Origin of the sequence: Robertmurraya sp. (assembly GCF_036676585.1) — a bacterium.
In the GTDB taxonomy this organism is placed as follows: domain Bacteria; phylum Bacillota; class Bacilli; order Bacillales; family Cytobacillaceae; genus Robertmurraya_A.
The window spans coordinates 1-51,620 of the sequence record NZ_JAKFCQ010000124.1; the positions used below are offsets into that span (position 1 = coordinate 1).

At 39.3% G+C, this 51,620-nt stretch carries 45 protein-coding genes and 1 pseudogene; 30 read left to right on the forward strand and 16 right to left on the reverse strand.

Annotated elements, in window-relative coordinates; genetic code table 11:
* The first annotated feature begins 24 nt into the window (after window positions 1-24).
* Complete coding sequence (locus ACGLXV_RS16770; protein WP_391559561.1) at window positions 25-435, forward strand: NUDIX hydrolase; 411 nt, start codon at window positions 25-27, stop codon at window positions 433-435.
* A 71-nt stretch (window positions 436-506) separates the two neighbouring features.
* Here ACGLXV_RS16770 and ACGLXV_RS16775 read toward each other — a convergent pair whose 3' ends face one another.
* From ACGLXV_RS16775 to ACGLXV_RS16785, 3 genes are all read right to left on the reverse strand, one after another.
* On the reverse strand, window positions 507-1,361 hold the full coding sequence (locus tag ACGLXV_RS16775) for an amidohydrolase family protein (RefSeq protein WP_391559528.1): 855 nt from the start codon (window positions 1,359-1,361) through the stop codon (window positions 507-509).
* An 11-nt stretch (window positions 1,362-1,372) separates the two neighbouring features.
* The gene (locus ACGLXV_RS16780; protein WP_391559529.1) at window positions 1,373-4,435 is read right to left on the reverse strand and encodes a GNAT family N-acetyltransferase; all 3,063 of its coding nucleotides are present in this window, start codon (window positions 4,433-4,435) and stop codon (window positions 1,373-1,375) included.
* A gap of 365 nt (window positions 4,436-4,800) precedes the next feature.
* A complete protein-coding gene (locus ACGLXV_RS16785; RefSeq protein ID WP_391559530.1) occupies window positions 4,801-5,517 on the reverse strand; it encodes a 3-ketoacyl-ACP reductase in 717 nt (238 codons plus the stop codon).
* 322 nt (window positions 5,518-5,839) lie between these two features.
* Here ACGLXV_RS16785 and ACGLXV_RS16790 point away from each other — a divergent pair, with 322 nt between their 5' ends.
* The 5 genes from ACGLXV_RS16790 (at window position 5,840) to ACGLXV_RS16810 (ending at window position 10,938) form a co-directional block, all read left to right on the forward strand.
* Window positions 5,840-6,829 (forward strand): SIS domain-containing protein, encoded by a 990-nt coding sequence (locus tag ACGLXV_RS16790; RefSeq protein WP_119706990.1) that lies wholly within the window; start codon window positions 5,840-5,842, stop codon window positions 6,827-6,829.
* A gap of 82 nt (window positions 6,830-6,911) precedes the next feature.
* Window positions 6,912-8,195 (forward strand): ABC transporter substrate-binding protein, encoded by a 1,284-nt coding sequence (locus tag ACGLXV_RS16795; protein WP_391559531.1) that lies wholly within the window; start codon window positions 6,912-6,914, stop codon window positions 8,193-8,195.
* A gap of 115 nt (window positions 8,196-8,310) precedes the next feature.
* A complete protein-coding gene (locus ACGLXV_RS16800) occupies window positions 8,311-9,174 on the forward strand; it encodes a carbohydrate ABC transporter permease (protein ID WP_119710491.1) in 864 nt (287 codons plus the stop codon).
* A 3-nt stretch (window positions 9,175-9,177) separates the two neighbouring features.
* Entirely contained in the window at window positions 9,178-10,065 is an 888-nt protein-coding gene (locus ACGLXV_RS16805) for a carbohydrate ABC transporter permease (RefSeq protein WP_119706992.1), read from the forward strand.
* 51 nt (window positions 10,066-10,116) lie between these two features.
* Entirely contained in the window at window positions 10,117-10,938 is an 822-nt protein-coding gene (locus tag ACGLXV_RS16810; RefSeq protein ID WP_391559532.1) for a PfkB family carbohydrate kinase, read from the forward strand.
* 32 nt (window positions 10,939-10,970) lie between these two features.
* Here ACGLXV_RS16810 and ACGLXV_RS16815 read toward each other — a convergent pair whose 3' ends face one another.
* Both ACGLXV_RS16815 and ACGLXV_RS16820 read right to left on the reverse strand, forming a co-directional pair.
* Window positions 10,971-11,699, reverse strand: a complete 729-nt coding sequence (locus tag ACGLXV_RS16815) for a UTRA domain-containing protein (RefSeq protein ID WP_391559533.1) — start codon at window positions 11,697-11,699, stop codon at window positions 10,971-10,973.
* A 174-nt stretch (window positions 11,700-11,873) separates the two neighbouring features.
* Window positions 11,874-13,079: a nitrate/nitrite transporter gene (locus tag ACGLXV_RS16820; protein ID WP_391559534.1), complete on the reverse strand. Its 1,206-nt coding sequence runs from the start codon at window positions 13,077-13,079 to the stop codon at window positions 11,874-11,876.
* A gap of 646 nt (window positions 13,080-13,725) precedes the next feature.
* Between ACGLXV_RS16820 and nirB (ACGLXV_RS16825) the strand changes: the two genes are divergently transcribed.
* The 17 genes and pseudogenes from nirB (ACGLXV_RS16825) to ACGLXV_RS16905 all read left to right on the forward strand — a co-directional run bounded on the left by nirB (ACGLXV_RS16825) (window position 13,726) and on the right by ACGLXV_RS16905 (window position 36,177).
* Window positions 13,726-16,086: a nitrite reductase large subunit NirB gene (gene nirB / locus ACGLXV_RS16825; protein ID WP_391559535.1), complete on the forward strand. Its 2,361-nt coding sequence runs from the start codon at window positions 13,726-13,728 to the stop codon at window positions 16,084-16,086.
* Between the two features lie 38 nt (window positions 16,087-16,124).
* Entirely contained in the window at window positions 16,125-18,269 is a 2,145-nt protein-coding gene (gene nasC, locus ACGLXV_RS16830; protein ID WP_391559536.1) for an assimilatory nitrate reductase catalytic subunit NasC, read from the forward strand.
* A 146-nt stretch (window positions 18,270-18,415) separates the two neighbouring features.
* Window positions 18,416-20,830, forward strand: a complete 2,415-nt coding sequence (gene nirB / locus ACGLXV_RS16835; protein WP_391559537.1) for a nitrite reductase large subunit NirB — start codon at window positions 18,416-18,418, stop codon at window positions 20,828-20,830.
* Between the two features lie 27 nt (window positions 20,831-20,857).
* On the forward strand, window positions 20,858-21,181 hold the full coding sequence (gene nirD / locus ACGLXV_RS16840) for a nitrite reductase small subunit NirD (protein WP_119706999.1): 324 nt from the start codon (window positions 20,858-20,860) through the stop codon (window positions 21,179-21,181).
* A 292-nt stretch (window positions 21,182-21,473) separates the two neighbouring features.
* Window positions 21,474-22,331: a MurR/RpiR family transcriptional regulator gene (locus tag ACGLXV_RS16845; protein WP_391559538.1), complete on the forward strand. Its 858-nt coding sequence runs from the start codon at window positions 21,474-21,476 to the stop codon at window positions 22,329-22,331.
* Between the two features lie 33 nt (window positions 22,332-22,364).
* The gene (locus ACGLXV_RS16850) at window positions 22,365-23,753 is read left to right on the forward strand and encodes a YjiH family protein (RefSeq protein WP_391559539.1); all 1,389 of its coding nucleotides are present in this window, start codon (window positions 22,365-22,367) and stop codon (window positions 23,751-23,753) included.
* A 20-nt stretch (window positions 23,754-23,773) separates the two neighbouring features.
* Window positions 23,774-24,904, forward strand: coding sequence for an amidohydrolase (locus ACGLXV_RS16855; protein ID WP_391559540.1), 1,131 nt, complete (start codon window positions 23,774-23,776; stop codon window positions 24,902-24,904).
* Window positions 24,905-24,930: 26 nt separating this feature from the next.
* Entirely contained in the window at window positions 24,931-25,716 is a 786-nt protein-coding gene (locus ACGLXV_RS16860; RefSeq protein WP_391559541.1) for a GNAT family N-acetyltransferase, read from the forward strand.
* A gap of 15 nt (window positions 25,717-25,731) precedes the next feature.
* Window positions 25,732-26,838, forward strand: a complete 1,107-nt coding sequence (gene menC / locus ACGLXV_RS16865; RefSeq protein ID WP_391559542.1) for an o-succinylbenzoate synthase — start codon at window positions 25,732-25,734, stop codon at window positions 26,836-26,838.
* A 123-nt stretch (window positions 26,839-26,961) separates the two neighbouring features.
* Entirely contained in the window at window positions 26,962-27,153 is a 192-nt protein-coding gene (locus ACGLXV_RS16870; RefSeq protein ID WP_391559562.1) for a YwbE family protein, read from the forward strand.
* A 122-nt stretch (window positions 27,154-27,275) separates the two neighbouring features.
* A pseudogene (locus ACGLXV_RS16875) lies at window positions 27,276-27,485 on the forward strand (DUF3231 family protein); the annotation flags it as partial.
* 209 nt (window positions 27,486-27,694) lie between these two features.
* The gene (locus ACGLXV_RS16880) at window positions 27,695-29,092 is read left to right on the forward strand and encodes a cytochrome ubiquinol oxidase subunit I (protein ID WP_391559543.1); all 1,398 of its coding nucleotides are present in this window, start codon (window positions 27,695-27,697) and stop codon (window positions 29,090-29,092) included.
* Window positions 29,092-30,102 (forward strand): cytochrome d ubiquinol oxidase subunit II, encoded by a 1,011-nt coding sequence (cydB, locus tag ACGLXV_RS16885; RefSeq protein WP_391559563.1) that lies wholly within the window; start codon window positions 29,092-29,094, stop codon window positions 30,100-30,102. The genes ACGLXV_RS16880 and cydB overlap by 1 nt, the downstream gene beginning before the upstream one ends.
* The gene (cydD, locus tag ACGLXV_RS16890) at window positions 30,102-31,823 is read left to right on the forward strand and encodes a thiol reductant ABC exporter subunit CydD (RefSeq protein WP_391559544.1); all 1,722 of its coding nucleotides are present in this window, start codon (window positions 30,102-30,104) and stop codon (window positions 31,821-31,823) included. Before cydB ends, cydD begins: the two co-directional genes overlap by 1 nt.
* Window positions 31,820-33,544, forward strand: coding sequence for a thiol reductant ABC exporter subunit CydC (gene cydC / locus ACGLXV_RS16895; protein WP_391559545.1), 1,725 nt, complete (start codon window positions 31,820-31,822; stop codon window positions 33,542-33,544). Before cydD ends, cydC begins: the two co-directional genes overlap by 4 nt.
* A 124-nt stretch (window positions 33,545-33,668) precedes the next feature.
* Window positions 33,669-34,304, forward strand: a complete 636-nt coding sequence (locus ACGLXV_RS16900) for a GerMN domain-containing protein (RefSeq protein ID WP_391559546.1) — start codon at window positions 33,669-33,671, stop codon at window positions 34,302-34,304.
* 139 nt (window positions 34,305-34,443) lie between these two features.
* Window positions 34,444-36,177 (forward strand): methyl-accepting chemotaxis protein, encoded by a 1,734-nt coding sequence (locus ACGLXV_RS16905; protein ID WP_391559547.1) that lies wholly within the window; start codon window positions 34,444-34,446, stop codon window positions 36,175-36,177.
* A 39-nt stretch (window positions 36,178-36,216) separates the two neighbouring features.
* Here ACGLXV_RS16905 and ACGLXV_RS16910 read toward each other — a convergent pair whose 3' ends face one another.
* From ACGLXV_RS16910 to ACGLXV_RS16920, 3 genes are all read right to left on the reverse strand, one after another.
* Window positions 36,217-37,467: an MFS transporter gene (locus ACGLXV_RS16910; protein ID WP_391559548.1), complete on the reverse strand. Its 1,251-nt coding sequence runs from the start codon at window positions 37,465-37,467 to the stop codon at window positions 36,217-36,219.
* 82 nt (window positions 37,468-37,549) lie between these two features.
* Window positions 37,550-38,836: an alkaline phosphatase family protein gene (locus tag ACGLXV_RS16915; protein ID WP_391559549.1), complete on the reverse strand. Its 1,287-nt coding sequence runs from the start codon at window positions 38,834-38,836 to the stop codon at window positions 37,550-37,552.
* A 127-nt stretch (window positions 38,837-38,963) separates the two neighbouring features.
* Complete coding sequence (locus tag ACGLXV_RS16920) at window positions 38,964-41,342, reverse strand: immune inhibitor A domain-containing protein (protein WP_391559550.1); 2,379 nt, start codon at window positions 41,340-41,342, stop codon at window positions 38,964-38,966.
* A 289-nt stretch (window positions 41,343-41,631) separates the two neighbouring features.
* Between ACGLXV_RS16920 and ACGLXV_RS16925 the strand changes: the two genes are divergently transcribed.
* Window positions 41,632-42,105, forward strand: coding sequence for a flavodoxin domain-containing protein (locus tag ACGLXV_RS16925; RefSeq protein ID WP_391559551.1), 474 nt, complete (start codon window positions 41,632-41,634; stop codon window positions 42,103-42,105).
* A gap of 59 nt (window positions 42,106-42,164) precedes the next feature.
* Here the strand turns inward: ACGLXV_RS16925 and pepT are convergent, their stop codons facing one another.
* From pepT to ACGLXV_RS16945, 4 genes are all read right to left on the reverse strand, one after another.
* The gene (pepT, locus tag ACGLXV_RS16930) at window positions 42,165-43,400 is read right to left on the reverse strand and encodes a peptidase T (protein ID WP_391559552.1); all 1,236 of its coding nucleotides are present in this window, start codon (window positions 43,398-43,400) and stop codon (window positions 42,165-42,167) included.
* A 358-nt stretch (window positions 43,401-43,758) separates the two neighbouring features.
* Entirely contained in the window at window positions 43,759-43,929 is a 171-nt protein-coding gene (locus ACGLXV_RS16935) for a YfhD family protein (protein ID WP_119707016.1), read from the reverse strand.
* A 92-nt stretch (window positions 43,930-44,021) separates the two neighbouring features.
* Entirely contained in the window at window positions 44,022-44,150 is a 129-nt protein-coding gene (locus ACGLXV_RS16940) for a YfhE family protein (protein WP_084362114.1), read from the reverse strand.
* Window positions 44,151-44,225: 75 nt separating this feature from the next.
* Window positions 44,226-45,128: a TIGR01777 family oxidoreductase gene (locus ACGLXV_RS16945; protein WP_391559553.1), complete on the reverse strand. Its 903-nt coding sequence runs from the start codon at window positions 45,126-45,128 to the stop codon at window positions 44,226-44,228.
* A gap of 100 nt (window positions 45,129-45,228) precedes the next feature.
* On the opposite strand from ACGLXV_RS16945, the gene recX reads away from it, so the two are divergent.
* Window positions 45,229-46,026, forward strand: coding sequence for a recombination regulator RecX (gene recX, locus ACGLXV_RS16950; RefSeq protein ID WP_391559554.1), 798 nt, complete (start codon window positions 45,229-45,231; stop codon window positions 46,024-46,026).
* A gap of 6 nt (window positions 46,027-46,032) precedes the next feature.
* Here the strand turns inward: recX and ACGLXV_RS16955 are convergent, their stop codons facing one another.
* Complete coding sequence (locus tag ACGLXV_RS16955; protein WP_391559555.1) at window positions 46,033-46,692, reverse strand: SDR family NAD(P)-dependent oxidoreductase; 660 nt, start codon at window positions 46,690-46,692, stop codon at window positions 46,033-46,035.
* Between the two features lie 81 nt (window positions 46,693-46,773).
* On the opposite strand from ACGLXV_RS16955, the gene ACGLXV_RS16960 reads away from it, so the two are divergent.
* Entirely contained in the window at window positions 46,774-47,118 is a 345-nt protein-coding gene (locus ACGLXV_RS16960) for a YfhH family protein (RefSeq protein WP_119707020.1), read from the forward strand.
* A 5-nt stretch (window positions 47,119-47,123) separates the two neighbouring features.
* Here ACGLXV_RS16960 and ACGLXV_RS16965 read toward each other — a convergent pair whose 3' ends face one another.
* A complete protein-coding gene (locus ACGLXV_RS16965) occupies window positions 47,124-47,276 on the reverse strand; it encodes a small, acid-soluble spore protein K (RefSeq protein WP_119707021.1) in 153 nt (50 codons plus the stop codon).
* Between the two features lie 94 nt (window positions 47,277-47,370).
* Between ACGLXV_RS16965 and ACGLXV_RS16970 the strand changes: the two genes are divergently transcribed.
* Window positions 47,371-47,640: a YfhJ family protein gene (locus ACGLXV_RS16970; protein WP_119707022.1), complete on the forward strand. Its 270-nt coding sequence runs from the start codon at window positions 47,371-47,373 to the stop codon at window positions 47,638-47,640.
* Window positions 47,641-47,672: 32 nt separating this feature from the next.
* Here ACGLXV_RS16970 and ACGLXV_RS16975 read toward each other — a convergent pair whose 3' ends face one another.
* A complete protein-coding gene (locus ACGLXV_RS16975; RefSeq protein ID WP_391559556.1) occupies window positions 47,673-48,653 on the reverse strand; it encodes a metal-dependent hydrolase in 981 nt (326 codons plus the stop codon).
* Between the two features lie 216 nt (window positions 48,654-48,869).
* Between ACGLXV_RS16975 and mutY the strand changes: the two genes are divergently transcribed.
* A complete protein-coding gene (gene mutY / locus ACGLXV_RS16980; RefSeq protein ID WP_391559557.1) occupies window positions 48,870-49,964 on the forward strand; it encodes an A/G-specific adenine glycosylase in 1,095 nt (364 codons plus the stop codon).
* A 39-nt stretch (window positions 49,965-50,003) separates the two neighbouring features.
* Here the strand turns inward: mutY and ACGLXV_RS16985 are convergent, their stop codons facing one another.
* Window positions 50,004-50,228, reverse strand: coding sequence for a hypothetical protein (locus ACGLXV_RS16985; protein WP_391559558.1), 225 nt, complete (start codon window positions 50,226-50,228; stop codon window positions 50,004-50,006).
* Between the two features lie 105 nt (window positions 50,229-50,333).
* Between ACGLXV_RS16985 and fabL the strand changes: the two genes are divergently transcribed.
* Both fabL and ACGLXV_RS16995 read left to right on the forward strand, forming a co-directional pair.
* On the forward strand, window positions 50,334-51,083 hold the full coding sequence (gene fabL / locus ACGLXV_RS16990; protein ID WP_391559559.1) for an enoyl-[acyl-carrier-protein] reductase FabL: 750 nt from the start codon (window positions 50,334-50,336) through the stop codon (window positions 51,081-51,083).
* A 74-nt stretch (window positions 51,084-51,157) separates the two neighbouring features.
* Complete coding sequence (locus ACGLXV_RS16995) at window positions 51,158-51,427, forward strand: gamma-type small acid-soluble spore protein (RefSeq protein ID WP_391559560.1); 270 nt, start codon at window positions 51,158-51,160, stop codon at window positions 51,425-51,427.
* The last annotated feature ends 193 nt before the right edge of the window (window positions 51,428-51,620 follow it).

The following is a 51,620-nucleotide window of genomic DNA, read 5'->3' on the forward strand; positions in this document are numbered from 1 at the left end:
AATACATTGGATGGAGGTGGAAAAATGGGAGTTCCGCCAAAGCATATTGTGACGGCCATCGCTTTCGTACAGAATGATGATAATGAAGTACTCTTAATAAAAAGTCCACGGAGAGGTTGGGAGTTGCCAGGAGGACAGGTTGAACAAGGGGAGTCCATTAAGGCAGCAGCGATACGTGAAACAAAAGAAGAAAGTGGGATAGATATTGAGATTGTAAAGTTTTGTGGTATTTTTCAAAATGTAAAACACTCCATTTGCAGTACTTTGTTCATCGGGAAAGTAATTGGAGGTCAATTGACTACGTCACCTGAGATTTTAGAAGTGGGTTTTTTTCCAATAGAAAAAGCACTTGAAATGGTCACGTGGAAACATTTTAAGAAGAGAATAGAGTATTGTTTAAATGATGAGGTCCAGCCTTTCTTTGTTGAGGTTTGATTAGTTTTGTCATCAATCATTTCCTATAAGTGTAAAGGAGCTGCCTTAATAAACATTAGGCAGCTCTTTCATCATTTAATAAACGGTTGAATCTTTGGAAAAACCTTTAGTGCGGTTTCATAAAACACCTGGCTATGATACTCTTCTGGAATTAAATTCTTGATGAACTCAATATACGGGGCGATCGGCACTAATGGCCAATCCGTACCGAATAGAAGTTTGTCGTATGAGTCTGCAAATACCAATGCGTGACGTAAATGATCAAGGAAACGACCTTCGCTTTTCGCTGCTAGGTCCTTCTTTGTTCCGACAATTAATCCAGATAAATCTGCAAATACATTTGGATTTTTATAAATGATCTCTGCACCTGTCAGTGTCCATGGGTCTCCGAAATGAGCCATCATAAAATTTACATCAAGGTTGTCAACGGCAACCTCATCAATGGTGAGTGGGTGGGAGTATTTTAAATATCCCCTTTCTGAATACGTATCGCCAGTGTGAAAGACGACAGGAAGATGGTACTTTGCCGCAAGTCTATAAACGGGTTTATAAACAGGATCGTAGGCATAAAACGGATAATAACCAAGATAAATTTTAATTCCAACCGTTTTCGGATGTAATAACATCTTTTCTAAACGAGTGAGTGCCTCCTCGCCTAAGTTGTACGGATTGATTCCCGCGCAGGTAAAGATAGAAGGTGGCAGCTCATCGGTTAAATCCAGCCCCATCGGAGTTTGCGTTTCGTAATCAGGAAACCCCATTTTAGCTGTTTCTGTTAACCCCATCCCTATTCCAAGTACTACTCCTGCTTCCTCGAATTCTTTGAGGATACCTGAAGGTGAATAATCGACAAATGAAATTTTTTCAGCTGTTTCATGAAATGATTTTATGTTTGATAGATGGATGTGAGCATCGATGATTTTCATAAGAACTCCTTTTAAAATTGGATGTTTCGTAGTTTTTGAACAGCCTCTGTTGGAAGAACTCGCTCATCAAACAGAAAGAATAGGGGAGCAGTCTCTTTCTTCTCCTTATTCGCAAAACCTGGCTGAGCAGCAACTAGTTGAAAGGCTTCTTTATTCATATATGCCTCGGTTTCTTCACTATTTAAACTTGGAATCACATAAAGCTTTTCTTTTTTTGTTTGTGATTCAATATAGGATTCATGATTCAGGTACATTGGTAATTCCTGTTTACCTGCACGATACTCTGTAGTGCCACCTTTGATAAAAAGATTCGGTAATGCTTCTCCACCAAGGAACAAGTCTGTCAACCATTTTTCTCCATCCAGCCATTTCCCTCCATCATGCATGACCTGTAAAAATGTTGCTAAAACAGGAATGCCCGGAAGCATTAAATAATGTTGAATGTACTCGACATTTTTCCATTGTGAATGTTCCTCGAATTTTGTGTGAATCGCAATTCCTCTCCAAGTATTTCCTTTACGATCACAGATAGTTGTCGATGAAATAGTTGTTTTTTCTTTTAAAAGAGAGAAGGTGTTAATTCCTTCCGGAGACCATTTCATTCCTCCTGCCCATGGGTTCCACCAGCTTTTGGCGGTTCTTTCAGGATACTGAGTAGCTAACCATTCAAGCCCGTTTACTTTCAAAGAATATAAACCTGGATAAAAATCAGCATTTGCTTTAATCGATAAACAACCATTCTCCACAACTAGTGACCCATCTGACTCTGTACTAGAGGAAATGTCTCCTCGTGGTGATAATAGTAGCTCCTCGAAATTTGTCCGGATTCCCTCTTGTTGAAAATGTGCCGATAGATGAGAAACAGGGGTATTTAATGAGAGCTGTTGTTCAAAAGTAAAAGAGTTTTTCTCTTCTTTTGCCTGAATACTCCAGTTACTGACAGGAGTTTGGTCACTAGCGATCTCAAGCGTTCCATTCAAATAACTGTTTCTATAAGTCTTTAACGTGAAGGCAGGCGATGAACAAGATGGCACAATCATTTTATTTGCCTCGAGCTGAAGTTCGTTGGTTATATCATACGGCTCAAGCAGATGTGTTTTCTCGGCATAAGTCTGAAATTGAGTTGCCTCCTGGAATGAGTCCAATGCTACAATGATTTTTTCTGTAGAAGCCTTTTCTCCAGCTTTCATCTCACCAATTTTTTGCTCAATGACAAACTGCCAACCTTCTGGTACTGCATGGCTATTCTTTGGCCATGTTACCCCAACCGTTTCCCCTTCAGTCTTGGAAAAATACCAATTACCCGTTATCATGGCTGGATTTAGGTCTCCGAACTCAAGTGGACGATCTTTCGAAAAGTAAACAATTTTTTGATCAAGTGGAAAATACGTGTTGCCAAGTTCTTGGTATACAGGCTGACTGATAGCGATATTTTGATAAGTAGTTGGATGCACATTTTCAATCTCAACCCACTGGTGAACGATTCCATCTCCAAAGAGCTGGAGACACTCCGTTAAGTAGATTCCTGGATATTCCCCCGATTGTAACACGAACTTAATTAAGATAGATGAGTCATCAGTATCCCAGGTTACTGATGTTGGCTTCTTTTTATTAAATTCGTTTGTATATGGTTTTCCAAGCTTAGGTGCAAGAAAGGCAAATGAGGGCTTTTTCCTTCTAGTATTCTTTTTTAACTGGACATTAAGATCAAGCTTTCGAATATTTAACTGACTATGGCCATTGTATACGTGCCAGAAAAGCGTGGATTCTCCACCAAATTTCTTTCCTTCACCTTTGAAAGCAACCGAAATTTGCTGTTTAAAAGCGAGTACATGATTGGCAGTCTTAGTTTGAACATGAATAGTTGGATCGTAAAAGCCGTGCTTTTTAACGGTAATAGGTATGGAAATCGTTTTTCTTCCTTTAGCAGGAACTGTAACTTCGTATGTTTTTTGTTCTAGACTGACTAGGTCATTCTCAGGGATGGTAAGAACAAATTCTGTGGTGTTAGATAGATTATTCTTTAGCTCAAGATGAAACTCTGATTTTGTATCTAAGAAAGCAAAATTCCCTTCATTGAATGCTTCAAGCTTAGCTGGTTGCATAGGGAAAATTCCAAGGCTCATATCGCAATGAACACCATTAACTTCTATGGTTATTTGGATGCTCGGGTGAGTTCGCCAAATACTAGGCTCTTCGCCTTTTCGTATAGTAAAAGTCTCTGAGAGTGTAATGTCCTTTTCTATGTTCAGTTTTCCGGTGTTGAGTTGATATTCGACTCGAGTATTCTTGGTACCAGTGGCTTGAAAGGAAAGAGGGATACCTGTTTTGTTCACGACTTTTAATTGATAGGTATGCTCCATTTCCTCAATCACTTCATGGTGATCCATCGTTAGCTGAACGAGGAAGTCATCGGTTTCAATGAGGGTAATGCCTCGACTCGTCCGCTCGAATTGCACTCTAGCATTAGTCTCTGGCGAACTCCAGCTATATTCGTAGAAGGTAAATCCATTTTCTTTCATTCCATCTGGCTTCACGTCAATTTGTCTGGTACTGGCTTCGTACCAGTCTATTTTTTCAAATAGTGGCTGAAGCAGTGGCGTATTTAATATCTGAGGAATGAAGTTCATCAAATGGGTAATATCGTCACGATCCTCCCAAAAGAAGCCGCATTTTTTATAAAGTGGAACAGCTTTTGTGTTGCCGGGCCAGGTGTACAAATCAAGACGGGGCCAGCCGAGTTCGATCGTTTTTTCAAGAGCTTTCATGACAAGCATTTTGCCGATTTTCTTTCCATGATAACTCGGAAGAACATTGAGTAGAGGGATGTATAAAGAGCCAGTATCCTCCTTATATTCAGATAATCCACAATAGCCAACGACTTCGTTTTCATCTAGTGCTAGATAAAGCTCAATATTTTCGGAATTGGCTTCCTTTGTTTTCACTTGTTCTTCTGTCATGACACGAGTGTCGCCGCCCCAACTGTCACGGCTTAAATTCCACATTTTTGCTACCCCTGCGGCCAACCCTTCTTGATAACTTACAATTTGAATCCCATTTTTTACAGATGGCATATAGTTTCTCCTCTCACTAAGTAGATTCTTCCTTTTTTATTTGAACTTGCTTTTCTTTTATTCTTACTTGAATCATCTCGCATCTCCTCCTTGGGTTTGTAGTAGGAATGTTTTTCCATTCCAACATTAATCGTAACCGCTTAAATTTTCAAAGTAAAGAAAATTCGGACTACAAATTATGTGTAAATACTAGAACTGAATTAAGATCCTGACAGGAAAAAAGCGAGAGTCTCAGACTCTCGCTTTTTTCATTAAGTGTCCACCCGACACGGACAAAACACACAAATCTGTCCACGAAGGGTGACAGACACCATAAAAAGACAGAAGGGGGTGATTTGTCCACGGAGGGTGTCTGACACCGCTTTTTATGGGTTGGTGGACCAGAGGCCGGCTGATTTTAGGAATACTCGTGGGTGCAGCTTTAGGCCGGATACGATTAGGTCAGCTAGGTCTTCTGGGTGCATGACATTTTCTGGATTTCCAGAGATTAAGTTTGCTTCCGCAGCGAGGTCTGTGACAACTGTGCTTGGTGTTAGACCGACCACACGGATGTTGTGCTTACGAACTTCTAAAGCTAAGGACTCTGTTAAGCCTAGTACACCAAATTTAGAGGCACTGTATGCACTTGTTACAGGAGCACCTTTCTGTCCAGCACTAGAAGATATATTGACAATATCGCCAGCTTTTCTTTCAATCATTTCTGGTAAAACCGCACGTGTAGTGTTGTACACACCCATTAGGTTCACTTTAATGATGTTTTCCCATTCTTCAGGGGAAAGGTCTAAGAAACCGCCAAATTTAGCTGTTCCTGCGTTATTAATTAGTATATCTACAGCTCCAAGTTCTCCTCTTATTTTCTCCACTGCATTAGTAATCGAGTCAAGGTCTGCCACATCAGCTGTTGCAACGGCTACTTTCACTTGAAACTGGCGCAACTCCTCAGCTACTTTTTCAAGATTAGAAAGAGTTAATCCTACTAATCCAACATTTACTCCTTCTTTTGCAAGAGCAATGGCTGTAGCACGGCCAATTCCTCTGCCTGCACCAGTTACAATCGCAGTTTTTCCACTAATAGATTGCACGTTTACCACTCCTTTTCTTATGTAATGTAATTAAATATATCAGGAACCATTCGATCTAGCCATTAAGACAACTTTTTGATTCCAAATGGTAAAGACAGACTTACTTTTTACAATTCTTGACGCCTTTAGTCGGTTCACTATGAGTAAATTGGCGAATAAAGTCGAAAGAATTATCTGAAAATTCCGTTGACGAAGTAGATAGGCTAGGATATAGTAAGACTATAATATAACAATATATAACGTCCTATAATGTTGTATATTGAATGAAGGGAGGATAGGCAGTACCCCATACTAAAAAATACTTAGGAGGCTTTATAAAAATATGAGTACTGAACTAATCGTAGATGTGAAAAATCAAATTAAACATGCGCTTGAGGAAGTAGAAAAGAAACAAATTGATAATGTCTTTTTTGTAGCTTGTGGGGGTTCATCTGCTTTAATGTACCCAAGTAAATACGTCGTTGATCGTGAAGCGAAAAAGCTAGATGCACATCTATATAGTGCAAATGAATTTATTCATCGTAATCACTCAAAGCTAGGGGATACATCTCTGGTAATCCTATGTTCTCATTCTGGTACAACTCCTGAAACAGTAGAAGCTGCTAAATTTGCCCGTACGAAAGGTGCTTTAACGATTTCTCTAACAAATGAACCAACTTCACCTTTGGCTCAAGCTTCAGAAGTTGTCCTAAAGTATGAGTGGGGCCCAACAGCTAATGCATTTGCTACAAACTACTCTGTCCTATATCAACTAGTCTTTGGAGTCCTTAAGGTTGTAGAAAACAACGAAAAATTTGCAACGATCGAGAAGAGCCTAGAAAACCTTCAAACTGTTTTTGAAAAAGCTGCTTCCAAATATCATGATGCTGCTGTAGAATTTGGAAAACAGTATAAGGATGAGAAAATCATCTACACGATGGCTAGTGGTTCAAACTACGGTGTGGCGTATTCTTTTGCCATTTGTATTTTAATGGAGATGCAGTGGGTTCATTCTCATGCCATTCATGCAGGTGAGTACTTCCACGGGCCATTCGAAATCATTGATGAAGAAACACCATTTATCATCCTTCTTGGTCTAGATGAAACTAGATACCTTGAGGAACGTGCCCTTGAATTCTCACAACGTTATGGGAAGAAGCTAATCGTTTTAGATGCAAAAGATTTTGACTTTTCTGGAATTGATGAAGAGGTACAAGGATATATTGCTCCACTAGTATTAAACTACGTCTTGAGAAGATACGCAGAAAACCTCGCAGAACAGCGCAATCATCCATTATCTACAAGAAGATATATGTGGAAAGTAGAATACTAAAATCTAACAGGAAAAGCGAGGAGACCTTCGCTTTTCCTCTCATTGCTAGATTAATAGAAAAAAATCTTGAGGGGGCAGATTCATGAAAAAGTTTAAAATCTTTAGTATCATCGCCATATTAATTCTCTCAATGCTAGCAGCATGTTCCTCATCTAGTCAAACAGCTTCAGAAGACAGTGATACTGTCGAACTTCGTTTTTTCCACAGATGGCCTACAGAACCCAAAAAGCAATACTTTGAAGAAGCAGTGAAAGAGTTTGAAGAGCTACATCCGAATATAAAAATAAAAACCGAAGCGGTTTTGAATGACTCGTACAAGGAGAAGATTCGTGTTGTTTTAGGTTCAAATAATCCTCCTGATGTGTACTTTTCTTGGAGCGGCGAGTTTGCTTATAATTTTGCAAGAGCTGGACAATCCCTAGACTTAACAAGCTATGTTGAGGAAGATAAAGACTGGTCAGGTCAAATCATTGAATCCCAATTTGGTCCATTTACGTTGGATGGAAAGGTTTATGGAATTCCTTGGTCCACAGATGGAAAAGCCTTCTTCTATAACAAAAAAGTTTTTAACGATTTAAACCTTGAAATCCCTACCACATGGGATGAGCTCCTAACTGTCTCTGGAAAAATTAAGGATGCAGGAATTACTCCAATTGCTTTCGGAAGTAAAGCACCTTGGACGATTTCTCACTATATTGGATCACTAAATGAGTATGTCGTTCCGGAAGATGTTATTGCAAAGGACTACAGCCTAAGTAATTCAGATGGAGAGTTTACTCATCCTGGTTATGTAACTGCCTTGGAAAAATTCATTGAATTAGAGCCGTATTTTAATCAAGGAGTAAACTCCGTTGACCACCAATATGCGAGAGAGCTATTTAATGGAGGAAAAGCAGCGATTGGGTATTTTCAGTTAGCTGAGATTGGTCTGATAGAGCCAAGTCTTGGTGAAGATTTAGGTGTATTCAATACTCCATTCGTTGAAGGTGGAGAAGGAAATCCAAGCTCAATTACTGCTGCCCCAGAAGGAATTATGATTTCTTCTAAAACAAAGCACCCTGAAGAAGCGATGGAGTTTATTAAATTCTTAACTTCTAAGGAAAAAGGAATTGAACAGTTAAAAGAGGTAAGTGAATACAGCGCTGTTAAAGATACAACAACTACTGAAAACGGTTCAGCTCTTCAACAAGAAGCGATCGACTTAATCGTGAATGCTGAAAAGACTTACTTATGGTTTGATACGGCAGTAGATATCAAGATTGTTGATGCGTACCTAAATGGTGTTCAACAGATGTTAGATGGAAAAAAATCAGCTGAAGACGTGATGAAAGATGTTCAAAAAGCAGCGAAAGAGCTGAAAAAATAGTTTAAAAGAAAGGTAGTGTAGGGGACCGAAACTACCTTTCTTTCATAAAGCAAAACAAGAAAAGGGTCGGAAAGGACCTAGAAAAAAAGAGGTGAATACAGTGACACTTAGGAAAATGGCTCCCTATTTATATATTGCCCCTTGTATTTTGCTAATGGGATTGTTCGTTTATTATCCCATTGTAGAGAATTTCCGATTTGCTTTTTATGAGTTTTCTGCTTTTGCCCCAGATAAGGTGTTTGTTGGATTCGAAAATTTCCTTGCTCTGTTTCAGGATGAGGTTTTTTATATAGCTTTAAAAAATAATATTTGGTACGCAGTTATCTCAATTGTATGTCAAGTATTCGGTGGTTTAATTTTAGCTGCCATATTAGAGGATCCTTTGACTAGATTGCTAAGTGGTTTTTTCCGTACCGCTTTCTTCCTTCCAGTAATCATATCCATTACGGTAATTGCTTTATTGTTCAGTTTTGTTTACAACCCAGATATTGGGATACTAAACAGTTTTCTTCGATTGCTCGGTCTTGAAGAGTGGACAAGGGCATGGCTTGGGGAATCTGAAACAGCTATTTTCGCCGTAATTGCTGTATCTCAGTGGCAAAGTATTGGATATATCATGATGCTTTTCATTGTTGCCATTCAGTCTATTCCTCAAGAGCTGTATGAGGCAGCTGATATTGATGGCGCCAATAAATTCTATAAGTTCCTTCATATTACGGTTCCCCAGGTAAAAGAAATGCTTTTTGTAGCAACATTAATTACGCTAACAGGTGCATTTACAGTATTTAATGAACCGTATATTTTGACAAGTGGTGGACCAGGAAACGCTAGTGAAGTGCTTGGAACGCTTCTCTATAAATCGGCCTTTTTTAGAGATGAGATGGGGTATGCATCTGCAATAGCAACCATCATTTTATTACTTTCATTAGCTGTAGCAATTATTCAAATGAAGCTATTTAAGACAGGGAAGGAGGATTAATAGATGGAGGCAGATAAAGTAACATCAACAGACTATTCCATTCAATCTATCAGAGTTCGTTCCTATAAAAGGAAAAAGATTGCTGGAGCAATTCCGCTTTATACTATATTAATCTTCTATTTTATGATCATTGCCTATCCTTTGTTTTGGATGGTCATTAATTCCTTTAAAACGACAGAAGAAATTTTCTCAAACAGTTGGGCATTGCCGACAACATGGCTTGTCTCAAACTATGTTCATGCGTGGAATACCGGAATATCTGAGTACTTTTTAAATAGTACCATTGTTACGTTAAGCACCTGTTTATTAACGGTTTTCCTCAGTGCTCTTGGAGCATACGGTTTAACTCGTTTTCAGTTTAAAGGTAAGAAGCTACTATTAATCTTGTGTATGGGTGGAATGATGTTATCTCCGCAGGTGAGCTTAGTCCCTTTGTATAAGCTTATCCAGGCATTGGGTATTCATGACACTTACTTAGCGCTCATTCTTCCCTATGTGGCGTACCGTATTCCGATTACTGTTCTATTAATAAGAGCTGCTTTTCTAGAGGTTCCAAAAGAGTTAGAAGAATCTGCTTTTCTCGATGGATGTTCAACATGGTCTGTGTTTACAAAAATCTTTTTGCCGCTGAACCTTCCTATTTTGTTCACGGGGATCATTATCACTGCTTACTTTACATGGAATGAATTTATGTTTGCGCTCATCTTTATTGACTCAGAAAGTTTAAAAACCATTCCAGCAGGATTAATGCAATTCCGTGATGCATTACAAACAAATTGGGGAGTTCTTTTAGCTGGATTAATGATCTCTGCCATCCCGATTATTACCCTGTTTTTATTTTTACAAAAGTATTTTGTTCGTGGTCTTGCTTCTGGAAGTTTGAAAGGATAAGAGAGAGTGTTAGTAAAAACAGAACTCCAATAGAAAGGAATGTAAAAAATAATGAAGTTACTAGCAATTGGAGATAATGTGGTGGATGTTTATATGGATCGAAACGAGATGTTTCCAGGTGGGAATGCGTTAAATGTTGCCGTATTAGCTAAGCAATATGGAGCAGAAGAAACAGGATTTATTGGAATTGTAGGAAATGATGCGGAGGGTGATCACATTATTGATTCTTTAGAAAAGAATCATGTGAATATTAGCCAAATCCGAAGGGCCTATGGGGAAAGTGGAAAAGCCTATGTGGATATTGATGCGACTGGTGACAGGATTTTCGTAAAATCAAACAAAGGTGGTATTCAATCGAAGCTACGATTGAAATTGGCTCCTACAGATTTTGATTATATCAAAGGTTTTGATGTTCTTCATACCAGCATTTATAGCAGTCTGGATGACCAACTTCCCCTGATCAAACAGCTTTTACCGATTTCCTATGATTTCTCCAATCATTTTACAGATGAGTTGCTAAAAACGGTATGTCCACATATCACTTTTGCCTTCATATCCGGTAGTGATTTTGGTGACAAGCAAATAGAGGAATTAATTAACAAAATTCATGGATATGGCACGCATTATGTGATTGTTACCCGCGGTTCAAAGGGAGTGATCATGTCCGATCGGACACAAAGTTATATACAGGGAATAGAAGAAGCAGAAGTAATTGACACGCTAGGTGCTGGTGATTCATTTATAGCTGGGTTTTTAACTAGTTATTTGAACCACCATACAATCAAGCAGTCACTACAACTAGCTGCATTACGAGCAGCACGTACTTGTGAAGTGAACGGAGCATTTGGTTATGGAAAACAATTAGTAAAATAAAGAAAAGGGACTGGCTGATAGCCAAGTCCCTTTTATGTCGTAATCGTAAAGGCGATAACTGTAGTTAAATTTTTAAATGTAGAAAGATGAATAGGTACTTTATTCTTGTCGTACACGATTTTGTCTATATTAAATAATGTTTCGCCAATTTCACAATTAAGATGCTCAGCTTCTATAGAAGAGGCGGGAATTCCAGTGATCGTTTTTTTTGTGGTAATGTCCTTCATATCCACGTGGTAAATATTACTCAGGACATCATAGGTGGATTCGTAGTCAAATATATGCTCGGGTATTTTAGGAAAGCGCTCTATCGGATAATGGGTTAAATCAAGCATAAATGGCTCTTCATCAAGATACATCAATCTTAGAAGTTTGAGCACTGGGGCACCAACCTCTATTTGAAGATCTTCAGCTATTTTCTTTGACGCCTTAATTTCCTCACAAAGAAGAACTTTCTTGGCTGTCTTTTTTCCGAGTTGTTTGCTGAAATCCGAAAAGCCCTCGATTGTTACTAACTCACGAGCAACCTTTTTCCTTGCAACAAACGTACCTTTTCCTTGTTTTCTTTCCAACAATCCTTCATCAACTAAATCTTGAATGGCTCTTCTAACTGTAATTCTACTTACACCATAAATATCACAAAGCTCCGCTTCATTGGGAATTTGCTGACCTGGTCGATAGGTGTTCTGGTCAATTGCTTCTTTTATGGTGTTAAATAATTGTTCGTATAATGGACGTGAACTAGAGCTGTTTAACTTCATAGGAGAACTCCTCTCAAAGTATAAATCATTATATAATATTATATAACATTTAACGGAAAAATGTATATGATTAGTCTGAGAATTTCGAATACTAAAGTAATAAAAGAGTAGGAAAGTGGTAACAAAAAAAAGCTCTGGCTTGCAATAGAGATGCAAGCCAGAGCTTTTTACATATTAAGCTTTTAGCGAAGTTTCTTTTGGAGCCCATGTCTTTTTCCAAGACATCTGTGCAATAATTAAAACGAGTAAAGCTAACACTCCTATTCCTGCATAAACGAGGAATCCTGTTGCATACGTGCCTGTGATTTCTCTTAACGTTCCAAGGATATTTGGAATAAAGAAACCACCTACACCACCAGCTGCTCCAACAATTCCTGTAACCATCCCGATTTCTTCTTGGAAGCGTTGTGGTACAAGTTGGAATACCGCTCCATTCCCCATTCCTAAACACATCATACCGACAAATAATAACAAGGTAACAAGAGTGATAGAAGGTAGTTGACTAACTCCTAGCATAGTTAGAGCAACACCGATAAATAAGAAGGTTAATAGACGAACTCCCCCAATCTTATCTGCGATAAATCCTCCTACTGGGCGAAAGAAGCTACCGGCTGCTACGCAAAGGGTAACAAAGTCTCCAGCCCTTACTCTTGAAAGATCGTATTGATCAACGAAAAAGATACTTAAAAAGCTAGATAGTCCAACAAATCCACCGAAGGTAACGCTGTACAATAAACAGAAGTAAAGGGCATCTTTTTGTTTAAAAACATTAAAGTATTCTTTAAGTGGTTTTGGTGCTGGCTGGGAAGGAGCATCTTTTGCGATAAGAACAAAGACGATAAACACTATAGCAAGAGGAATAAGGGCGACCCCTAGTACATTATGCCAGCCAATTTGTTCAGCAAGGCGGGGACCAAATAAGGTTGCAAATAAAGTCCCGCTATTTCCAGCTCCAGCAATCCCCATTGCTAACCCTTGTAAATGCGGTGGATACCAACGACTTGCCATTGGTAAAGCTGCTGCAAAGCTTGCCCCAGCTACTCCTAATAGTATTCCGATAAAATAAATCTCCGTTAACGTCGTTCCAAACAGCCAACCCCATAGAAGTGGAACCATTGTAACAACCATTCCAATGATCGATGTTTTCTTCGGACCAATTCGATCCGTTAAAACACCAAGAACGAGACGGAAGAAAGATCCACCGAGGATAGGTATCGCTACGATTAATCCCTTTTGAGAAGGGGAAAGTCCGAAGTCTTTGGTGATATAAACCCCAAGTGCCCCCAGTATTACCCAAATCATGAAACTGACATCAAAGTACAGAAATGAAGCAAATAGCGATGGTGCATGTCCACTTTTTCTTAAATTTGCTAACTTCATAGTTTTACTCTCCTTTTAATAAATGTGGTATTTCAAATGTGTTACCAGCCAATATAATTTTTTCGAGAAAATAAAATCTTACCTAATACATAGAAGAATGAAAAAAAACCTATCTTATTTGTCATTGGAAATCCTCCTTTGTTTTTGTCCAGCTCCAGCGCCTAGCCCCTCGAGGTCATAAGCCAAATCTCTCCAGAAGGCAGGCCTTCCTGCGAGATTCGTCTTATGCTTGTCGGGGCTGAACAAGGCGCTTTTGCTTTTCTGTTTTGTCAGAGTTTTTACCGCCTTTGTCTTGTTAAAGAATAGTATGTAAGTTGTTGCTTTGTCTCAAAAGGTGTTAGCTAATCTAACACAGAAATTTATTAGAATTTTCAAACGGGTTGAATTTTTATACTTGTAAGCGCATTACAAAATCAACAAAAAAGCGAATGATCTTTTGATTTTACTTCGTAATTCGAAAAATGAGTATACCGTAGGATTGCATAAAAATACTGCCTATTAAGAGGGTTTTTATAGTAAATAACACCCAAATAGTACATATCGTGTTAGAAAATGTAACAGGTTAAATTTCATTTCAGTAGATGTATGAAATAATAAAACGAAATTTGGTTTGAACATCCATCTACTGTTTGTTGGGGGTTATAACATGAAAAAGCAAAAGTTAGTGATGGTCGGTAATGGTATGGCTGGAGTTCGGTGTTTAGAGGAAATTCTTAAAACTGATTCTGAAATGTTTGAGATTACGGTTGTTGGAAGCGAACCTCACCCAAACTATAACCGAATCCTTCTTTCTTCCGTACTTCAAGGAACAACGAAGCTTGAAGAAATTACCATTAATGATTTTAAGTGGTATGAGCAGCATCAGATTCAACTTTTTACGGGAGAAACCGTTGTTGCTATTGATCATAAAAGCCAAATAGTTATGACAGATAAAGGCCGCGGTTTGTACTATGACCGATTGATATTGGCAACGGGTTCCGTTCCTTTTGTTCTTCCTTTGCCTGGGGTGGAGAAGGAAGGTGTCATTTCTTTTCGGACAATTGAGGATTGTCAAAAGATGCAGGAAACGGCAAAGAATCATAAAAAGGCAGTTGTCATTGGTGGAGGATTGTTAGGGCTAGAAGCAGCAAGGGGACTATTACACCTCGGGATGGAGGTGCATGTAGTTCATATTAGTAGTTTCTTAATGGAAAGACAGCTGGATGAAACGGCAGCAAAAATGCTACAAGTAGAACTTGAAAAGCAAGGGATGAAGTTTCTATTAGAAAAACAAACAGAAGAAATCTTAGGCAATAAACGCATCGAAGGACTTCGTTTTACGGATGGAACATCGGTTGAAGCCGACCTGCTTGTAATGGCTGTTGGTGTGCGGCCCAATGTTCATTTGGCGAAAGAAAGTGGGTTAACAGTTAATCGGGCGATTGTCGTAAATGACTTTCTGGAGACGAGTATTACCAATATTTTTGCTGTAGGAGAATGTGTGGAACATCGAGGTATGGTATATGGCCTTGTGAAACCACTTTATGAACAGGCAGTTGTCTTAGCGAAGCGTATTTGTGGGGTAGATGGACAAGGGTATGAGGGTACTGTGTTAGCCACTCAATTAAAAATTTCGGGTGTTGATGTGTTTTCTATTGGAGCTTTTCAAGAGGATTCTGCAAGCAAGTCAATAAAAATACACGATGAAGTGGAAGGTACTTATAAAAGGCTTGTATTCCAAGAAGATAAAATAATTGGAGCGGTGCTCTTTGGGGATACCAGTGACCGAACGAAATTACAAAATATGATACTTAAAAAGCAAGATGTATCTGAAATTGAAAAAGTGACTATTTTTCAATCAAGTGGTTCGGGAACAGCGGTTACCTCAATGGCAGCAACTGAAATCATCTGTAATTGTAATGGTGTTTCCAAGGGGACAATTATTGAAGCTGTTCAAATTCATGGTTGTTCTACTGTAGACGATGTAAAAGCATGTACAAAGGCATCCGGGTCATGCGGAGGATGTAAACCGCTTGTTTCAGAGTTATTAGCTTATATTCATAGTGATGAATTTGATGAAATGAAGATCGAGAAACCTACGATGTGTAATTGTACATCGCTAACAGAGGATGAAGTTGTGCATGAGATGCAGGTCCAAAATTTATCCTCTGTTAACGAAGTAATGCAAGCACTGAACTGGAAACACAAAGAGGGATGTTCCAAATGTGTTCCTGCTTTGACGTATTACTTAAGTATGATCAATCCAGAGTATGAGAATGTCCAAGAAACATTATTTGTAAACGAAAAGATGAATGCAACATTGCAAAAGGATGGAACGTACTTTGTCGTTCCGCAAATGTATGGGGGAATGACGAATCCACATGAGTTACGAAAAATCGCGAATGTGGCAGACAAATATGGTGTGTCAGAGCTAGCTATTACTAGTGAGCAGAGAATTCATTTGATGGGTCTAACAAAAGATGAATTACCAAAGGTGTGGAATGATTTAAATATGCCTTTAAGTGCCACATACGGGAACAGAGTTCAAAATGTGAAGACGTGTATTGGCGAGCATATATGTCAATGTGATAAACGAAAGGCCCTTCAACTTTCGGCAACACTAGAAAAGAAACTTGAGTATCTTATCACTCCGTATCGAGTGAAAATAGGTGTCTCAGCTTGCTTGCATAATGGTGCAGGTTCGACAACAAAAGATATTGGCATCATTGGCACAAAGCGTGGATGGGAAATATATGTGGGAGGAAGCAGTGGTCGAAGTGTTAAAGCTGGTCAATTGTTTACAGTTGCTGAAACAGAAGAAGAGGTGGTTCATTTCATTGGTGGTCTAGTCCAGTACTACCGAGAAACGGCTAATTACTCGGAAAGAACATGGGAATGGGTGGATCGAGTAAGCCTATTGCATGTAAGAGAAGTACTTTTTGATTTTGAACTCCGTCAGCAGTTGTTAGAACGACTAGAAGAGGATTGTTTAATGATGAAGGGGCCAAAAGATGTTCCTATTTTTTAAAGTAAGTCCTAAAGAGTATAAGGATTGAGGGTGATGATGTGACTGAAATGCTATTAAAATACTTTCGCACAAAGCAAAATCATGTAGAGTCAGAGAAAACATACGACTCACAGTGTCCATTTTGCAGCATGCAATGCAAGATGCAGCTCATAGAGCAATCAATCGTTACACGCAAGAAATATACCACTGTTGGATTAGATAACCCAACTACACAAGGAAGATTGTGTGTGAAAGGCATCAATGCCCACCAACATACTTTTCATAAAGACCGATTAAAGTATCCGCTAATAAAGGTAAACGGGGAATTTATTCGTGCCACATGGGAAGAGGCACTAGCACTCATTAAAAGTAATATTCAGTCCATTCAAGAACGACATGGAAAAGACGCAATGGCGGTGTACGGAAGTGCCTCAATCACGAACGAAGAAGCTTATTTGCTCGGAAAGTTTGCTCGTGTCGCGTTGCAGACAAAGTACATTGATTACAATGGCAGGCTTTGTATGTCATCAGCGGCTTCGGCAGCTACACAAACCTTTGGGATGGACCGAGGATTTACAAATAGCATAAGTGAAATTCCTTCTTCTCGTTGTATTATTCTTGCGGGAACAAATATTGCAGAATGCCAACCGACCATTATGCCCTATTTTGAAAAGGCAAAGGAAAACGGTGCTTATATTATTGCAATTGACCCTCGTGAAACGGCAACAACGAAACTAGCAGACTTGCATATTAAGGTGAAGCCTGGAACAGATGCCGCTTTTGCTAATGGAGTCTTAAAGGTGATTATCGAAGAACAGCTTTATAACGAACACTTTATCTTAGAAAGAGTGAATGGGTTCGAAGAAGTGAAGGAGAATGTAACCTCGATGACCTTTGAGGAAATAGAATCCTTGTCAGGTGTTCCCGTTGAACAGATTCGTAAGGTTGCCCATCGGTTTGCAAAAGAAGAGACAGGAATGATTTTTACGGCACGAGGTGTAGAGCAACACACAGACGGCTCCGCAGCAGTTAGGAATTTCCTAAATATATTACTTTCGGTTGGAAAAATTGGAAAACCAGGCTGTGGGTACGGAGCGATTACTGGGCAGGGAAATGGTCAAGGAGCAAGGGAACATGGGCAAAAGGCCGACCAGCTTCCTGGTTACAGACTCATAGAAAACGAAGATCATCGAGCTTATATTGCACAGGTATGGGGAGTGAACGAAGAAGAACTGCCGAGAAAGGGTGTCTCTGCTTATGAAATGTTTGAAAAAATTCATGACGGTGACATATCCGGGATGTTTTTGATGTGCTCTAACCCCATTGTCTCTAACCCAAATGCACATTTTGTGGAGGAAGCATTACAAAAACTTTCCTTTCTTGTTGTGGTTGACTTATTCGTATCTGAAACTGCTCGATTAGCAGATGTGATATTACCGGCATCCTCCTACTTAGAGGATGAAGGAACGATGACCAATGTAGAGGGGAGAGTCACCTTAAGAGAGGCAAGTTATCCTTGTCCAGAAGAAGTAAAGCACGATTGGCAAATTCTTTGCGAAATTGCTCATGCGCTTGGGAAGGGCAAGTATTTTCCTTTTGAATCAGCGGAGGATATTTTTAACGAACTAAGGATCGCTAGTAAAGGTGGGATTGCTGATTATTATGGAGTGACTTATGAACGACTAAGAGAGGAAAAGGGACTGTTATGGCCTTGTCCAAGTTTAGATCATAAAGGAACGGTCAGGCTTTTTGAAAGTTCGTTTGCTCATCCTGATGGAAAAGCAAAGATGGTCTCGGTTGCCAATCTCGCACCGGTTTCAAAGGATCAGGTATGTGAAGAGTTTCCACTTTATTTAACAACAGGACGAGTGATGTCTCACTATTTAACAGGTGTTCAAACACGTAAAAGTGCTTCATTAGCAGCAAGAAATGTGGAATCGCATGTGGAGATTCATCCGGCCACTGCTTTAAAATATGGGATTCGAGACGAAACGCTAGTGAAGATCACGTCAAGGAGAGGAAGTATTGTTGTAAGAAGTAAGCTGTCGGACAGTATTCGTCAAGACACGCTATTTGTTCCTTTTCACTGGGCCAATTCACAAAATGTTAATTTCCTTGTCGGAAAGGAATTGGATCCAACTTGTCGTATGCCTGGATTTAAATTAAGTGCGGTAAAAATAAGCTCAGCCATGGATGTTGTATGACGATAATTATGGGTGAATCACTCTTTTAATATTCGGAAAATTCGCTTTACGAACTAAAAAGCGTGTGAGGTAATCTAACATGTTAAACAATTTTACACAAATCATGTGTTACAGTTTAAGAAACTTTCTTGGGGAGGCGCGTTAATTTGGCAAAGAAAAAACTTATTCTTGTTGGTAACGGAATGGCAGGAGTCAGAACCATAGAAGAAATTTTAAAGCTCACAAAGGATCAATTTGAAATTACGATTTTCGGGAGTGAGCCACATCCTAATTATAATAGAATCCTACTTTCAAAGGTTCTACAAGGAGACACAGAGGTCGCGGATATTACGCTAAATGATTGGAACTGGTATGAAGACAATGACATTCAGCTTTATACAGATGAGACAGTGGTTAAGGTTGATTCCGACAGAAAAGTAGTTGTTACAGATGCTGGGAGAATCGAGCCGTACGATGAAGTGATAGTGGCTACTGGTTCTGTTCCTTTCATACTTCCAATTCCAGGTTCTGATAAGGAAGGTGTTACAGCTTTCCGAGATATTAAGGACACTGAAATTATGCTAAAGGCCTCCAAGAAATATAAAAAAGCTGCTGTAATCGGCGGAGGATTGTTAGGGCTTGAGGCGGCAAGAGGACTTCTAAACCTAGGGATGGAGGTTAATGTCATCCATCTAGCTCCTTACTTAATGGAGCGTCAGCTCGACCCAATGGCAGGAAAAATGTTGCAAACAGAATTAGAAAAGCAGGGAATGACGTTTTTATTAGAAAAACAAACACAGGAGATTTTTGGAGAAGAGCGTGTCGAAGGTTTACGTTTCAGTGACGGAACTGAGATTGAAGCGGATCTTGTTGTTATGGCCGTTGGTATCAAACCTAATATTTCACTAGCAGTGGAAAGTGGGTTAGAGGTAAATCGAGGAATTGTTGTAAACGATTATATGCAAACGAATATTCCTAACGTATATGCTGTTGGGGAATGTGCAGAACATAACGGAATTCCATACGGACTTGTTGCCCCGCTTTATGAGCAAGGTAAAGTGTTAGCGAAAACGATTTGCGGTGCGAAGACTGAGCCGTATAAAGGTTCTGTATTGTATACCCAGTTAAAGGTATCAGGAGTTGAAGTGTTCTCTGCAGGTGATTTTACGGAAGGAGACGATAAAAAGGCTGTTAAAGTTTTTGATGAGCAAGACAGCTATTATAAGAAGCTCGTTCTTCGTGGAAATCAAATTGTTGGTGCAGTTCTTTTCGGAGATAGCAGCGATGGAAATCGTTTGGTTTCTATGATTCAAAAGCAGGCTGACATTTCAGACACAATGAAGGTGTCCTTGTTGCAGCCAACAGGCCAAGAAGCAGGTGCCAGTCTAGTAGCATCGATGAGTGATGATGAAATCATTTGTGGATGTAATGGAGTGTCAAAAGGAGCGATCGTTTCTGCTATTCAAACACAGGGCTGCTCGTCTGTTGATGAAATTAAAGCCTGTACGAGCGCTTCCCGTTCTTGTGGTGGTTGTAAACCACTCGTTGCAGAGGTTCTTCAGCTTACATTAGGTTCATCCTTTGATACCTTGCAGCAAAAGGAAGCAATCTGTGGCTGTACTACCCTGTCTCGTGATGAGGTAGTAGAAGAAATCAAAGCAAAAGGTTTGACTCATGTGAAAGAAGTCATGTTTGTACTTGATTGGAAAACCGAAGAGGGTTGCTCGAAATGCCGTCCAGCTCTTAACTACTACCTAGGTATGGTCAATCCAACTGGATATGAGGATGAGAAGGAATCAAGGTTCGTTAATGAGCGTATGCACGCAAACATTCAAAAGGATGGGACCTATTCTGTTGTGCCTAGAATGTACGGTGGAGTGACCAATGCGAATGATTTAAGACGAATTGCTGATGTGGTGGATAAGTATGAGATACCACTAGTAAAGGTGACTGGAGGACAACGAATCGACTTGTTTGGGGTAAAGAAGGATGATCTTCCAAAGGTGTGGGAGGATCTTGATATGCCTTCAGGATTCGCTTACGGAAAATCACTTCGTACCGTTAAAACATGTGTAGGAGAACAATTCTGTCGTTTCGGTACACAAGACTCGATGGGACTTGGGATTCAGTTAGAAAAGAAATATGAAGGTCTTCAAACACCGCATAAGGTAAAAATGGCCGTTTCAGCTTGCCCAAGAAGCTGTGCCGAATCAGGGTTTAAGGATATTGGATACATCGGCATTGACGGTGGCTGGGAACTTTATATTGGCGGAAATGGTGGTACCCATGTGCGTGGTGGAGATCTTCTTTACAAAGTAAAGACAGAGGAAGAGGTTATCGAAATTACGTCTGCTTACCTTCAATATTATCGAGAGACAGCGAACTATTTAGAGAGAACATCTGCTTGGGTGGACCGAGTTGGTTTGGACCATATCCGTGAGGTATTAGATGATAAGGAAAAACGTAAGGAGCTAAATGCTCGCATGGATAAAGCCTTATCTGTAATCGAGGATCCTTGGAAGGCCATTATCGAGGACAAAAAGCTGAAAAAAGAACTGTTTGAAACAGTAGTCACGTCGTAAGACACGATAAAAGGAGGAGATCTTCGAATGGTTAATAAAAACATCAGTAAGGTATTAATTGGCTCCCTTCAAGAACTGCCAGAGCGCTTAGGGAAAACATTTCAAGTGGGAAACATGGAGCTTGCCGTATTTAAGCTTTCCAACGGAACGGTACGAGCGATTGAAAACCGTTGTCCTCATAAAGGTGGCGTATTAAGCGAAGGGATCGTCAGTGGTGATTCGGTTTTCTGTCCGATGCATGATTGGAAGATCTGCTTAGAGGATGGCTTGGTTCAAGCGCCGGATAAAGGCTGCGTCAAAACCTATTCTACGGTAGTGGAAGGAGAAGACGTGTTTCTTCTTATTGAATAGTGATCATATGCATATAAAGAAAAGGGGTTCTCCACGTTGCTCTCAGAGTAACGGAGAATTCCTTTTCTTTTTACTTGAATAATTATTAGGATATATAAATAAAAACACAAATTCATCTTGAAAAATTCTTCTTTTATGCATTATAATTCAAAAGGTAGTTGGAATTATGCATTAGTAGTTCTTGTTATTTTAAAAATTCGGAAAATTCCGCTTGAATATGAAGTATTTTCTGCTTTAAAATGGAAAAAGGAAGTTTTTCCTTCACCAAATCCAAGAAGGTGACGAGACTAGTATGGAACAAAAGACGGTAACACAAATGATTAAAGGAAACTTTTCGGCATTATCTTCAGGTCAAAAGAAAGTAGCAGAGTTTTTGCTAGAGCATTTGGATGAAGGTTCGCTGCTCACTGCTTTCCAAATTGGGCGAAAAGTGGGTGTTAGTGAAACAACAGTCATCCGCCTAGCGTATGCACTAGGCTTTAGTGGCTACTCAGAAATGCAGGAAACGGTTCGTAGAGAATGGCTAACACATGTGCAACCAGGAAAAAGCGAAGGAAAACCTTCAAGTAGAGATGGCTTTGAAGAAAATCAGTTGTTTCATCAAATCATCGAGAAAGAGAGCCAAGTTCTTAATCAATTGCTTAACCAGTTAGAAATAGAACAAATATGGCGAGTGGTGGATGTGCTTCATCAATCAAAGCGGATTTTTATCGCTGGTTTTGGTAGTTCATATGCTGCTGCTTACTGGTTGTATTACGCACTAAAACAGATGAGAGAAAATGTGTTTCTCTCTAACCCAAGTGGATTTTTACCTGAAGAACTATGTGAACTTGATGAGCAGTCGACCGTTATTATGTTTTCCTATCCTCGTTACCGAAGAGAATCACTTAAGCTAGCAAACTATGCAAACAATCAAAAAGCAACCCTCATAGCGATTACAGATCGGCAGCTTTCTCCTATTGGCCAGCTCGCACAATTGACCTTAACAACAGAGGAGCATTTGGAATCGAGTCATCATTCGATTGCTTCGGTGATTGGTTTGCTTGAGGTGATTATCTCTGGATTGAACAAAAGGGACAATGAAAACAGCAATGTCCGTCAGAAGAAATTAGAGCAGTTATATTCCGAGCAAAATATTTTTTTAGAATGAAAAAATAGTAACTTAAGAGGAGGCTTACCCTAAATGACCAATGCTTCAAATGTTAGAGCAGAAAGAAAGGAAGCTTTACAAAAGTCCTTTTCTGTTCAAGATTATATGAAATTTATCTTACCATCCTTGATCGGTATTATGCTATTTATTATTCCCATTTCAAATGGTGAAGGAATAACAATCCCAGTTGCATTCCTTGCCAGTCAATTAAATACCCTTTTTGTTGATCAAATTCCAGCCTTTGCAACGGGTGTAATTATCCTATCTGTTTTAGGTTCACTTATTGCTGTTATTGCCAAGCCGCAATTTATTATCGAAAATTCCTTTTTAAATAAACTGTTAAATGTCAGCAAATTTTGGTTAATTGCACGTTTATTAGGGGCAATTTTTACAGTGATCGCACTTACGAAAGTAGGACCGGAATTTATTTCCTCTGAGAATACAGGAGGGATGTTGCTATTTAGCCTACTTCCGATTCTATTAACCACTTTTTTACTTGCAGGATTTTTATTGCCACTTCTTTTGAACTTTGGGCTGTTAGAGTTTTTTGGAGCATTAACAATGAAGATTATGCGACCAATTTTCAAACTGCCTGGACGATCTTCACTTGACTGCTTAGCATCATGGGTAGGGGACGGGACAATCGGTGTACTGCTAACAACTAAGCAATACGAGGAAGGCTATTATACAAAAAGAGAAGCAGCGGTGATTGCTACAACCTTCTCTGTTGTTTCTATTACTTTTACCATTGTAGTCATTCAATACTTGAATCTTGATAAATACTTTCTTCATTATTATGCTACGATCGTTATTGCTGGATTAGCAGCAGCTGTGATCATGCCACGTATTCCGCCGCTTTCTAGAAAAGCAGACACAGGCTATGAACATGCTAAGTTAGTAAAGGAAACGAGTATTCCAGCTGGTACATCGTATGCCCAATGGGGATTAGCACAAGCAGTTAGTAAAGCAAAGACAAATACAAGTGTAAAGGCAACATTAAAAGAAGGACTTCAAAATGTGCTTGATATGTGGATGGGAGTACTACCAATCGTTATGGCTATTGGAGTCACTGCTTTAGTGATTGCAGAATTTACTCCGGTGTTCTCCATATTAGGAAAGCCATTTGAGCCAATCTTAACGTTAATGCAAATACCAGAAGCAGACCAGGCTGCTCAAACGATGGTTGTTGGATTTGCGGATATGTTCTTACCAGCCATTATTGGAAGTGGAATCGAGAGTGAATTAACACGTTTTGTTATTGCATGTGTATCCGTTACACAACTGATTTACCTTTCTGAGATGGGAGGATTACTACTAGGCTCAAAGCTACCTGTTAGCTTCAAAGACTTAGTACTAATCTTCTTGATTCGTACGGCCATTACTTTACCGATTGTTGCCATTGCAGCACATATTATCTTTTAACTAGAAGGGTTCTGACACAAATGGTTCTTTTGGAAAACTTTATAGATACAGAGCGGAAACAAATTTTGAATACGTATAAAGAACTTCATGAGCTTGCCGAACCAAGCTGGAAGGAAGAAAAAACCTCTCTGTATGTAAGGCAAAAGCTAGAAAGGGCTGGATTTGATGTCCAAACCTTTCATGGCCATTATGGGTTGATTGCTGAAATTAAGGGTGAAAGTAATGAGGTAATCGCGATTCGTGCTGACATGGATGCTCTCTTGCAAGAGATAGATGGTGTCGTACAAGCGAATCATTCATGCGGTCATGATGGTCATAGTACGATGGTGTTATTCACAGCACTTGCACTTGCTAAAATAAACCATCATCATACCATTCGTTTTATCTTTCAGCCAGCAGAGGAAAAGGCAGAGGGTGCGCTTAAAATGATTGAAGAAGGCGCACTAGACAATGTAAAGTTTCTTTGTGGAATTCATTTGCGCCCTGCATTTGAGGTCGCAAATGGAATGGCGGCTCCAGTGATCTTGCACGGTTCATCAAGCTGTATAAGAGGTACGATTAAAGGAACACCGGCACATGCTGCGAGACCGGAGGAAGGCAATAATCCTATTGAAGCTGCCGCCCTTTTGGTTCAAGCTTTTCAAAATATTCGTGTCCAAACCGATGTGCCATACTCGATCAAAATGACTGAGCTTCATTGTGGAGAGTCATCGAATCTTATTCCAGAAACTGCACGATTCAGCGTTGATCTTCGTGCAAAATCGAATGAAACCATGAAGTTGCTTATAGAAGAGGCAAAACAATCGATTCAATCCATTGAGGATAGAACGAAAACAAAGATTGTTTTCCAACAAGATAGTTATTCTCCTGCTGCAGTAAAGAATGAACATGCTGTAAAGCTTGCTGAAGAAGCCATTAAATCAGTGCTGGGAGAGAAATGTCTCGTACCCATGTGTGACTCTCCTGGTGCAGAAGACTTTCACTTCTACACATTAAAGCGACCAGATATGGTTGCCACCATGATTGGATTAGGCTGCGGACTGGAACCAGGCTTGCATCATCCTAATATGAAATTTGACATTACAGCATTACTTAATGGAACAAAAATTTTAACAAAGCTGTTATTGGAAGCGGACAAACAAACTTGGTAATGACTCCGGTAAAGGAGGGAAGACATTTGAACGATGAAGTAAGCATTCGCAACCTTCAAACTGTCACAGAGTTAGAAAAGGTACGTGAATTAGAGGCTCTAATTTGGAGTTTGGAAGATTCTGTACCGGTCAACCAAACGGTAGCCGCAGTGAAAAATGGCGGCTTCGTTCTTGGTGCTTTTCTCCATGAGAAGCTTATTGGTTTTCAATATAGCTTCCCAGGATTTGATGGAGCGAAAGCGTATCTTTGCTCTCACAGCCTCGGGATTCATCCTGATTATCGTGCATTTGGTGTCGGCGAGAAACTGAAATGGGCTCAGAAGAAAACAGCGCTTCTTAAGGGTTATGAGTTAATCACATGGACATATGATCCGCTCGAAACCGTGAATGCAAATCTAAACCTACATAAACTTGGCGGCGTCTGTTCTACGTATATGGAAGATGTGTACGGTGAGATGAATGATGGATTGAACTCAGGAATGGCAACCGACCGTTTTTTAGTAGAGTGGAGGCTAAAGTCCAAGAGTATGAAAAGGGACTTAGACCGAGACGCGCTGCACGTTATAAGAACAGATCAGTTCAATGGAAACTTAAATCCTGTGGAAATTCATTTGAACCTAGCTCCTGATACCCTTTTCGTATCGGTACCAGGGAATTTTCAGACGATTAAAACAGAAGATCTCTCACTTGCTAAACAATGGAGAGAGGCAACTCGAAAGGTGTTTCTTCACTATTTTAAAAAAGGTTACACCGCTACTGATTTGCTGAAGGAAAAGGAAAACCACTACTACTACGTTTTACAAAAGCTATAGCAAGGGGAATGTGAAATGGAAGTAAAGAGCATCATTTTAAGGCATGTAAAAATGGATCTGTTAACCCCGTTCACTACGAGTGTCGGTACGGAGGTGGATAAGGATTTCATTATCGTGGAAGTACAGTCGAAAAGTGGTTTATCAGGATGGGCGGAGTCTGTTTCAATTATTGAGCCAATTTATAACGAAGAAACAGTAAAGACCAATTGGCATATCATGAGTGATTTTCTAATCCCCCTATTATTAAAAGAACCCATTTCGCATCCGGATGATGTGTCTGAGCGTTTTCAGTTTATCCGTGGCAATTATAATGCAAAGGCTGCATTAGAGTGTGCCGTCTGGGATTTATACGCAAAAGAAAAGAATCTTTCCTTGTCTAAAGCGCTCGGTGGAGTGAAAGATCGGATAGAAGTGGGCGTAAGTGTAGGGATTCAAAAGTCAGAAGCAGCGATGCTTAAGCAAATTGATGAGTACTTAAAAGAAGGATATAAGCGTATTAAAGTAAAAATCAAGCCTGATTGGGATATTCAAATATTGAAATCTATTCGCCGAGAATTTCCTGCGATTCCTTTAATGGCTGATGCCAATTGTGCTTATACATTAAAGGATATCGATCATCTTCAAGCATTAGATGAATTCAATTTAATGATGATTGAACAGCCACTTGCCTGTGATGACATCATTGATCATGCATCATTACAAGCGAAGCTTTCGACTCCTATCTGTTTAGATGAAAGTATCCACTCAGCTGAAGATGCAAGAAAAGCTATTCAGCTCGGAAGCTGTAAAATCATTAATTTAAAAATTGGTCGTATTGGAGGGCTTACAGAGTCAAGGAAGATACACGATCTGTGTGTGAAAAATGAGATTCCCATGTGGTGTGGTGGAATGTTAGAAGCAGGAATTGGAAGAGCTCATAATATCGCGATTACATCACTAGCTAACTTTACGCTTCCAGGTGACACAGCCCCTTCTTCGCATTACTGGAAGGAAGATATTATCTTACCGGAAGTAGAAATGAGCAACGGCTTTATTACTGTACCGGACTTACCTGGAATTGGGTTTGAACCAAATATTAAGAAGATCAATCAAGTGACACTTGAACAAAAAATCTTTTCATAAATAGTAAAAGGATATAGACTATTTTGGGTCTATATCCTTTTTTCTACCTTTTTTAAGCATTTGGAGATATGGTGAAAATAGTGGATAATTATCTTATTCATAATAGAGGAGCGGAAAAGAATGATGATGTCTCAAAAAAGAGAAAACATAAAAATAGGTAGCCAAGTAAAGGTGGTACAAAAAGCAGATCAGCGAACAGGGAAACTAACGGAAGGTATGGTTGCAAAAATCCTTACAAATAGCCCTACTCATCCGCATGGAATCAAGGTGATGCTAGAAAATGGTGTGGTTGGAAGAGTAAAGGAAATATTATGATTTTCCAGAAGTAGGTATTATTAGAACAATAGAATTTTTATTTTATTCACGTACAAAATAAAGAAAACTATTTTTTGACGCGTGGAGGAAATGAAAATGCCTGATACACCTTCAATGACACATTTTCAGATAAAATAATGATGCACTGTATAAGTCTCTTCTGCAGCTTTTCGTTAGGAGGAAATTCAATCGGAACCGCTTTTAGCCTTCGCAACGATTTACCTTTAAAATTTGCAGCATATATGAAGGATATTTTTGAATATGCCCATGAGGGAGCAAAGATCATGATTCAGAACGGTTGGATGGAAGAGCCCCCACAGACGATCAATTAATTTGCTTTCTCTGGGTGGAATTAAATAAACAAGAAAAGCCACCCTTGGAATATAGGGTGGCTTTTCCTGTCTACAATTCTATAATTTTGTCTTGTGTGTTACAAATGTCACAAAGTGTATAAATTTACTTCAACATTTAAACAAATTTCTAAGCTATACTCACTCTTGTGAATTAGTGAACATTTAATGAACAAAAGGAGTGAGGGCTAATGACAGAGCTTTTTTTGGCAAGGCTTCAGTTTGGAGCTACGACGATATTCCATTTTTTATTTGTACCAATGTCGATTGGTTTAGTGTTTATGGTTGCGTTAATGCAAACATTCTATGTCGTCAAAAATGAAGAAATCTATAAGAAGATGGCAAAATTTTGGGGTCATCTGTTTCTGATTAACTTTGCTGTCGGGGTCGTAACAGGAATTATTCAAGAATTTCAATTTGGGATGAACTGGTCAGAGTATTCTAGATTTGTCGGGGATGTATTTGGTGCTCCGCTTGCTATTGAAGCTTTATTAGCTTTTTTTATGGAGTCTACTTTTATCGGTTTATGGATTTTTGGCTGGAACCGTCTATCTAAGAAAGTCCATTTATTATGTATCTGGCTTGTTTCGATTGGAACAATGCTTTCAGCAATTTGGATATTAGCAGCGAATTCATTTATGCAGGAACCAGTTGGATTTGTTATGAAAAATGGGAGAGCAGAGATGAATGATTTCTTTGCTTTGTTAAAAAATCCGCAGCTCCTCGTTGAGTTTCCACATGTCATTTTTGGTGCGCTTGCTACAGGATCCTTTTTTATTGGTGGTGTTAGTGCATATAAGCTTCTAAAAAAACAAGAAGTTGAATTTTTTGCAAGATCATTCCGAATAGCAATGGTAGTATCACTCGTATCTGGAGTGGGGGTAGCTTTTAGCGGACATGAGCAGGCTAAGCATTTAATGGAATCACAGCCGATGAAAATGGCTGCCAGTGAAGCATTGTGGGAAGACAGTGGTGATCTTGCGGCTTGGACAATATGGGCACATATTGATACAGACAATAAAGAAAATTCATTCGAAATAAGCATTCCATACATATTAAGTTACTTAACATATGAGAAGTTTTCCGGTAGTGTACCAGGAATGCTTACGCTTCAAAAGGAATATGAAGAAAAGTATGGTCCAGGAAATTATATTCCACCAGTAAAAACAACGTTTTGGAGCTTCCGCATTATGGCAGGTGCTGGGGGTGTAATGATTTTGGTTTCTGCATTAGGTCTGTGGTTTCAATTTACCGAATCACTCATGAGGAGAACGTTCTTTTTAAAGCTGTTAGTAGGACTTATATCTTTCCCGTTTATCGCAAATTCTGCTGGATGGATCATGACTGAAATTGGAAGACAACCGTGGACTGTATTTGGACTAATGACAACAGCTGCATCTGTATCACCAAATGTTTCTGTTCAGTCTTTGTTATTTTCTTTAATCGCGTTTACAGCTATCTATTTAATTTTAGCTATCGTGCTTGTGTACTTGTTTATTAGAGAGATTAAAAAAGGAGTTGATCATCATGAGGATGTTCGATCGATTGATGTTCCAATTGACCCATTTGACAAGGAGGTGTATCAGTGATGGAGTTAAGTGAGTTTTGGTTCATACTAGTAGCTGTTCTGTTCATTGGCTTCTTTTTCCTGGAAGGCTTTGATTTTGGGGTGGGTATGTCGGTACGTCTATTAGCCAGAAATGATTTTGAACGACGTGTACTGATCAATACCATTGGCCCTTTTTGGGATGCGAACGAGGTATGGTTATTAACAGCAGGTGGAGCAATCTTTGCAGCTTTTCCACATTGGTATGCAACCATGTTTAGTGGCTACTATATTCCTTTTGTGTTTGTTCTTCTGGCGTTAATTGGAAGAGGAGTTGCTTTTGAATTTAGAGGGAAGGTAGACAAAGTGAATTGGACACAGTCATGGGATTGGGTTATTTTTTTCGGGAGCTTGCTACCTCCGTTTTTGTTCGGGGTATTATTTTCAAGCATCTTAAGAGGAATGCCGATTGATGAAACGATGACATTAAGAGCTGGCTTTTCTGACTATGTGAACGTTTATACTGTCGTTGGAGGAGTGACTGTCACTCTTTTATGTTTAGTACATGGGCTATTATTTACCTCTTTAAAAACCGTTGGGGATATACAAGCTCGAGCTAGAGAGCTAGCGAATATATTAATGATTCCTGTGCTAGTTGCTCTAGTAGCGTTTGTTGGACTATCCTATTTTGAAACTGATCTCTTCACCTATCGAGGAGAAGCAACTATTCCAATGATTGGACTTATTGTTGTTAGTTATATACTAGTGATTTTCTTTATAAAAAGTAAAAAGGTTGGGCTAGCTTTTATCTTTAGTGGAGCAGGGATAGCTCTTACCGTTGCAACTATATTTGTTGGTTTATTTCCTCGAGTGATGATTAGTTCAATCGATAGTCTGTATGATTTAACGGTATACAACGCTGCTTCAGGAGCTTATTCCCTAAAAATCATGACTTATGTGGCCATAACTTTACTTCCATTTGTTCTTGGGTATCAAATATGGAGTTATTATGTGTTTAGAAAACGTGTAGATGGGAAGGAAATGGTTTATTAATGGGCAAGGGGTTTCTGCAATACAAAGGAATAAAACGAATACTTGCTGTCCTTACCTTTTTAACTGCTATTCAAGGAGTGGCCATTCTGCTGCAAGCGATTTTGCTTGCGCGGGTGGTCACTCATCTATTTCATGGAGATGCGATTGAAGACCTGAATCAATTGATTAGTATTTTTGTTGGATTTTTCATTCTTCGATATGTGACCGTACATATAAAACAAAAAATTATATACCTGTATGCAAATAAAATAGGTGCAGACTTGCGAAAGACGGTATTAACAAATTTGTTCCACATAGGTCCTAGGGTATCAAAGCAACTTGGAACAGGAAGCATCGTTACACTATTGATAGAAGGCGTTGCGCAATTTCAGCAGTACCTGATTTTATTTCTCCCTAAAATGCTAAACATGTCAGTAATACCAGTTAGCATCCTTGCTTATATCTTTTTTCAAGACAAAACCTCCGCAATCATTTTAATTATAACGGTCCCAATTTTAGTAGGTTTTATGATATTGCTAGGATTAGCTGCGAAAAAGAAAGCAGATAAGCAATGGGGAATGTTTCGTATATTATCTAATCATTTTGTGGATTCATTAAGAGGCCTCGAAACGCTAACCTATTTAGGGCTTAGTCGTTCACATACGGAAAAGATTGCAAAGGTTAGTGAAAGATACCGAAAAACATCAATGGGTACGTTAAAGATCGCCTTTCTTTCTTCGTTTGCGATGGATTTTTTTACGATGCTATCTATTGCTACAGTGGCCGTATTTCTAGGTTTGCGATTAGTGGATGGAGAAATGTTATTAGAACCTGCTTTGGCGATCTTAATATTAGCTCCAGAGTATTTTTTACCAATTAGAGAAATTGGATCTGATTATCATGCTACCTTAAATGGTCAAGAAGCAGGTAGAAAGCTTTTAGAAATAGCTAATATCCCACCGTTTACTGTAGAGCAGAATCTTAAAATTAGTAACTGGAGCAATAAGAATAGATTGGAGCTTCATTCTATTAGCGTTCAGTATGAACAGCATGGAGTAGAGTCACTATCAGAGGTAAGTTTGTCAGTAAATGGACTTCAAAAGATTGGTATTGTTGGAGAGAGTGGGGCTGGTAAGTCAACCTTAATTGATACAATTGCTGGATTTGTAGAGGTTAGCGTTGGGAACATACAGATAGATAAACAAAGATGTACCCATCTCCATCAACCAGAATGGCAAAAACAGGTGAACTATATTCCACAGCATCCGTATATCTTTCATGACACACTCTTGAATAATATTAAATTTTACTCACCACAATCAACTACTGCAGAAGTAGAGTGGGCTGTTGTACAAGCAGGATTATCGCAACTCGTGAAAGAACTTCCGAATGGTTTGCATGAAAAGATTGGAGAAGGTGGACGATCCTTAAGTGGAGGACAATCTCAAAGAGTTGCATTAGCGAGAGCTTTCCTCGGGAAGAGACAAGTCCTTTTATTAGATGAACCAACAGCGCACCTCGATGTGGAGACAGAATATGAGTTGAAAGAAAAAATGCTAAGCTTGTTTACTAACAAGCTAGTATTTATTGCTACCCATAGAATACATTGGATGCAAGAAATGGATTACGTGTACTTTTTGAAAAAGGGAAGGGTAGTGGAAGAAGGAACACATAAGGAGCTTATGGAGAAAAAGGGAGAGTATTATAAGTTGGCAATAACTCAAATGGAGGGGAGCGTATGAGTAACAAAGGATGGATTCTCCCGTATATAAAAGAAAATAAGCGATTATTTCTCATCGTTATCCTACTAGGATTGGTGACGGTAATTTCGTCTTCCTCTCTAATGTTTACCTCTGGATTCCTGATTTCAAAAGCGGCAACACAACCGGAAACGATATTAATGATATATGTACCTATCGTAGCAGTGCGTACATTTGGTATAAGCCGTGCCGTTTCAAAGTATGTAGAAAGGCTTACCAGCCACGATGCGGTACTTAAAATTCTCTCGAGTATGAGGGTCCGAGTATATAAAGCTATTGAGCCATTTATTTTATCACCACAATATAAGTTAAAGACAGGTGATCTTCTTGGCGTTCTTGCAGATGATATTGAACGCCTACAAGATATTTATATAAAAACTGTATTTCCTAGTCTTGTTGCTTTGCTTTTATATAGCATCTCACTGATTGTTTTAGGGGTATACTCGGTTACCTTTGCACTGGTAATGGCCATATATGGTGCAGTCTTAGTATTTCTATTTCCGTTAATTACCCTACTCGTTACGAAATCAAAGGTGAAGCAAGTGAAAAAGAAGCGACATCATCTATATGAGCAATTAACCGATGCTGTCATGGGGATAAGTGAATGGCAATTTAGCGGTAGGCAAAATGAATTCATCCAAGCTTACGAAATGCAGGAGAAAGAATTAACCCATATTGACTCAAAAAAGATGAAGTTTGACCGTTGGCGGAATACCATAGCTCAATTGTTTATAGCTGTTATGGTTGTTTCTATGCTTGCATGGACAGCCCAGGAAAGCGGAAGTGGAAGCATTCCGTATACATTTATAGCGGCATTTGTGTTAATTCTTTTCCCATTGACGGAAGTGTTCTTACCTATATCAGATAGTATCAGTGAAATTCCTTCCTATCGTGACTCGTTTGAGAGGCTTAACCAATTATCAACTTTAGAAAATAGATGGGAGAAGGAGAAAGATCATGATTCCGTTCCATCCGGTGAAGCAATGTTAGACTTGAATCAAGTGTCCTTTCATTATGATGACAGGAATATACTTGATGGGGTAAACATGTCCATTTTAAGAGGGGAAAAGGTCGCACTCTTAGGTCCAAGTGGTGCGGGAAAATCAACTATTGTTACGTTGGTTGAAGGTGCTATGTCACCATCAGAGGGGTCAATTAAGATAAATGGTGTAGAAGCGACTACTTTAAAAGGTAGGGTTTCGAACTGGATTGCTATTTTGAATCAACAGCCATATATATTTGATACGAGTATTTTGAATAACATACGGCTCGGAAAACCAAGTGCAACAGATGAGGAAGTTTACTGGGCTGCTCGTCAGGTTCAACTTCATGAGTATATTGAATCTCTGCCCAACGGTTATCATACATCTTTACATGAGACCGGGATACGTTTTTCGGGAGGAGAAAGACAAAGAATTGCTCTTGCCAGAGTTCTTCTGCAAGACACACCGATAATTATTTTAGATGAACCAACGGTGGGACTTGATCCAGTAACAGAAAAGCAGTTACTTGAGACGATATTTGATGTGTGTAAAGACAAGACTATTTTATGGATTACTCATCATTTAACCTTTATCGATCGGTCTGATCGAGTTTTATTAATTGAACAAGGGAAAATTACTGTTGATGGCATACACTCGGATTTACTTAAAGAAAATGAAAGATATCGCAAGCTCTATCGGCTAGATGGGGGATATTTTTGATTATGATGTGTCTTTCTAACATTATTCCTCTTTAATGTAAAAAAAATTTTTCTTTCCTCTATTAGGTAACCTTCTTTTTCATCGTAATATAATGAAGTAAGACAATAGTATGGAGGGGGAAAGGGTGAGGAAACTTTTCGGACTACTACTCATTTCATTTGTTTTACTTATTGGATGTACGAAGAGCGATGTTGAAGAAAAGCCCGTGTCACAACCATCAGTGGGAGAGAAGCCTACAAGCAATGATGGGGACAATCAGTCGTCTGGGGAAAAGCCAGTAAAGGATCCGGGGCAAGAGCAGGATGCCGGAGACTCAGATGACAATCCGGGTACAACCGATCAAGGAAGTACAGGTGTGACAAAGGTGAAAATATTCCTTATTGGAATAGAAGACAATGGAGCTAGCGGAAAAAAGATTGGTGCAAACGATAGTGCTATACCGGTACTAGTGGATATTGAACCTACAAAGGCCCCATTAAAGGCAGCACTTACCAAGCTTTTATCCTTAAATGAGCAAATGTACGGCCAATCTGGGTTTTATCATTCTCTTTATCAATCAGACTTAGAAATTAAAAGTGTGATAATTGACGATGGTGAGGCAGTTATTGAACTAACAGGCAATCTAAAACTTGGTGGGGCACTTGATAACCCTCGGGTAAAGGCACAAATTGAAGAAACGGCACTTCAGTTTGATAGTGTGAACAAAGTGTCTGTATTTATTGATGGAAAAACACTTGATGAAGTGTTATCACTTAAGTGAGATTAATATAGACCGAAAAGCTTGAAGCCAGGACTTCAAGCTTTTTTTGTTCATACTTTTTTCATACTTCCTTTTTAATATAGAAACATTCTTTAGTTAGAATGACCTATATGAAATAGTCGTGGAAGGAAGAAAAAAAATGAATCTATTGAAAAATCTCAAATTTGGACAGAAAATTGCTGTTCTCACAGTTAGCTTTTTTATTTTTCTTATTATAAGTGGAGTAACGTCCCTTGTTCAAATTTCAGAAGTGAACTCGAATATTCAAACACTAAATAATGAAAATCTCGTACCAATCGTTAAACTGGAGTCAATTAAATCGGATATTGAAAACATAAGAACTCTAGCCAATTCACTTAAGGATGCTAGTGAAGATGAGGAAGAGATGCAATCCATTCAAGATGAAATCGTAGAACAAATTGCCAGTACAAATGAAAGCCTAGAAGAATATAAGAATAATAGTAACTACAATGAATTTATGGCTAGCTACAATGAGTATATAGAGGCGATGACATCTTTCCTCGAAAGCAATGGGGTAGAAAGTGTACAGGAGCAGGCAGAGACGGAGACCAATGTAGAAAGTCAGGGACCCCCTCAGGAAATGTTGCTACTAGATTCAACAAAAAAGGAAGCAGTAAGCACACTTGATAAAATCATCGATCTACAAATTGCACAAGCTGAAAACACGTATAACGAGAGTGAGACTGTTTACAAGACGACTTTAGTAATAACGATTATTGTGATTGTAATTGCATTTGTGACCACCTTATTGCTTTCCATTTTTATTGCTAGATCTATCAGTATCCCTACAAGAAGAGTCACATCTAAGCTCAAGGAAATCTCCGAAAGTAACGGAGATCTTACGGCCAGAATAGGGTACGAAAGTAAAGATGAGATTGGCGAGCTAAGCAAAAGTTTTGATACCTTTGTAGAAAAGCTTCAAAAAATCATAAAAGAAGTAGCTGGATCCGCTGAAACTATTTCAGAATCAAGTGACCAGTTAACAGATGCAACAAGTGAAACGACAAAATCACTTGAGCAAATCACTTATACCGTTTCAGAAATTGCATCTGGAACTTCGCAAAGTGCGGCAGTAATGGAGGAAACGACAGGAAATTTAATTGAAATGGCAAGCTTCTCTAGTCGTACTTCAAAAGCAACGAAACAAACAGCAGATAATACTAGATTGGTTCATGAGGCAGCTGTAAATGGCTCAAAAAAGATAACGGAAGTAGTATCGTCTATCTCAGATATTGCTGCATCGTCAAAAGACGTGACCATAGTCATTAATGAGTTGAATACCTCTTCAAACAAAATTAGTGATTTCATTCAGATTATTACGGGTATCTCTGCTCAAACGAATTTGTTAGCGTTGAATGCAGCGATTGAAGCAGCACGTGCTGGAGAAGCGGGGAAAGGTTTCAGTGTTGTTGCTGATGAAATTCGTAAGCTTGCAGACGAAAGCAATCGGGCAGCCTTACAAATCTCAAATTTAGTACAGGAAAACCAAGTGAAAACATCTTCAGCCGTTTCGTCTGTTCTAGAAGTAGAGGAGTTGGTAACAGCTGGAGTTGAGAAATCCAATGAAGTATCCGATGCCATTCAACATATTATTTCTCATATTCAAGAGATTTTAAATGAGATTAACCAAATTGATGCAGCAGCTGAAAAACAAGCATTATCAACAAATGAAATGGAAATGGCAATGAGTAATTTAGCACAGACAGCAGGAGAAACCGCTACAGGCACTGATGAAATTCGTACAAGTATTTCAGAACAACTCGCAACGATGACCAATATTGAGGGAACAACCGAACAGTTGTCTGAAATGGCGAAAAATCTACGAGAATTAACAGCAGGTTTCAAGATTTAGTCATACAAGAAAACCCACCATACGGTGGGTTTTACTCCATTATGAAGACTTTGGTTCAGGTACTTTTGTTAATATTACAAGACCAATAATAAATAAGATTACAAGGCTGAAAACACCGCTGCTTGTATGGCCTGTTATTTGAGCCGTTGCTGCAACAAGTAGTGGCCCCATAATCGAGGCGAATTTTCCAAAAATATTGTAGAAGCCAAAAAACTCATTAGAGCGTTCCTTTGGTACAAGCTTTGCAAAGTATGATCGACTTAAGGCTTGAATTCCACCTTGAGATGAGGCTACAAGCATGGCCAGTATCCAGAAATCAGTGGCTGTTTCAAGAAAGAACGCATAAATACAAACAATTATATAAACTATGATTCCAACGTAAAGCATTCTTTTCTCAGAGAACTTTTCGGCTAGCTTCCCGTACAGAATTGCAAAGGGAGCAGCAACAACTTGGGTAACAAATAATACGATTAATAGTGTCGTAGAACCAATACCCAGATCCGTTCCATATGCAGTCGACATCGTAATAATGGTACCAACACCATCGATGTAAAAGAAATACGCTAGTAAAAATAAGAATAAAGCTCGATACTTTTTAATTTCCTTAAAGGTTTCAGCTAGCCTTTTGAAGCTGCTTGCTACAGGTTTAGGGTCACGAGGAATGTAATAAATTTGATGTACATTTTTGAATATTGGTAACGAAAATAACCCCCACCAAAGAGCTGTAATGACAAATGAGATTTGACTTGCTGAAGTAGTAGTGATGGGAATGATCTCAGATTGTGCAAGCATAATAACCGCGATACTAATGATAAAAGGAATGGTGCTTCCAATATATCCAAGACTAAACCCACGTGCAGACACACGACTCATTCGGTCCTCTGTGGCAACATCAACTAAAAAGGCATCATAAAATACATTGGATCCGGACGAACCGATTACAGCTATCGTGTAAAAGATTAAAAGCCATAGCCATTGATCACTCGGGACAAATGCTAGTGCTGCTGTCATTGATATCCCTAATGCAACAAAGAAGGTGAAGAACTTTTTCTTAAAGCCTTGATAATCAGCAATTGTACCCAATATGGGAGCTATTAGAGCAAGAATTGATGTTGCAATTGCAATGGTATAGCCTAAATACGCAGTTGAATCGGCTGCATCAACTCCGGAGTTATTAGCTGCTGCCTTATAAAACAGTGGAAAGACAGCAGTAGAGATAATGATAGAATAAGCAGAGCTTGCCCAATCATACATAATCCAGCTTTTTTCTTCTCTGTTAAAGCGCTTCATAAGATTCCCCCTTGGATGGTTACTTCCATTTTACATAAAAATAGCTTCATAGATTAGGTTTGGAACTATTTTTACAAACGTTTTACATTATTAGTAACTCTTCTAGCACTCTCCCATCAATTGCCCCAAGGTCGAGTCCAAGGAGGCGAGCAAGTGTTGGTCCTTCATCAATAAGCCTCATAGATGTGAGGGCTTGGCCGGTGCGGATTCCATTGCCGCTTGCAATGAAGAGGGTATTGTAGTCACTTTTTTCTGGTGAATAGCCATGGCAAGCTTTTGTATACTTTTTTGATGCAACGTCTGTTTCCGTAACTTCATCAATAAAAGCGCCTTCAAGTGATTCATGAAAGTAATATCCTCTAGCGGCTTCTATCATTAAGCTGCAATTTGGGTCTGCTCCGAATTGAGAAGCTTCTTTTGAAGACCATATTGCTTCGATTTCAGAACGGTCCAGTAATTCACGAACACGTGTCAAAGTCTCTTGGTCTTGATGCTTTATATAAATATATGCAGATCCATCACAGCTTTTGCAGTATGCCTTCCAGTTGGTAACTTGATTATTTTTCCCTACTTGTAGAAGATCGTGCTCACGAAAAAGTACATTAGGCTTTAACACTTTAGACTCATCGAGGGCACTGTGATCGCCTAATGCGATAATAGTAGATTGATGAAAAATTCCTGCCGACTGTAGGGCATCCATTATTCGGCCGAGTCTTTGGTCGTGTCGTTTAATCGCTGCAATTGCTTCTTTTGATGAAAAACCAGTTTCATGCCGCTTTGTGTCAAGATCGGTAAAATGGATCAGCATTAGGTTTGGCTTTTTTATACGAATGGTTTCAACAGCAGCTTCAAGTACAAAGTCATCGAGCTCAGGCTGGGAAAGTCCCTTTCTGATATGGCCGAATTTTTTGTTCATTTCAAGCTGATAAAGCGAGCTTCCATTCATTAAAGAAATAGGAATTTGGTGATGCCATCGACGATTGGCGAATATCTCGGGCATATTATAGTCAATATTTGCTTTTGCTGTAACAGGCCAAAGAAGAGCAGCTGTACTCATCCCTTTTTGTTTTGCTTCGTCATACAAGGTAGTTCCTTGGATATCTCTTCTGTACCAATACCAATCTGGAGAGACCTTTCCAGGCTGGAGTAGGGTGTTATTAATAATTCCATGATTCTTAGGCAGTTTTCCAGTAACGATTGTTGCGTGACATGGATACGTAACAGAGGGATAAATCGTCTGAACATTTTTACAGTAGGAGCTATTTCTTAATAGCTTTTGAAAATTCGGTAGTGCTTCTAGAAGAGGAAAATCTAGGCTTGATAAGCAGTCAAACGAAATGACAATTAAATGGTCAGTCAAACGTTCCATAAATGGCCTCCGTTAAGTAGTTTGAATCTTTACATTCATCATATCAAAAAGGATTTTAATTTTCAGAAAAAAATGGAAGCACGACAAAAAAAGACGATGGAGCGCACTCCATCGTCCGTCTTAGTTATTATTTAAATAGAAGAATCTTACCAACTGTGCCATCAGAGCTTTGGCCAATTACGCGAACCTTTAACCCAAATTGAGGTACGTTACGTCCAGCATCAACCAAACCTTCGTTTGAATAATCTGCACTGTCATCGAATAATGGAGAGCGTTGAGTAAAATTATCTTTCATTGTGATTCCTAGAGTACTAGTGTAATCTAAGAACATTTTATCTGTTTTATTAACATTGAAGGCTGCATCGTGAATTTGATAGCGAGTAGAACCAACTGCACCGTCACTCCAGTAATTCGTGTGCTGATCCGCGTCAACGACACCAACAAAACCATCGCCAGGGTGAATTCCTGTCCAGTTAGAATCGAACTTTTTATCAACATACCAAACGACTAAGCCTTGGTCATAACTCATTAAGCTAGCACCACGACGAATATTTGCTAATCCTTCGTCAACGCCGTTGTGGCTGCGCCATTCCAGCAAGTAGTAATGTTCGGAAGTTACAACTCCATTTGATTTTGAGAAGCCGTCAGATACGAATGATGATTCTCCTTCAGCATCATCAAATACAACTTGTTCTCCGTTAACACTTACTGCTACATCGTCTACATAAAGACCTGGAAGTACTGCAGCTACATCAGTCCAGTAGTTGATAGAAAGTTCAACTTCTTCACCAACGAAAGCTGATAAATCAAATTCTGCATCCACCCATTTCCCATTAGAAGAGCCTGTGATTCCATTCCCAGGGTTTTGGTCATGTGGATTAGTTGTTGTTGTTAGGTTTCCCGGAATTGATTCACCATTAACTTGAACGGAAGCATAATCCCAATCAACTTCAATGTCGTACCATGTTTTGAATGTCAACTTAGCTGATGTTGCATCCGTTAAATCTAGAGTAGTAGATAAAGAGTTATCTAAATCATTGGCGCTACCTGAGAAATACATTGATTCCCCACTGTATGGAGAAGTAATGACTGTTTCTTTGTCAGGAAGTGTTACTTTTAACACATCGTTATTAGTACCTTTTGAAGCTGCTTCATCAAGAAGGACTTCAACGCCTGCCTTAGATACATCTGCAATGTCAATTTCAGTACCTGTTTGCCAGTTACCACCTGCAGAAGCTTGTAGCATTTCTTTCATGTATGGGCTAAAGCCGGTTGGCATAGAACCAGGTAGAGCGCCCGCCCAGCTGCCGCTTGCCATAATAGACCAGTAACCAACTGGTTCACCTTGACCTGTGTACTGAGTGTCATACTCATCTGGAAGGCCTAAATCGTGGCCGAATTCGTGAGCCATAACTCCGACTGCGCCGTCTTCAGGTTCAACTGTGTAGTCGTAAGCAGCCATTGTTCCACCCCAATAAGGGACAGTAGCTTCTGTTCCAGCAATCGGGTAAACTCCACCCAGGTTCCAACGATGTGACCAAATCGCGTCTCCACCGATTTTTCCACCGCCAGCTTCTTCACCAACACCAGAGTGGATAACCATTAGATGGTCAACGAGTCCGTCTGGCTCAAGATAATCTCCATCGCCGTCAAGGTCGTAACGATCCCATTCGTCATATTCTTCCAGATTAACATTTGGATCTGCTGCTGCAGCATTAAGTGCTTCAGCAATTAAGTTTCTTGGTCTTGCGTCGCTACCATCAGGAGTAGGGACGTTTCCACCGTAATATGCAGCAGGGTTTTTAGCTTTGTACCATCCAGCGACCGTACCTTCGACAGAGTAGCTACCACCAGATTGTTGTTCATAATATTGTTTCATAGATACATAGGTTTTGCCATCTGGACCTTTCCATCCACCTGTTCCAAAAAGCATGTCCTGATAGTGAGCTTGAGAATATGCCTCTTCACCCCCGTAGTACATATCGGTTTCTTCTGGGGTAAGTGTATTATGAGGGAGGTCAGGGTATTCCATTAGTACAACCAGTACTTTATCTGTTCTCGTGCCCCCGTCCCATGCTTCTTCTTGAACAGAGTCAACGGATTGATTCTTTGTCTGACCTAGCTTGTTTCCATTTCCATTTGTTAAGCTAGAAGTTTTCATTTCCTTTTGAAGAGCGGCCCGAACATCTTCTTCCTTTTCATGGAGTTCACCAGCTTCCTTTTCAGCTGATGTTGCTTTGTTTTGTAGGAATTTGTTTAAAGCTTTTTCTGCCTCAGCTGGGCTTGCATTTTGTGCGATTTTGCCTGATGCTTTTAGCATTTTGATTAATCGCTCGTCATTGGCAATTCCGAGGTCAAAGGGGGAACCACTTGCATGTGAGTGGGAAGCGTGTGAACCACTTGCTGATTCTGCTGCTATTTTTGAACTAATTGGTAGAGTTGTAGATAGCATCCCTACACTTAGTGCTAAAGCAGCGGCTGTGGATATAACTTTTGAGATTTTCAAATTTTTCCCTCCATCCTATGGTCTATGTTACTAGTTGAAAAGGTATGTAGAATTTCAATTATTTAGTAACACGAGTGATTCAAATATATCAGAATAATTTGAAAATGTTTATAGGGAAAAGTGACTGATTATTCTTTTATAAATATCTGAAGATTTTGTGAATATTTTACTATAAAAAGATATTTAAGAAGTGGAATTAGTAAGATAGAAATAGATAGAACTTGCTTGAAGAATATATTGCAACTAGTTAGTTAGGTTATAGTCAAAACGGGAGAGAGGAGGAGAAAAATTGAGTATTTTAATCATTTATACCACGAAGCATGGAACGGTGGAAAAGTCGGTAAACCTGCTAAGAGAGAAGTTTAGCAATGTTAATACAGTGAATGTTTTAAAGGACAAGGTACCAGGTCTTTCTGACTATTCAACAGTAATAATAGGGGGATCCATCTATATGGGGAGAGTTCAAAAAGAACTCAAATCCTATTTGGAAACCCATCTAGAAACCTTACTTTCAAAAAAGGTTGGATTATTTTTGTGTGCAGGACACCCGGACCAATCTGTCATAGCAGAGGAGTTTAATCAAGCATTTCCTCAAAGCTTAATAGACCAGGCAGTTGCTAAGGAAGTATTTGGCTATGAACTGGACTTCGCAAAAATGAATATGCTAGAAAGATTCATCATCAAAAAAGTTCACAAAGTAAAAGAAAGCCAATTTAATCTTGATGAAACCAAGATAACCCACTTCGCAAACAAATTAAGGTGACAGACACCCTCCGTGGACAGATCAGGCTGATTTGTCCACGTGGGGCGCACAGTCACCTTTTAGTTTGTTTTTTCCTCAAATAGTCGAGCGATTTCCACTATCACATTTGTTGCCTTTAGCATGTTATCAATGGAGATAAACTCAAATTTCCCATGGAAGTTCTCTCCGCCAGTGAAAATATTTGGAGTTGGTAGACCCATATAGGAAAGTTGAGAACCATCAGTTCCTCCACGAATGGGCTCGATAATCGGCTCAATGCCAAGCTTAGTCATTGCCTCGTGAGCAATATCAACAATCTCTTTAACCGGTTCAATCTTTTCTCTCATATTAAAGTATTGATCGTGAAGCTCAAGCTCAATGGTTCCTTGCCCGTACTTCGCGTTTAAGTTTGTAACAATTTTCTCCATCGTAGCTTTTCTATTATTGAAGCTTGTGCGGTCAAAATCTCGAATAATGTAACTAAGGACAGTCTTTTCAACATCTCCATGGAAGGAGAGAAGATGATAGAAGCCTTCGTAGCCCTCTGTATATTCCGGTGCTTCTTCATTTGGAAGGAGGCTGTTTAATTCCATTGCGATCTTAGCTGAATTAACCATTTTACCTTTCGCGGTACCCGGGTGTATATTATTTCCTTTGATTGTTATCTTTGCAGCAGCAGCACTAAAGCTTTCGTATTGAAGCTCTCCAATAGGTCCACCATCCACTGTATAGGCATAAGTGGCAGCGAATTGATCAACATCAAATTTATGTGGTCCACGTCCAATTTCCTCATCAGGTGTAAACGCGACACGAATTTTCCCATGTTTAATCTCAGGATGCTGTACTAAGTAGGCCATAGCAGTCATAATTTCCGCTATTCCAGCTTTGTTGTCAGCGCCAAGTAAAGTAGTTCCATCGGTTGTAATTAAATGATGTCCGATGTAGTTTTTTAAATTAGGAAAATCCTTTGGTGAAAGGACAATATGTAGGTCTTCGTTGAGAACGATATCGTTGCCGTCATAGTTTTCGTGAAGTAATGGATTCACTCCGTTGCCGGTAAAATCGGTCGCGGTGTCAAGATGGGCTAAGAAACCAATCGTTGGAACCTCTTTATCTGTATTTGCTGGAAGGGTGGCCATAACATAGCCATTTTCATCTATACTAATATCTTCTAGGCCAATTGACTTTAGCTCATCTACAAGCTTATTGGCAAGTGTAAGCTGACCAGGGGTGGAAGGGCAAATGTTGCTTTCGTCATTTGATTGCGTGTCAATAACAACATAAGAAATAAAACGATCAATCAACTCGATTTTCAAAGCGCTTCAGCTCCTTTTGGGTGATAATTAGGGTTACTAAATTTATGTAACTACAAGAATCATATTATCATAGGGAAATTCTAGTGTCATGTATCATTTTAACGAGGAAGATGAGAGGACTGTCCGCCACTGGTGGACAAATTCACCCAAAGTGTCCACGAGCGGTGACAGACACCCTCGATGGACAAATAGCCTAAAGTGTCCACGAAGGGTGTCTGTCACCCAGTTTTGCACAGGTTTTGTGAAGGGTTGTGAATAACTATTGGTAGAGGGAGCCCTTTATATACATATTTAAGGTGAATTGTTAACATTATCCACAGGGATGTGGATAATGTTGTGCACAACTTTAATCTCTTCCTTAGAACTTTTGGTTCTGCCCGCTTTTTGCACGCTTATCTGCTGCTTTTGAACGAGCCATTGCTTCTAAGTCGTCATGGTCCGCTAGATCGCGGCTAAATTCTACATCCAACCCGTCTGATTTCATATTTTTTGGTGTTTGTGGAAGTGTTTGTTTTTTACTCAATGCCATCTGCCCCTTTCATAGAAAAAAGTACGGAAATGTAACATATTCCCGTACTTTTATCATTTACCTTCCCGGACATTGTTATGAATGGAAAAAGTTTAATGTCTCGACTTTTTACCTGAGAATCCTCCTGCTTGGTCAGCAAGCTTGAACTCTCGTGAGTAAGTTACCTCTTGCATGCTTGACAACGTGCTTTTAGACTTATCCTTTTTCTTCTTATCACTCATTCAAAAAACATCCTTTCATTAAGGTAATATTCACGTTACTAATTTTTACCTTAACGAACCATTTGCATACTTCTTTTATGAGTAAATATTATGAAGAGCTTCTGGAAGAGTCGGAAATGTGAACGAAAAACCGCTTTTAAGTAATTTTTCTGGAATAACTCTTTGACCTTCTAGCACAAGCATGCTCATTTCACCAAGTAAAAGCTGAAGTGCAAACGAGGGGGCAGGAATCCAGTGAGGACGATTTAAGACAGATCCAAGCGTTTTTCCAAAGCTCTTCATCGTCACTGCCTCAGGAGCACAAAAATTGATGGGGCCAGACAGCTCAGTTGAATCAATCACATGCCGAATTCCGTTAACGACATCTTTAATATGTATCCAAGAAAGCCATTGATCTCCAGAGCCAACCGTTCCTCCTGCAAACAAATGATAAGGAAGAGCAATCCTTGGCAAAGCACCATCCTTCTTGTCTAAAATTACTCCAAAGCGGGCAAATACGGTTCGAACACCAAGTTCTCTAGCCTCTAGGGTTGCAGCCTCCCATTTTTCCACTGTTTGTGCAAGGAAATCATTTCCGGCTTTTTCAGTTGCTTCAGTAAAAGTATCAACAGTTGAGGTACCGTAAAAACCAATTCCACTGGCATTAATAAGTAATTTTGGTTTTTGCTTTAAGCGCTTAATGATAGAAACTACTTCGTTCGTTGCACTTACTCTGCTATTTACTATTCGCGCTTTCCTTTCATCTGACCAACGTCCACTATTAATGGACTCACCAGCGAGATTAATGATTACATCAACAGCTTCAATCTCACTTGCAGGATCCGCATCTCTAGAAAGCCACTTCACATAAGTGACCCCCTTTTGATACCCATTTTCCTCATTTCGCGTTAAAATAAAAAGATCATGGCCATCCGCTCTGAGGGATTCAGTAAGAGCTTTGCCGACAAGTCCAGTCCCGCCTGTAATGGCAATTCGCATCAGCTTTCCTCCTATAAAAAATCATTTGCTTTTATTCTACACGATTGCTTCATATTCAACGTACTCGAATGTGCTACATTACTATAAGAGGTGAATAAAGATGCCAACAATCACAAAAATAACTGCTCAAAAAAAACGAACCGATCGTTATAATATTTTTCTTGATCATGGAAAAGGAGAAGAATATGGTTTTAGTGTGGATGAGGACGTACTAATTAAACACAGCTTGAAAAAGGGCATGGTACTTGATGATCTTCTTCTTTCGGAAATAGCGTATTCAGATGATATTCGAAAAGCTTACAACACAGCAGTGAATTATTTAGCACGAATGATGAGAACGGAAGCTGAAATAAGAAAGCATTTAATTGAAAAAGAAGTGGATGAGGTAATCATTCAAGAGGTTATTCATAAGCTGAATGAATTCCACTTCCTAAATGACGAACAGCTTGCTTTTGCCTATGTAAGAACACAAATGAATACAACGGATAAAGGACCAACCGTCATCAAGCGAGAACTGAAGGAAAAGGGAATATCAGAAGCTTATATTCTTGAAGCAATTGAAGAGTTTCCCTTTGAACTGCAGCTTGAAAAGGCTATTGCTGTATGTGAGAAATATATGAAGAAAAACAAACAAGAATCACAGAAAATCATGAAACAAAAGATCGGACAGCTTTTATTTAGGAAAGGATATAGCTCAGAGATCAACCAAATTGCTTTGGAGCAAATGGAAGAAACAAGTGATGACGAAGAACTGGAGTCATTGCGTTATCAAGCAGAAAAGTTGGAGCGAAAATACAGTAAATATACTGGATATGAGTATGCGCAAAAAATGAAGCAGGCCCTTTATCGAAAAGGTTTTTCTATTGACGTTATTACCAAGTACTTAGAGTCCAAATAATATGGTTTATTTGGACTCGATCACTACACATTCTTTCTCTTTCTGTGAAAAAATAATCTCTGCCACTTCTGCTGGAGAACGGAATTTGGAAGGGTCCTTTACATGCTTGGAACCTTTCCAAAAGGGTGTGTTCATCCCACCCATATACACCGCTGAAATAAGAACAGATTTTTCTTCATATTCCTTCTGTAAGCTTTCAGTAAAGCCTCGAACGGCAAATTTACTTGCGACATAGGCCGCCTCATTCACTTTTCCCCGAAGTCCAGCGGTTGAAATGATATTCATAACAAAGCTTCCGTCTAATTCGCATATATTTGGGAGAACAGCTTGAGTCATATACATGGTGCCGAGCACATTCGTTTGGAACATCTCCTCGATCTCATTTTCATTTGTTTTTTCAAAAGGACCGAAAAATCCAATCCCGGCATTGTTAATAAGTCCGACCACTTTATACTCCTTTAAAAGGAGTTTGATTTTCTCGTCAACCTCCCGTTTGGTTCGTATATCCATAACGGTTATATGTGCGTCATTCAGTAGAATTTTTACTTCGGATAAATTTTCTTCTGACCTTCCAACTAAAATAAGATGGAAGCCTTCCTTTCCATACTTTAGGGCAAGCTCTCGACCAAGGCCTGTTCCAGCTCCCGTGATAATAACAGATTTCAATATGTATCTTCCTTTCGTCTGGAATAATATTATGGTACCATTACGTATACGAAAATACAGCCTAAGAAGCAGGTGGTTGGGATGGAAAAAGAAAAACGTTACAGTGAACTTTCTGAATTCGAATTACATCAAGAAATAGCTAAACTAAATGAGAAGGCAAGAAAAGCAGAGCAATTAGGGATGGTAAATGAATATGCCGTATTAGAAAGAAAAGCGATAATGGCTAAAGCCTATTTATTAAATCCATCAGATTTTAACCCTGGTGATATATATGAGATTGAAGGAGATCCAGGCGCTTATTTTAAAATCGATTATTTAAACGGAGTGTTTGCGTGGGGCTACCGATTAGCGGGGAGCAAAAAGGAAGAGGCATTGCCAATCTCGATGCTGAGAAAAGAGGGAACCAGACAAGCTGATTCCCGATAATTAATTTAACCTCGAGTACTAGAATTTTTCATCCGTTCTTGTGGATGTGTATTAATCGTTCCATCCGCTCTTTTGGAAGCAAATTCAGGTCTCGCCCTTGGTTCGCCCTGAAATTTATTACCGTTTTGGTTTGCAAAATCCTTTGCTTTATTTCGCATCGCTATACCTCCTAAAAATGAGTGATGAAATAATCAAGCACTATTAGTATGCTTTACTCTGAGGGTATCGATAACTGGAAAAGAGGTGAAATGAATGGAACATTATCAGCAAAAACTAATTGAATTACTATTAGAAAAAAATGACAAACTTTCATTTGGGCAGGCTCGGACATGGGTGGAACTTTTGTGGGATGATTTTGAGACAACAAGAGCAAAGGCTGGTTACTCCTACCGAGGGAGCGAGATGACTGAAAAAATTGTTCGACAATGGATCGATTATTATGGGGATAAGCTTCATGATTTTGTCGCTTCCAATCCGAAATATAAGCATCTATTAGAGCAGGACCCAAATGAACTACATTAAAAAGCGATGTCTACCGGAGACATCGCTTTTCGTTATCCAGGGATAATATCCAGCTTTTTACGTAATTTTTCCTCACTAAAGATCCAACCAGTATAAGAGGAAAGGATCTGAAGATCAAGATCTAATTGAACAACGGCCACAAATGGGTAATGACCGTTACTGCGATACCTTAGATCAATAAAACGTACTTCGTAATACGTATCATATTCATCAACTTCCCACCGATAAACAGGAGAAAACGATAGAAAAGCTGAAAGGTTTTTATCTAGCTTTGCTGCTTCAAGAACTGGGGTCTCAGGAACAGCAACACGTTTAAATTGGTCAAGAATACGCACTTTGTTATCATGGGCACGTCCAACAAAGAATTGGTTTTTATTCATGACAGCAATTCGCCACTGGTGAAACTTCATGGTTGGAGCAATAATGATATCTGTTGCATCTGGAACAAGTTTTTTCACCTCATGATAAACCTTTCGCTGGGTAATAAATCGAAAAATATAGTAAGCAACCAAGACGGCATACACACCGATAAACGTATAACCAGGATGTGCTCCGAACACCCAAGCAATTATGCCAACAATATGCATCGCAAAAATAAATGGATCAAACGTGTTAATAATACCAAGCGCTACCCATTTAGAAGAAAACGGCCGTAACGCCTGCGTACCATATGCATTGAAAATGTCGACGAAAACATGAAGAAACACAGCTAAAAAGGTCCAAAGCCATAAATGAAGTAAATTGGCATCTGGAAATATTGGATAAATAACAGCTGTGATGGCTAAAGGCCAAAGCAATACAGCTGGGATGGAGTGTGTGATTCCACGGTGGTTACGAATATAAACGGCATTGTTTCTAAGCTTTAATACTGTGTCGATATCGGGGGCTTGGGAGCCAACCAGAGTTGCAATCATGACACTAGTTGCTGTTGCGGAACTGCTTGCTACAACGGGATCGAGTGTCGCAAGTCCTCCTAAAGCTAATCCCATCACTACGTGTGTACCGGTATCCAAAGGAATCTCCCTCCTTTTTAGGAAATATTTAATCCTTCTCGTATCTTAATTTTATCAATAATTTTCTTGTAAAAGTAGTGATTAATCGTTACTTTAAAGTAGTTGTAACATTTACTGTGTAATCACGGTCCAATTTTAAGATTTCGTAAAAAATGAATGGGATAAGCTATTATATTCCCTTAGTATGTACTTGTTTAATTTTTTGGAGGCAAAAAAATGTCTAATTCTTTAAAAAACGTAACAAATATAAATAAGGAAGAATTTCAAAAGGATTTAATCGGCTGGTTTGAAAGAGAGCAAAGAGATCTTCCGTGGAGGAAAGACCAAGATCCTTACAAAGTCTGGGTATCAGAGATCATGCTTCAGCAAACAAGGGTCGATACAGTCATTCCGTATTTTAACCGATTTATCACAGAGTTCCCTACCATAGAAGCTTTATCTAATGCTGATGAAGAAAAAGTATTAAAGGCTTGGGAAGGTTTAGGTTATTACTCAAGAGTCCGTAATCTTCAATCAGCTGTTCGAGAGGTTCATGAGCAGTATGGAGGAAAAGTACCCAATACGCCAAAGGAAATTTCCAGCTTAAAAGGTGTAGGTCCCTATACGGCAGGAGCCATTCTATCCATAGCCTATGGAGTACCTGAACCAGCCGTTGATGGGAACGTGATGCGAGTATTTTCCAGGATTCTTTCAATTTGGGATGATATTGCAAAAGCATCCAGTAGAAAAGTGTTTGAGGAAGCTGTCCGTGCCTTTATTTCACATGAAAACCCATCTTATTTTAACCAAGCATTAATGGAGCTAGGAGCATTAATTTGTACACCAACTTCACCATCGTGCCTGCTCTGTCCGGTTCGTGACCACTGTCATGCCTTCGAGGAAGGAACTCAAAACGAATTGCCTGTTAAAACGAAGGCAAAAAAACAACGAAAGGTTCAACTTGCAGCGGTTGTTCTGAAAGATACTGAGGGACGAACGGTTATTCAAAAGCGCCCTTCATCCGGTTTGCTTGCGAATTTGTGGCAGTTTCCAAATGTGGAAATCCATCTTCCTGTTTTAGGGGATAGAGAACAGTTAGTATCTAATCTAAAGGAAGAATATGAAATTCAATGTGATATAGGGGAGCTTGTAGGCCATATTGAACATGTCTTCTCTCATCTTGTTTGGAATATTAATGTGTATGAAGGAACATTATTAGCACCTATCAAGACATCAGATACTTTAAAGATAGTCGATCAAGAAGAAATAGAGAGTTTTGCCTTTCCGGTTTCGCATCAGAAAATGCTGCGTCAATTTTATAAAAAGGAGTAAACGCCACTAGCATGTGGCGTTTTTTCTGCCGCTTTTCAATTAGTCGTAAGAAATCCTAGTCCCATGCGTCCAGTCGGCTTCATTTCGATGAAGTCCCCCACGCTCTTCGATTTCCTTAATAATCTCTCGGTGGATGGTTACACCTTCTGAATTTAAATACGGCATAATTTGTTGAAGTGAGTGATGGAAAAAAGCTAGCTCTTCATTTTTCCAATCATTTTTTGGTATCATTGAGAGTTCTGTCATATCTCGACCTACATACATTGTCTCACACATCCTCTATTTTTCTTATAGATGTATTGTGGTAATCTTATTTGTGAACTATTCATATAAAAGAAAAATTATCAGAAAGTGAAGGGATATGTACATATGACAAATAAAGTAGCACTAATTACAGGAAGCAGTAGAGGTATTGGTAAGGCAACTGCCCTACGATTAGCAAAAGAAGGATACGATATTGTCGTTAACTATGCTCGCAGCAAAAAAGCGGCGCTTGAAACTGCAGCAGAAATTGAGGCTCTTGGTAGAAAGGCATTGGTTGTTAAAGCAAACGTTGGTGATGTTAGTAAAATTAAAACGATGTTTGAAGAAATTGATGCTCATTTTGGAAGACTCGATATATTTGTAAGTAATGCCGCTTCAGGTGTTCTTCGACCAGCAATGGAACTTGAAGAATCTCACTGGGAATGGACGATGAATATTAATAGCAAGGCACTCTTATTTTGTGCACAGGAAGCAGCAAAACTGATGGAGAAAAATGATGGAGGAAAAATTGTGAGTATTAGCTCACTTGGATCCATTCGCTATTTGGAAAATTACACAACTGTTGGTGTATCAAAGGCAGCACTTGAAGCACTTACGCGTTATTTAGCTGTGGAATTAGCACCAAAAAACATTCGAGTGAACGCTGTTTCAGGTGGGGCAATTGATACTGAGGCACTTCTACATTTTCCAAATCGTGAAGAAATGTTGGAAGAAGCAAGACAAAAAACACCTGCAGGGAGAATGGTTGAAATTGATGATATGGTGAACACGATCATGTTCTTGTTAAGCGATGGATCCGATATGATTCGTGGACAGACGATTATCGTTGATGGTGGCATTTCTCTTTTAGTGTAATAAAATTGGAAAAAATTTCTTTAGGATAGACCAATCACCTCTTGGATAAATTAACTTCTGTGGAGGTGATTACAATGGCAAAGCAACCAAACAGAACTCAATCAGGAACTAACGTTCAAGAAGTGAGACAACAAAACGCTGCTTCAGCTGGACAAGGTCAATTCGGTACTGAGTTCGCAAGCGAAACTAACGTACAAGAAGTACGCCAACAAAACGCACAATCAGCTAGACAAGGATCTCAATCAGCTGGTCAATTCGGTACTGAGTTTGCGAGCGAAACTAACGCACAAGAAGTACGCCAACAAAACGCTCAAGCTGAATCTCGCAAGGGTCAAAACTCTTAATATTAACAACAGTAAGGTGCTCTTTCTAATCGGAAAGGGCACCTTATTTATTTAGCGCTTCCGCTTTTCTGTGTCCAGCTCCAGCGCCCAGCAACTAGTGTACTTCGATCTTCTCCCTACGATAAGTCAACATCGAATCGCTTACGCTCTCCGTGTTTCCTTTATCTCAGTCGAAGCTCTCCAGTCCATACGT

What these genes read in the sequence shown, in the direction of transcription:
- ACGLXV_RS16960 (WP_119707020.1), top strand. Translation starts at nt 46,774, where the DNA reads ATGGAAAAAGAAAAACGTTACAGTGAACTTTCTGAATTCGAATTACAT.
- ACGLXV_RS16935 (WP_119707016.1), bottom strand. Translation starts at nt 43,929, where the DNA reads ATGGCATTGAGTAAAAAACAAACACTTCCACAAACACCAAAAAATATG.
- nirB (WP_391559535.1), top strand. Translation starts at nt 13,726, where the DNA reads ATGAAAAAGCAAAAGTTAGTGATGGTCGGTAATGGTATGGCTGGAGTT.
- ACGLXV_RS16870 (WP_391559562.1), top strand. Translation starts at nt 26,962, where the DNA reads ATGATGTCTCAAAAAAGAGAAAACATAAAAATAGGTAGCCAAGTAAAG.
- ACGLXV_RS16775 (WP_391559528.1), bottom strand. Translation starts at nt 1,361, where the DNA reads ATGAAAATCATCGATGCTCACATCCATCTATCAAACATAAAATCATTT.
- ACGLXV_RS16795 (WP_391559531.1), top strand. Translation starts at nt 6,912, where the DNA reads ATGAAAAAGTTTAAAATCTTTAGTATCATCGCCATATTAATTCTCTCA.
- ACGLXV_RS16815 (WP_391559533.1), bottom strand. Translation starts at nt 11,699, where the DNA reads ATGAAGTTAAACAGCTCTAGTTCACGTCCATTATACGAACAATTATTT.
- fabL (WP_391559559.1), top strand. Translation starts at nt 50,334, where the DNA reads ATGACAAATAAAGTAGCACTAATTACAGGAAGCAGTAGAGGTATTGGT.
- cydD (WP_391559544.1), top strand. Translation starts at nt 30,102, where the DNA reads ATGGGCAAGGGGTTTCTGCAATACAAAGGAATAAAACGAATACTTGCT.
- nirD (WP_119706999.1), top strand. Translation starts at nt 20,858, where the DNA reads ATGGTTAATAAAAACATCAGTAAGGTATTAATTGGCTCCCTTCAAGAA.
- ACGLXV_RS16845 (WP_391559538.1), top strand. Translation starts at nt 21,474, where the DNA reads ATGGAACAAAAGACGGTAACACAAATGATTAAAGGAAACTTTTCGGCA.
- ACGLXV_RS16945 (WP_391559553.1), bottom strand. Translation starts at nt 45,128, where the DNA reads ATGCGAATTGCCATTACAGGCGGGACTGGACTTGTCGGCAAAGCTCTT.
- ACGLXV_RS16770 (WP_391559561.1), top strand. Translation starts at nt 25, where the DNA reads ATGGGAGTTCCGCCAAAGCATATTGTGACGGCCATCGCTTTCGTACAG.
- menC (WP_391559542.1), top strand. Translation starts at nt 25,732, where the DNA reads ATGGAAGTAAAGAGCATCATTTTAAGGCATGTAAAAATGGATCTGTTA.
- ACGLXV_RS16810 (WP_391559532.1), top strand. Translation starts at nt 10,117, where the DNA reads ATGAAGTTACTAGCAATTGGAGATAATGTGGTGGATGTTTATATGGAT.
- ACGLXV_RS16780 (WP_391559529.1), bottom strand. Translation starts at nt 4,435, where the DNA reads ATGCCATCTGTAAAAAATGGGATTCAAATTGTAAGTTATCAAGAAGGG.
- ACGLXV_RS16910 (WP_391559548.1), bottom strand. Translation starts at nt 37,467, where the DNA reads ATGAAGCGCTTTAACAGAGAAGAAAAAAGCTGGATTATGTATGATTGG.
- ACGLXV_RS16800 (WP_119710491.1), top strand. Translation starts at nt 8,311, where the DNA reads ATGGCTCCCTATTTATATATTGCCCCTTGTATTTTGCTAATGGGATTG.
- ACGLXV_RS16820 (WP_391559534.1), bottom strand. Translation starts at nt 13,079, where the DNA reads ATGAAGTTAGCAAATTTAAGAAAAAGTGGACATGCACCATCGCTATTT.
- ACGLXV_RS16965 (WP_119707021.1), bottom strand. Translation starts at nt 47,276, where the DNA reads ATGCGAAATAAAGCAAAGGATTTTGCAAACCAAAACGGTAATAAATTT.
- ACGLXV_RS16880 (WP_391559543.1), top strand. Translation starts at nt 27,695, where the DNA reads ATGACAGAGCTTTTTTTGGCAAGGCTTCAGTTTGGAGCTACGACGATA.
- ACGLXV_RS16905 (WP_391559547.1), top strand. Translation starts at nt 34,444, where the DNA reads ATGAATCTATTGAAAAATCTCAAATTTGGACAGAAAATTGCTGTTCTC.
- ACGLXV_RS16850 (WP_391559539.1), top strand. Translation starts at nt 22,365, where the DNA reads ATGACCAATGCTTCAAATGTTAGAGCAGAAAGAAAGGAAGCTTTACAA.
- ACGLXV_RS16855 (WP_391559540.1), top strand. Translation starts at nt 23,774, where the DNA reads ATGGTTCTTTTGGAAAACTTTATAGATACAGAGCGGAAACAAATTTTG.
- ACGLXV_RS16970 (WP_119707022.1), top strand. Translation starts at nt 47,371, where the DNA reads ATGGAACATTATCAGCAAAAACTAATTGAATTACTATTAGAAAAAAAT.
- ACGLXV_RS16790 (WP_119706990.1), top strand. Translation starts at nt 5,840, where the DNA reads ATGAGTACTGAACTAATCGTAGATGTGAAAAATCAAATTAAACATGCG.
- ACGLXV_RS16805 (WP_119706992.1), top strand. Translation starts at nt 9,178, where the DNA reads ATGGAGGCAGATAAAGTAACATCAACAGACTATTCCATTCAATCTATC.
- mutY (WP_391559557.1), top strand. Translation starts at nt 48,870, where the DNA reads ATGTCTAATTCTTTAAAAAACGTAACAAATATAAATAAGGAAGAATTT.
- ACGLXV_RS16940 (WP_084362114.1), bottom strand. Translation starts at nt 44,150, where the DNA reads ATGAGTGATAAGAAGAAAAAGGATAAGTCTAAAAGCACGTTGTCAAGC.
- ACGLXV_RS16915 (WP_391559549.1), bottom strand. Translation starts at nt 38,836, where the DNA reads ATGGAACGTTTGACTGACCATTTAATTGTCATTTCGTTTGACTGCTTA.
- cydC (WP_391559545.1), top strand. Translation starts at nt 31,820, where the DNA reads ATGAGTAACAAAGGATGGATTCTCCCGTATATAAAAGAAAATAAGCGA.
- ACGLXV_RS16985 (WP_391559558.1), bottom strand. Translation starts at nt 50,228, where the DNA reads ATGTATGTAGGTCGAGATATGACAGAACTCTCAATGATACCAAAAAAT.
- recX (WP_391559554.1), top strand. Translation starts at nt 45,229, where the DNA reads ATGCCAACAATCACAAAAATAACTGCTCAAAAAAAACGAACCGATCGT.
- cydB (WP_391559563.1), top strand. Translation starts at nt 29,092, where the DNA reads ATGGAGTTAAGTGAGTTTTGGTTCATACTAGTAGCTGTTCTGTTCATT.
- ACGLXV_RS16995 (WP_391559560.1), top strand. Translation starts at nt 51,158, where the DNA reads ATGGCAAAGCAACCAAACAGAACTCAATCAGGAACTAACGTTCAAGAA.